At 69.3% G+C, this 51,997-nt stretch carries 60 protein-coding genes; 13 read left to right on the forward strand and 47 right to left on the reverse strand.

The annotated features are described in order from the left end of the window. Window positions 1-595 (forward strand): LytTR family DNA-binding domain-containing protein (locus ARC20_RS02220; RefSeq protein WP_152983945.1); only part of this gene is annotated, 595 nt, incomplete at its 5' end. A gap of 121 nt (window positions 596-716) precedes the next feature. After that, window positions 717-2,081 (forward strand): amino acid permease, encoded by a 1,365-nt coding sequence (locus ARC20_RS02225; RefSeq protein WP_057643647.1) that lies wholly within the window; start codon window positions 717-719, stop codon window positions 2,079-2,081. An 8-nt stretch (window positions 2,082-2,089) separates the two neighbouring features. Here the strand turns inward: ARC20_RS02225 and ARC20_RS02230 are convergent, their stop codons facing one another. The 17 genes from ARC20_RS02230 to ARC20_RS02310 form a co-directional block, all read right to left on the reverse strand. Further along, window positions 2,090-2,806, reverse strand: coding sequence for a tetratricopeptide repeat protein (locus ARC20_RS02230; RefSeq protein ID WP_146165848.1), 717 nt, complete (start codon window positions 2,804-2,806; stop codon window positions 2,090-2,092). A 71-nt stretch (window positions 2,807-2,877) separates the two neighbouring features. Beyond that, window positions 2,878-3,687 carry a carboxylesterase family protein gene (locus ARC20_RS02235; protein WP_057643654.1) on the reverse strand — a complete coding sequence of 270 codons (810 nt, stop codon included), beginning with the start codon at window positions 3,685-3,687 and terminating at the stop codon, window positions 2,878-2,880. 105 nt (window positions 3,688-3,792) lie between these two features. Continuing rightward, window positions 3,793-4,221, reverse strand: coding sequence for a DUF1294 domain-containing protein (locus tag ARC20_RS02240; RefSeq protein ID WP_057643657.1), 429 nt, complete (start codon window positions 4,219-4,221; stop codon window positions 3,793-3,795). Beyond that, the gene (gene mgtE, locus ARC20_RS02245) at window positions 4,218-5,579 is read right to left on the reverse strand and encodes a magnesium transporter (protein ID WP_057643660.1); all 1,362 of its coding nucleotides are present in this window, start codon (window positions 5,577-5,579) and stop codon (window positions 4,218-4,220) included. Before mgtE ends, ARC20_RS02240 begins: the two co-directional genes overlap by 4 nt. Before the next feature lie 107 nt (window positions 5,580-5,686). Beyond that, window positions 5,687-7,402: a phosphoenolpyruvate--protein phosphotransferase gene (ptsP, locus tag ARC20_RS02250; protein WP_057643811.1), complete on the reverse strand. Its 1,716-nt coding sequence runs from the start codon at window positions 7,400-7,402 to the stop codon at window positions 5,687-5,689. 71 nt (window positions 7,403-7,473) lie between these two features. Further along, window positions 7,474-7,743, reverse strand: a complete 270-nt coding sequence (locus ARC20_RS02255; RefSeq protein WP_057643663.1) for an HPr family phosphocarrier protein — start codon at window positions 7,741-7,743, stop codon at window positions 7,474-7,476. Next, window positions 7,736-8,128 (reverse strand): PTS sugar transporter subunit IIA, encoded by a 393-nt coding sequence (locus ARC20_RS02260; RefSeq protein ID WP_057643666.1) that lies wholly within the window; start codon window positions 8,126-8,128, stop codon window positions 7,736-7,738. The genes ARC20_RS02255 and ARC20_RS02260 overlap by 8 nt, the downstream gene beginning before the upstream one ends. Window positions 8,129-8,291: 163 nt before the next feature. Then, entirely contained in the window at window positions 8,292-9,146 is an 855-nt protein-coding gene (gene rapZ / locus ARC20_RS02265) for an RNase adapter RapZ (RefSeq protein ID WP_161809461.1), read from the reverse strand. Window positions 9,147-9,160: 14 nt separating this feature from the next. Beyond that, on the reverse strand, window positions 9,161-10,108 hold the full coding sequence (gene hprK / locus ARC20_RS02270; RefSeq protein ID WP_057643674.1) for an HPr(Ser) kinase/phosphatase: 948 nt from the start codon (window positions 10,106-10,108) through the stop codon (window positions 9,161-9,163). Beyond that, window positions 10,105-10,557: a PTS sugar transporter subunit IIA gene (locus tag ARC20_RS02275; RefSeq protein ID WP_057643677.1), complete on the reverse strand. Its 453-nt coding sequence runs from the start codon at window positions 10,555-10,557 to the stop codon at window positions 10,105-10,107. Before ARC20_RS02275 ends, hprK begins: the two co-directional genes overlap by 4 nt. Before the next feature lie 20 nt (window positions 10,558-10,577). Continuing rightward, the gene (gene hpf, locus ARC20_RS02280; protein ID WP_057643680.1) at window positions 10,578-10,895 is read right to left on the reverse strand and encodes a ribosome hibernation-promoting factor, HPF/YfiA family; all 318 of its coding nucleotides are present in this window, start codon (window positions 10,893-10,895) and stop codon (window positions 10,578-10,580) included. 55 nt (window positions 10,896-10,950) lie between these two features. After that, complete coding sequence (locus ARC20_RS02285; protein WP_057643681.1) at window positions 10,951-12,369, reverse strand: RNA polymerase factor sigma-54; 1,419 nt, start codon at window positions 12,367-12,369, stop codon at window positions 10,951-10,953. 201 nt (window positions 12,370-12,570) lie between these two features. Then, window positions 12,571-13,290 carry an LPS export ABC transporter ATP-binding protein gene (lptB, locus tag ARC20_RS02290; RefSeq protein WP_057643684.1) on the reverse strand — a complete coding sequence of 240 codons (720 nt, stop codon included), beginning with the start codon at window positions 13,288-13,290 and terminating at the stop codon, window positions 12,571-12,573. Next, window positions 13,290-13,829, reverse strand: coding sequence for a lipopolysaccharide transport periplasmic protein LptA (gene lptA, locus ARC20_RS02295; protein WP_057643687.1), 540 nt, complete (start codon window positions 13,827-13,829; stop codon window positions 13,290-13,292). The genes lptB and lptA overlap by 1 nt, the downstream gene beginning before the upstream one ends. Then, window positions 13,807-14,376, reverse strand: coding sequence for an LPS export ABC transporter periplasmic protein LptC (lptC, locus tag ARC20_RS02300; protein ID WP_057643689.1), 570 nt, complete (start codon window positions 14,374-14,376; stop codon window positions 13,807-13,809). The genes lptA and lptC overlap by 23 nt, the downstream gene beginning before the upstream one ends. Continuing rightward, window positions 14,373-14,921, reverse strand: a complete 549-nt coding sequence (locus tag ARC20_RS02305; protein WP_057643691.1) for a KdsC family phosphatase — start codon at window positions 14,919-14,921, stop codon at window positions 14,373-14,375. Before ARC20_RS02305 ends, lptC begins: the two co-directional genes overlap by 4 nt. A gap of 51 nt (window positions 14,922-14,972) precedes the next feature. Then, window positions 14,973-15,974, reverse strand: coding sequence for a KpsF/GutQ family sugar-phosphate isomerase (locus ARC20_RS02310; protein ID WP_057643696.1), 1,002 nt, complete (start codon window positions 15,972-15,974; stop codon window positions 14,973-14,975). Window positions 15,975-16,027: 53 nt separating this feature from the next. Between ARC20_RS02310 and ARC20_RS02315 the strand changes: the two genes are divergently transcribed. The 3 genes from ARC20_RS02315 (at window position 16,028) to ARC20_RS02325 (ending at window position 17,893) form a co-directional block, all read left to right on the forward strand. Beyond that, window positions 16,028-16,258 carry a BolA family protein gene (locus tag ARC20_RS02315; protein ID WP_057643700.1) on the forward strand — a complete coding sequence of 77 codons (231 nt, stop codon included), beginning with the start codon at window positions 16,028-16,030 and terminating at the stop codon, window positions 16,256-16,258. A gap of 67 nt (window positions 16,259-16,325) precedes the next feature. Further along, window positions 16,326-17,597, forward strand: coding sequence for a UDP-N-acetylglucosamine 1-carboxyvinyltransferase (murA, locus tag ARC20_RS02320; RefSeq protein ID WP_057643702.1), 1,272 nt, complete (start codon window positions 16,326-16,328; stop codon window positions 17,595-17,597). Continuing rightward, on the forward strand, window positions 17,594-17,893 hold the full coding sequence (locus tag ARC20_RS02325) for a hypothetical protein (RefSeq protein WP_057643705.1): 300 nt from the start codon (window positions 17,594-17,596) through the stop codon (window positions 17,891-17,893). The genes murA and ARC20_RS02325 overlap by 4 nt, the downstream gene beginning before the upstream one ends. Before the next feature lie 119 nt (window positions 17,894-18,012). On the opposite strand, the gene ARC20_RS02330 is transcribed toward ARC20_RS02325, so the two are convergent. The 5 genes from ARC20_RS02330 to purM form a co-directional block, all read right to left on the reverse strand. Beyond that, the gene (locus tag ARC20_RS02330; protein WP_057643707.1) at window positions 18,013-18,696 is read right to left on the reverse strand and encodes a DUF3108 domain-containing protein; all 684 of its coding nucleotides are present in this window, start codon (window positions 18,694-18,696) and stop codon (window positions 18,013-18,015) included. 2 nt (window positions 18,697-18,698) lie between these two features. Continuing rightward, window positions 18,699-19,412 carry a DUF3108 domain-containing protein gene (locus ARC20_RS02335; RefSeq protein ID WP_237642492.1) on the reverse strand — a complete coding sequence of 238 codons (714 nt, stop codon included), beginning with the start codon at window positions 19,410-19,412 and terminating at the stop codon, window positions 18,699-18,701. Window positions 19,413-19,536: 124 nt separating this feature from the next. Further along, window positions 19,537-20,229: a phosphoribosylglycinamide formyltransferase gene (gene purN / locus ARC20_RS02340; RefSeq protein WP_057643713.1), complete on the reverse strand. Its 693-nt coding sequence runs from the start codon at window positions 20,227-20,229 to the stop codon at window positions 19,537-19,539. Further along, window positions 20,226-20,834, reverse strand: coding sequence for a DUF2238 domain-containing protein (locus ARC20_RS02345; RefSeq protein WP_057643716.1), 609 nt, complete (start codon window positions 20,832-20,834; stop codon window positions 20,226-20,228). Before ARC20_RS02345 ends, purN begins: the two co-directional genes overlap by 4 nt. 22 nt (window positions 20,835-20,856) lie before the next feature. Beyond that, complete coding sequence (gene purM / locus ARC20_RS02350; protein ID WP_181360148.1) at window positions 20,857-21,885, reverse strand: phosphoribosylformylglycinamidine cyclo-ligase; 1,029 nt, start codon at window positions 21,883-21,885, stop codon at window positions 20,857-20,859. A gap of 140 nt (window positions 21,886-22,025) precedes the next feature. On the opposite strand from purM, the gene ARC20_RS02355 reads away from it, so the two are divergent. From ARC20_RS02355 to hda, 3 genes are read left to right on the forward strand one after another with little or no spacing between them, the layout of a single operon-like run. Continuing rightward, on the forward strand, window positions 22,026-23,141 hold the full coding sequence (locus tag ARC20_RS02355; protein WP_057643724.1) for a DUF2066 domain-containing protein: 1,116 nt from the start codon (window positions 22,026-22,028) through the stop codon (window positions 23,139-23,141). Next, window positions 23,138-24,310, forward strand: coding sequence for an AI-2E family transporter (locus tag ARC20_RS02360; protein ID WP_057643725.1), 1,173 nt, complete (start codon window positions 23,138-23,140; stop codon window positions 24,308-24,310). The genes ARC20_RS02355 and ARC20_RS02360 overlap by 4 nt, the downstream gene beginning before the upstream one ends. Then, window positions 24,307-24,993 carry a DnaA regulatory inactivator Hda gene (gene hda / locus ARC20_RS02365; RefSeq protein WP_057643727.1) on the forward strand — a complete coding sequence of 229 codons (687 nt, stop codon included), beginning with the start codon at window positions 24,307-24,309 and terminating at the stop codon, window positions 24,991-24,993. The genes ARC20_RS02360 and hda overlap by 4 nt, the downstream gene beginning before the upstream one ends. A gap of 12 nt (window positions 24,994-25,005) precedes the next feature. On the opposite strand, the gene murU is transcribed toward hda, so the two are convergent. The 4 genes from murU to ARC20_RS02385 form a co-directional block, all read right to left on the reverse strand. Next, window positions 25,006-25,713 (reverse strand): N-acetylmuramate alpha-1-phosphate uridylyltransferase MurU, encoded by a 708-nt coding sequence (gene murU, locus ARC20_RS02370; protein WP_057643729.1) that lies wholly within the window; start codon window positions 25,711-25,713, stop codon window positions 25,006-25,008. Beyond that, window positions 25,710-26,735: an aminoglycoside phosphotransferase family protein gene (locus ARC20_RS02375; protein ID WP_057643734.1), complete on the reverse strand. Its 1,026-nt coding sequence runs from the start codon at window positions 26,733-26,735 to the stop codon at window positions 25,710-25,712. Before ARC20_RS02375 ends, murU begins: the two co-directional genes overlap by 4 nt. 57 nt (window positions 26,736-26,792) lie before the next feature. Then, the gene (locus tag ARC20_RS02380; RefSeq protein WP_057643738.1) at window positions 26,793-27,062 is read right to left on the reverse strand and encodes a GlsB/YeaQ/YmgE family stress response membrane protein; all 270 of its coding nucleotides are present in this window, start codon (window positions 27,060-27,062) and stop codon (window positions 26,793-26,795) included. A gap of 63 nt (window positions 27,063-27,125) precedes the next feature. Further along, window positions 27,126-28,619 carry a M20 family metallopeptidase gene (locus tag ARC20_RS02385; RefSeq protein WP_057643740.1) on the reverse strand — a complete coding sequence of 498 codons (1,494 nt, stop codon included), beginning with the start codon at window positions 28,617-28,619 and terminating at the stop codon, window positions 27,126-27,128. 198 nt (window positions 28,620-28,817) lie between these two features. Here ARC20_RS02385 and ARC20_RS02390 point away from each other — a divergent pair, with 198 nt between their 5' ends. Both ARC20_RS02390 and ARC20_RS02395 read left to right on the forward strand, forming a co-directional pair. Further along, window positions 28,818-29,168 carry a ComEA family DNA-binding protein gene (locus ARC20_RS02390; protein WP_057643742.1) on the forward strand — a complete coding sequence of 117 codons (351 nt, stop codon included), beginning with the start codon at window positions 28,818-28,820 and terminating at the stop codon, window positions 29,166-29,168. A 186-nt stretch (window positions 29,169-29,354) separates the two neighbouring features. Further along, window positions 29,355-29,963: a HutD/Ves family protein gene (locus ARC20_RS02395; RefSeq protein WP_237642488.1), complete on the forward strand. Its 609-nt coding sequence runs from the start codon at window positions 29,355-29,357 to the stop codon at window positions 29,961-29,963. Here the strand turns inward: ARC20_RS02395 and ARC20_RS02400 are convergent. The 15 genes from ARC20_RS02400 to ARC20_RS02470 all read right to left on the reverse strand — a co-directional run bounded on the left by ARC20_RS02400 (window position 29,960) and on the right by ARC20_RS02470 (window position 44,630). After that, on the reverse strand, window positions 29,960-31,555 hold the full coding sequence (locus ARC20_RS02400) for a sulfite reductase subunit alpha (RefSeq protein ID WP_057643748.1): 1,596 nt from the start codon (window positions 31,553-31,555) through the stop codon (window positions 29,960-29,962). The genes ARC20_RS02395 and ARC20_RS02400 overlap by 4 nt on opposite strands. Then, a complete protein-coding gene (locus ARC20_RS02405; protein ID WP_057643751.1) occupies window positions 31,552-32,535 on the reverse strand; it encodes an FAD:protein FMN transferase in 984 nt (327 codons plus the stop codon). Before ARC20_RS02405 ends, ARC20_RS02400 begins: the two co-directional genes overlap by 4 nt. Window positions 32,536-32,589: 54 nt before the next feature. Beyond that, window positions 32,590-33,405, reverse strand: a complete 816-nt coding sequence (locus tag ARC20_RS02410) for a DUF4198 domain-containing protein (RefSeq protein ID WP_057643754.1) — start codon at window positions 33,403-33,405, stop codon at window positions 32,590-32,592. 31 nt (window positions 33,406-33,436) lie between these two features. Beyond that, complete coding sequence (locus tag ARC20_RS02415) at window positions 33,437-33,949, reverse strand: DUF2271 domain-containing protein (RefSeq protein ID WP_057643757.1); 513 nt, start codon at window positions 33,947-33,949, stop codon at window positions 33,437-33,439. Between the two features lie 18 nt (window positions 33,950-33,967). Continuing rightward, the gene (locus ARC20_RS02420; protein WP_057643760.1) at window positions 33,968-34,606 is read right to left on the reverse strand and encodes a PepSY-associated TM helix domain-containing protein; all 639 of its coding nucleotides are present in this window, start codon (window positions 34,604-34,606) and stop codon (window positions 33,968-33,970) included. A 75-nt stretch (window positions 34,607-34,681) separates the two neighbouring features. After that, entirely contained in the window at window positions 34,682-35,374 is a 693-nt protein-coding gene (locus tag ARC20_RS02425) for a Fe2+-dependent dioxygenase (RefSeq protein WP_057643763.1), read from the reverse strand. 74 nt (window positions 35,375-35,448) lie between these two features. Then, the gene (locus tag ARC20_RS02430) at window positions 35,449-37,740 is read right to left on the reverse strand and encodes a catecholate siderophore receptor Fiu (RefSeq protein ID WP_057643766.1); all 2,292 of its coding nucleotides are present in this window, start codon (window positions 37,738-37,740) and stop codon (window positions 35,449-35,451) included. Window positions 37,741-38,043: 303 nt separating this feature from the next. Beyond that, window positions 38,044-38,376, reverse strand: a complete 333-nt coding sequence (locus tag ARC20_RS02435; protein ID WP_057643769.1) for a non-heme iron oxygenase ferredoxin subunit — start codon at window positions 38,374-38,376, stop codon at window positions 38,044-38,046. Beyond that, window positions 38,373-38,909, reverse strand: coding sequence for a GNAT family N-acetyltransferase (locus ARC20_RS02440; RefSeq protein WP_057643773.1), 537 nt, complete (start codon window positions 38,907-38,909; stop codon window positions 38,373-38,375). Before ARC20_RS02440 ends, ARC20_RS02435 begins: the two co-directional genes overlap by 4 nt. 67 nt (window positions 38,910-38,976) lie before the next feature. Next, the gene (locus ARC20_RS02445) at window positions 38,977-40,224 is read right to left on the reverse strand and encodes a cysteine desulfurase (protein ID WP_057643776.1); all 1,248 of its coding nucleotides are present in this window, start codon (window positions 40,222-40,224) and stop codon (window positions 38,977-38,979) included. Next, entirely contained in the window at window positions 40,221-41,483 is a 1,263-nt protein-coding gene (gene sufD, locus ARC20_RS02450) for a Fe-S cluster assembly protein SufD (RefSeq protein ID WP_057643779.1), read from the reverse strand. The genes ARC20_RS02445 and sufD overlap by 4 nt, the downstream gene beginning before the upstream one ends. After that, window positions 41,483-42,244 (reverse strand): Fe-S cluster assembly ATPase SufC, encoded by a 762-nt coding sequence (sufC, locus tag ARC20_RS02455; RefSeq protein ID WP_057643781.1) that lies wholly within the window; start codon window positions 42,242-42,244, stop codon window positions 41,483-41,485. The genes sufD and sufC overlap by 1 nt, the downstream gene beginning before the upstream one ends. 43 nt (window positions 42,245-42,287) lie before the next feature. Beyond that, the gene (locus ARC20_RS02460; RefSeq protein WP_237642489.1) at window positions 42,288-42,698 is read right to left on the reverse strand and encodes a lysozyme inhibitor LprI family protein; all 411 of its coding nucleotides are present in this window, start codon (window positions 42,696-42,698) and stop codon (window positions 42,288-42,290) included. Further along, the gene (sufB, locus tag ARC20_RS02465) at window positions 42,695-44,155 is read right to left on the reverse strand and encodes a Fe-S cluster assembly protein SufB (protein ID WP_057643784.1); all 1,461 of its coding nucleotides are present in this window, start codon (window positions 44,153-44,155) and stop codon (window positions 42,695-42,697) included. The genes ARC20_RS02460 and sufB overlap by 4 nt, the downstream gene beginning before the upstream one ends. A 16-nt stretch (window positions 44,156-44,171) precedes the next feature. Further along, window positions 44,172-44,630 (reverse strand): SUF system Fe-S cluster assembly regulator, encoded by a 459-nt coding sequence (locus ARC20_RS02470; protein ID WP_057643787.1) that lies wholly within the window; start codon window positions 44,628-44,630, stop codon window positions 44,172-44,174. A gap of 181 nt (window positions 44,631-44,811) precedes the next feature. On the opposite strand from ARC20_RS02470, the gene ARC20_RS02475 reads away from it, so the two are divergent. Both ARC20_RS02475 and ARC20_RS02480 read left to right on the forward strand, forming a co-directional pair. Beyond that, on the forward strand, window positions 44,812-45,279 hold the full coding sequence (locus ARC20_RS02475; RefSeq protein ID WP_057643818.1) for an SET domain-containing protein: 468 nt from the start codon (window positions 44,812-44,814) through the stop codon (window positions 45,277-45,279). An 84-nt stretch (window positions 45,280-45,363) separates the two neighbouring features. Next, window positions 45,364-45,906 carry a type 1 glutamine amidotransferase domain-containing protein gene (locus ARC20_RS02480; protein ID WP_057643789.1) on the forward strand — a complete coding sequence of 181 codons (543 nt, stop codon included), beginning with the start codon at window positions 45,364-45,366 and terminating at the stop codon, window positions 45,904-45,906. Between the two features lie 4 nt (window positions 45,907-45,910). Here ARC20_RS02480 and ARC20_RS02485 read toward each other — a convergent pair whose 3' ends face one another. From ARC20_RS02485 to fusA, 6 genes are all read right to left on the reverse strand, one after another. After that, entirely contained in the window at window positions 45,911-46,504 is a 594-nt protein-coding gene (locus ARC20_RS02485) for a DUF1439 domain-containing protein (protein WP_057643792.1), read from the reverse strand. Window positions 46,505-46,590: 86 nt separating this feature from the next. Continuing rightward, window positions 46,591-47,124, reverse strand: a complete 534-nt coding sequence (locus tag ARC20_RS18725; protein WP_237642490.1) for a hypothetical protein — start codon at window positions 47,122-47,124, stop codon at window positions 46,591-46,593. Window positions 47,125-47,178: 54 nt separating this feature from the next. Continuing rightward, window positions 47,179-47,475 (reverse strand): DUF3861 family protein, encoded by a 297-nt coding sequence (locus tag ARC20_RS02495; RefSeq protein ID WP_057643794.1) that lies wholly within the window; start codon window positions 47,473-47,475, stop codon window positions 47,179-47,181. Between the two features lie 100 nt (window positions 47,476-47,575). Then, window positions 47,576-48,079, reverse strand: coding sequence for a M23 family metallopeptidase (locus ARC20_RS02500; RefSeq protein ID WP_425478500.1), 504 nt, complete (start codon window positions 48,077-48,079; stop codon window positions 47,576-47,578). A 187-nt stretch (window positions 48,080-48,266) separates the two neighbouring features. Continuing rightward, the gene (locus ARC20_RS02505) at window positions 48,267-48,665 is read right to left on the reverse strand and encodes an HU family DNA-binding protein (protein ID WP_057643802.1); all 399 of its coding nucleotides are present in this window, start codon (window positions 48,663-48,665) and stop codon (window positions 48,267-48,269) included. Window positions 48,666-48,830: 165 nt separating this feature from the next. Then, complete coding sequence (gene fusA / locus ARC20_RS02510; protein WP_057643805.1) at window positions 48,831-50,864, reverse strand: elongation factor G; 2,034 nt, start codon at window positions 50,862-50,864, stop codon at window positions 48,831-48,833. A 184-nt stretch (window positions 50,865-51,048) separates the two neighbouring features. Here fusA and ARC20_RS02515 point away from each other — a divergent pair, with 184 nt between their 5' ends. After that, complete coding sequence (locus ARC20_RS02515) at window positions 51,049-51,486, forward strand: OsmC family protein (RefSeq protein ID WP_057643808.1); 438 nt, start codon at window positions 51,049-51,051, stop codon at window positions 51,484-51,486. The last annotated feature ends 511 nt before the right edge of the window (window positions 51,487-51,997 follow it).

Below are 51,997 nucleotides of genomic sequence, written 5' to 3' on the forward strand. Positions count from 1 at the left end.
GCTGTACCTGCTCGGCAGCGTGGTGTGGTCGGTGCTGCACGTGGCTGGCATGGTGGCGGTGCGCAAGGCGGTCTATGCCCTGTTGGGCGACCACTACGACTTCGGCGACATCTGGGTGCGCTGGGGCTACGAATACCTCAAGGACGTGCGCACCTTCGCGCTGCTGGTCATCACCAGCCACGCCGCGGCCTGGTTCGGCCGCCGGTTGCAGGGCGAGGCGCGTCTGTTCGACCTGCCCGACGAAGGCCCGCCGCTGGAGCCGGTCGAACGCCCCGAGCGCTTCCTGGTGCGCAAGCTGGGCCGCGATTTCCTCGTCGCCGCCGCCGACATCGAATGGCTGCAGGCCGCCGGCAACTACGTCAACCTGCACCTGCGCGGGCACGACTACCCGCTGCGCAGCACCCTGGCCGGCATCGAGGCGCGGCTGGATCCGGCGGTGTTCGTGCGCGTGCACCGCAGCTACCTGGTCAACCTGGGCCGGGTGGTGTCCATCGAACCGCAGGACAGTGGCGACGCCAGCGTGCACATGGACGACGGCAGCGTGCTGCCGTGCAGCCGCCGCTACCTGCCGGCGCTGCGCGACGCGGCGGCCTGACCCCGCGCATCGCCGCCACGGCGCCGCCGGGCGCCGCGCGGCGGTTTTTCCCGCACTGCGGCTAGGCGCGGCGCGCGGCCAGCGCGTATCTTGTCGCGTTCACCGCCAACCTTCGCCACCCATGACCCAGCCCGCCGCGCCCGCCGAACGCCTCAGCCACGCCCTCAAGCCGCGCCAGCTGATCATGATGGGGCTGGGCAGTGCGATCGGCGCCGGCCTGTTCCTCGGCTCCGGCGTCGGCGTGCAGGCCGCCGGTCCCGCGGTGCTGGTCTCCTACCTGGTCGCTGGCGCGCTGGTGATCATCGTGATGAACGCCCTGGGCGAGATGGCCGCTGCCAAGCCGACCAGTGGCGCGTTCTCCGTGTACGCCGCCGATGCCATGGGTGAAACCGCCGGCGCCACCGTCGGCTGGTTGTGGTGGGTGCAGCTGGTCATCGTGATCGCCGCCGAGGCGGTGGGCGCGGCCGGATTGCTCTCCACGGTATGGCCCGCGGTGCCGGTGCCCGCGCTGGCGGTGGCCTTCATGGTCGCCTTCACCGCGATCAACCTGCTGGGCGTGCGCAACTTCGGCGAGTTCGAATTCTGGTTCGCCATCCTCAAGGTGGTGGCGATCCTGGCCTTCATCGCCATCGGCATCGCGCTGCTGGCCGGGTGGCTGCCGCATGCGCCCTCGCCGGGGCTGTCGAACTTCACCGCCAATGGCGGCTTCGCGCCGCGCGGGCTGGCCGGCATCGGCGCGGCGTTGCTGGTCGTGGTGTTCGCGTTCGGCGGCACCGAGATCGTGGCGGTGGCCGCGGCCGAAACCGCCGACCCGGAGCGCAGCATCGCGCGGGCGATCCGCACCGTGGCCTGGCGCATCCTGGTGTTCTACATCGGCTCGCTGAGCGTGATCATCGCGGTGGTGCCGTGGACGAGCGAGGCGCTGAAGTCGCCGTTCGCCGCCGTGCTGCAGGCCGCGGCGATCCCCGGCGCGGCCACGGCGATCACCCTGATCGCGGTGGTGGCGCTGCTGTCGGCGCTCAATGCCAACCTCTACGGCGCCTCGCGGATGATCTACTCGCTGGCCCAGCGCCAGGAGGCCCCGCGCTGGCTGGCGCGCACCAGCGCGCGCAAGGTGCCGGTGGCCGCGGTGCTGGCGAGCGTGGCGTTCGGCTTCGTCGCCGCGGTGCTGGAGTTGCTGTACCCGAACCGCGTGCTGCCGATGCTGCTGAACATCGTCGGCGCCACCTGCCTGCTGGTGTGGACGATCTCGCTGCTGGCCCAGCTGATCCTGCGCGCGCGCGCCGATCGCGCCGCCACGCCGCTGCCGTTCCGCATGCGCGGTTATCCGTGGCTGACGGTGCTGGCGCTGGCGATCCTGGCGCTGATCTTCGTGCTGCTCATCGCCACGCCGGATACGCGCGCGCAGTTCGTCTCGATGGCGCTGCTGACCGCGGCGATTGCGGTGATCAGCGAGATCGCGCGGCGGGTGCGGCGTCGCGGCTGAAGCAGCGCCTACGGGGCCGCGTGCTGCTTGATGTATTCGAGCTCGTTGAGCGCGGTCTTGTTGCCCGGGTCCAGCGCCAGCGAGTGCTCGTAAGCGGCGCGGGCGCCGGCCCAGTCACGCTTCTCGATCAGCGCATAGCCAATGCCGCGCCACGTGAGCGGCACCACGTAGGCGGCCTCCGGCGCGGCCTCGGCCAAGGCCAGCACCTGGCGATATTGCTGCTCGGCCTCGTCATTGCGACCCATGAGGTTCAGCGCCAGGCCCCGCTCGTTGGGCGCGTCCGGATAGTACGGCGCCAATGCCGCGGCCTTCTCCAGGTAGGGCAAGGCCTCGGCGAACGCGCGCTGTTCCACCAGCGCGTAGCCGGTGTAGTAGTAGGCGTGGGTGCAGGCCATGTCCAGCCACTCCAGTGGCGCGCCATCGGTGTTTCCCGCCGCATAGCGGTTGTATTGCGCGGCCGTGGATACGCTGACGAAACGCAGGTTGGGACGCGCCTGCTGCGCGTCGCAGTACGCCACTGCCGGCGCCAGCGTGGCGATGGCGGCCTGCGGTTCGCCGCCTGACATCTGCCGGATCGCGGTGGTGACGGTTTCGCGGTATTGCTGCCCGATCGCGGGCGCATCCCGCGGCGCGTCCAGGTGGGTCTTGACGAGTTGCTGCGCCGCCGCGGGCGTCGCGACGACGAGCGCCAGCACGAGACTGCTGGCAAGGCAATTCCTGCGCATGCTTCCCCCGGTTCCCTGGCTTGGTGCCGGAAGCAGCGTCGGCCAAGCACGCGTGCCGGTCAAGCGGGGCTTCACCCCGCTGGCGCGCCCTTCAACCGCTGGGCGAACATCCATTCCCACATCCGCGCATCGGCGTAGGTGGCGTCCCAGGCATTGTGGTTGCCGTCCGGGTACTCGCTGTAACGCATGTTGGCGCCGGCCAGCCGCGCGGCCTTGTAGAGGCGGCGGTCGTCGGCCGGCGGCACCAGGTCGTCCTGGGCGCCATGGAACATCCATACCGGCACCTGCCGCAGGCGGTGGGCGACCGCCGCGTAGCGGTCGCGCACGCCGGCCACTTCGCTGACGTACAACTGGTCCTCGTCGGCCCGCGCCGAATGCAGCGCCCCGCAGATCGGCACCAGCGCGGCGAAACGCTGCGGCACCATCAGCGCGATCTCCCAGGTGCCGTAGCCGCCCATCGACATGCCGGTGAGATAAGTGCGTGCCGGGTCGGCGCCGAATTCCGTCGAGGCCGCGTCCAGCGTGGCCAGCGCCATGCGGGCATTGACGCCCATCCACTGCTCGTCTTCCGGCACCTGCGGCAGCACCACCAGCGCGGGGAACTGCGTGGCGTGCTCGCGCAGGTACGGGCCGAGGCCCGATTCGGTCTGGCTGTGGCCGTCGTCGCCGCGTTCGCCCGAGCCGTGCAGGAACAGCACGATCGGCAGCGGGCCTTCCTGTTGCTGGCGGGCGAGCGGCACGAACACCTGGTAGCGGTAAGTGCGGCCTTCCAGTTCCAGTTCGCGGTGGACGAAATGCCCGCGCGGCGGGGCGGGCGGGGTGGAGGCGCAGGCGGCGAGCATCGACACTCCGAGGGCTAGGAGGAATTGGCGGCGGCGCATGCGTGGTTCCGGTAATGCGAGGGTCGAGTATCGCCGCCTCGGCCGTGCAGGAGGTGTCTGCGCGACGGCGCGTTCGGGCAGCGTTCGGCTTGGCGGACGGGCATGTCAGCCGCCGGCTACCTGCCGCCACACATGGCCCAGCGTGGCCTCATGCAGCAACACGCAGGCCCAGAAGGCGAACTGGTAAGCCAGCTTGCGGTTCTTATGCCGCAGCGCGCGCTGGGCCAGCAACGCACCGGGCCAGCCGCCGGCCAGCTCCAGCAGGTGCAAGGCCAGTTCGGGCGTGCGTCGTGCCTCGAGGCGGGCGGCGTGCTTGTCGCGTGCGTATACCGCGAAGGCGATCACCGAGAGCGCGGCGAAGACCCCGCACAGCCAGCCCGGCAGCGCGCCGGCAGACACCATCAGCCACAGCAGGCCGGCATGCGCGCCGACCAGGGCCAGCGCGGCGAGGTCGCCGGCACGACGCAGCCGCGACGGACCACGGGCGGGGAGGGGCTTGCGCGCCTTCGCGCGCGGGGCGGCCTTGCGGCTCAATGCAGCAGGATGAGCGTGGCCAGGCCGAGGAAGCTCAAGAAGCCCATCACGTCGGTCAGGGTGGTGAGGATCACGCCGCCCGCCAGCGCCGGGTCGAAGCCCAGCCGCTTGAGCGTCACCGGCACCAGCACGCCGCCGAGCGCAGCGGTGCACAGGTTGATGGTCAGCGCGGTGCCGATCACCAGCGAGAGCATCGGCTGCTTGAACCACGCCAGCACGATCAACCCCAGGCCCACGCCCAGGCAGATGCCGTTGATCAGCGCGACCATCAACTCCTTCTTCAGCAGCGTCATCACGTTGGAGGCGCCGATCTGCCCCAGCGCCAGGCCGCGCACCATCAGCGCCAGCACCTGGGTGCCGGCATTGCCGCCCATGCCGGCAACGATCGGCATCAGCGCGGCCAGCGCAACCAGCTGGGCGATGGTACCTTCGAACTCGCTCACCACGCTGGAGGCGATGAACGCCGTGCCCAGGTTCACCGACAGCCAGATCAGCCGGCGGCGGAACGCGCGCCGCGCCGGGCTGAACATGTCCTCGTCCTCGTCCAGACCGGCCGCGCTCATGGCCTGGTGCTCGGCGCGCTCGCGGATGATGTCCACCACGTCGTCGATGGTGATGCGGCCGAGCAGGATGTTGTTGTCGTCCACCACCGGGGCGGAGATCCAGTCATGGTCGGAGAACTGGCGCGCCACTTCCTGCGCGCTCTCGCCCACGTCGATGGCTGGTTGTTCGTCGTCGATCAGCCGGTTGACCGGCGTGCTGTCCTCGTGGGTCACCAGCGCGGCCAGCGGCACGCGGCCCAGGTACTGGTGGCGGCGGCTGACCACGAACAGGTGGTCGGTGTGGTCGGGCAGCTCGCCGCGCAGGCGCAGGTAGCGCAGCACGACATCGACGTTCACGTCGGCGCGCACGGTGACCACGTCCGGGTTCATCAGGCGGCCGGCGGTGTCCTCCGGGTAGGAGAGCACCTGCTCCAGCCGCTCGCGATTCTCGCGGTCCATCGACTTGAGCACTTCGTCGATGACGGTATCGGGCAGGTCCTCGACCAGGTTGGCGAGGTCGTCGATGTCCAGGTCTTCGACGGCCGCGACGATCTCGTCGGTGTCCATGTCCGCCAGCAGGCTTTCACGCACCTCCTCGCCGACGTGCAGCAGCACCTCGCCGTCGTCCTCGGCATCGACCAGCCCCCACACCACTTCGCGCTTGCCCGGCGGCAGCGATTCGAGCAGGTTGCCGATTTCCGCCGGCGCCAGCGTGTTGACCAGGCGGCGCACCGGCCCCAGGCGGCCGCTGTCCAGTGCATCGGAGAGCAGGCGCAGCGCGCGCGCGGTCTTGTCGTGGCGAATGGCTTCGGCCATGCACTGCTCCTGGCGGCGGGCGGGGAAGCGCAGCGCGTCGCGCTACGTAGGCGGGGCATTATCGCCCGTGCACGCCGTCGATCACAGCCCGGCGTGCGGGAACACGCTCAGGCGTCGGCCTCGGCGGCGCTGGCCAGCCACTTCTCGATGCCCTTGCGGTCGCGCGCGCGCAGCAGGCGGCTGGAAGACATCGTGAGCGCGCCGAGGTGGCTGGCGCGTATCGCGCGGCGGACTTCCAGCAACGTGGCCGGGTGCAGGCTCAGTTCGGTCAGGCCCAGCGAGAGCAGCATCGGCACGAAGCGCGGATCGCCGGCGATCTCGCCGCACACGGCCACCGGCGTGTCATGCGCCTGTGCGGTGGCGATGACATGCCGCAGTAGCCGCAGCACCGCCGGATGCAGCGGCGAGTACAGCTCGCCCAGCGCCTCGTGGTTGCGGTCGGCGGCGAGCAGGTACTGGACGAGATCATTGGTGCCGATGGACAGGAAGTCGACATCGTCGATGAAGGCTTCCAGCCCGATGGCCGCGGCCGGCACTTCGATCATCGCGCCCAGCGGCACGTCCTCGGCGATGGCGTGGCCCTCGGCGCGCAGCCGCGTGGCCAGCCGCTTGAGCTGGCGGCGCAGCAGCACGATCTCCTCGCGGCAGCTGACCATTGGCACCAGCACGCGTACCGGGCCATAGCCGGAGGCGCGCAGGATCGCCCGCAGCTGCGCGTCGGCCACTTCCGGCCGCGCCAGCGACAGGCGCACGCCGCGCAGTCCCAGGGCCGGGTTGTCCTCGTCGCCGAGCACCAGACCCGTGCGGTCGGCCTTGTCCGCGCCCAGGTCGAGCGTGCGGATGGTCACCGGCCGCCCGCTCATGCCCAGCACGGTGTCGCGGTAGACCTGGAACTGCTCTTCTTCCGAAGGCAGCTCGTTGCGCTGCAGGAACAGGAATTCGGTGCGGTACAGGCCCAGGCCGGCCGCGCCGAGCGCATGCGCCTGGGCGACGTCGTCGGCCGATTCTGCATTGGCCAGCAGGGTGATGTCGTGGCCGTCGCGGGTGCGGCTGGGCTTGCCGCGCAGGCGGCCGAGCTCGCGCTGCTCGCGCGCCAGCGCGCGCAGGCGCTCGTGGTAGCCGCGCAGGTCGGCGGCGGTGGGCTCGACGATGATCTCGCCGCTGCTGCCGTCCACGATCAACGCATCGCCGTCGTTGATCCGGTGCAGCGCCTCGGCGGTACCGACGACCAGCGGCAGGTGCAGGCTGCGGGCGAGGATGGCGCTGTGCGAGAGCGCGCTGCCCGCCACGCTGACGATGCCGACCACGCCCTGCGACTGCAGCTGCGCCAGTTCGGAGGGCGCGACGTTGTCGCACACCAGGATCTCGCCGGCGACACCGGCCACGTCCAGCGTGCGCTTCTGCAGGAACGCGTGGATGCGGCCGATCACATGGTCCAGGTCGTCCATGCGGCTCTTGAGGTAGGCGTCCTCCATGCCGTCGAACACCGCGGCCAGTCGGTCGCGCTGCAGGCGCAGCGCGTAGTCGGCGCTGTAGCGGCCGTTGCGGATCAGTTCGTCCACGCCGAACAGCAGCTCGGGGTCGTCGAGCAGCAACGCGTGCAGGTCGAGGAATTCGCCGACCTCGCGCACCATCGCGCCCTGCAGGCGCGTGCGCAGTGCATGCATTTCATCGCGCGCGGCATCCACCGCGCGGTGCAGGCGTTCGAGTTCCTGTTCGACCGCGTGGGCGGCCACGCGCTGCTCGGCCACTTCCAGCACGTGCGGCAGGCGCAGGCGCGCACGGCCCAGCGCGATGCCGCGCGAGGCGCCATGGCCCTGCAGGCGAAGGCCGGTGGCCGCGCGCGGCGGCGCGGCGGATGTCCTGGCGGTGCGTCGGCCCGTGCCCCGCACCGTCAGCTGTCCTCGTCGAAACGACGCTCGAACAGTTCGACCAGGGCCTGCAAGGCCGCGGCCTCGTCCTCGCCGTCCACGCGCACCACCACCGCCGTGCCCTGGCCGGCGGCCAGCAGCATCACGCCCATGATGCTCTTGGCGTTCACCTCGCGCCCCTTGGCCGCCAGCGTGGCGTTGCAGCGGAACGACGACAGGACCTGCACGAGCTTGGCAGTGGCCCTGGCATGCAGCCCGAGGCGGTTGGATACGGTGAGTTCACGTTCAAGCATCGTCGACTATCGCTCCATTGCGGGTCCCTGCCGCCGCCGTGGCGGGCAGGTCTTGCAGTCCCTGTTCCGGATAATTCATCACCCGCAGCAGCATCGGCAGGCTCAGCGCCGACACGCGGCGCACCGGCGTGCCGAGCCGGGCCAGGCGCCCGGCCAGGTTGCTCGGGCTGGCGCCATACAGATCGGTCATCACCAGCACGCCCTCACCGCCATCGACCCGGCGCAGCGCCGCGGAAGCCTGCGGCAGCAGGACGTCCAGGTCGGCATCGAACGGGACTTCGAATGCTTCGGTCTTCAGGGGCAACTGCCGCAACAGCGTGGTTGCGACTTGAAGCAGGGAAGTGCCGATGCCGGGATGGGTGATGAGGAGAATGCCACAGGCCATAGCGAAACGTTAACAGGTCGGTATGACTGGACGATAGCGTCAAGCCGCCTTTTTTCGCGGGATTGTGTATCCACGTGAAGACATTGGACGCGGGGGTTGTAAACGTTGCCGGCGCGCCCCACGCGAAGGCGGGCGGCCGGCGGCCAGCACCCGCCGCCGGCCTTCAGTCCAGCTCGCGGTGGAAGGTGGCCACTTCCGGCCAGCCCTGGTCGCGGGCGTGCTGGGCCATGCGTTCGGCCAGGTACACCGAGCGGTGCTTGCCACCGGTGCAGCCGAAGGCGATGGTCACGTAACTGCGGGTGTCGTTGCGCAGGCGCGGCAGCCAGGTGTCGAGCAGGTCGATGATCTGCCCGGTGTAACGCACCACTTCCGGCTGCCGTTCCAGGTACTCGCGCACGCCGGCATCGCGGCCGGTGAGCGGGCGCAGCTCCGGGTCCCAGTGCGGATTGGGCAGCACGCGCGCGTCGAACACGAAGTCGGCCTCGGCCGGCACGCCGCGCTTGTAGGCGAAGGATTCGAACAGCAGCGAGAGCTTGTCGCTGTGGCCCAGGCCGAAATCGGTGACCACGCGGCGGCGCAGCTGGTGCACGTTCAGGCCGGTGGTGTCGATCACCGCGTCGGCCTGCGCGCGCAGCGGCGCGGTCAGCTCGCGCTCGCGCACGATGGCTTCGGGCAGCGACAGCCCCAGGTGGCTGAGCGGGTGGCGGCGGCGGGTGTCGGCGTAGCGCTTGAGCAGGGCTTCGTCGGTGGCCTCGAAGAACAGCACGGTCACTTCGATGCCGTATTCCTGCGCGGCCGCGCGCCAGCGCGAAAGCTGGGCCAGGTCGGTGCGGCCGCGCACGTCGATGCCCACCGCCAGCCGCTGGTCGCCCAGGGCCTGGTCGCGGATGCGGCTGCGCACGAAATCCGGCAGCAGTTCGACGGGCAGGTTGTCCGAGCAGTAGTAGTCGAGATCCTCGAAGGTCTTCATCGCCACCGACTTGCCCGAGCCGGACAGGCCGCTGACGATCACCAGCATCGGGCCGGCCGCGCTCACGGCCGTCGCTCCAGCAGGTTGCTGTGGCGGGCGATGAACATCGCCGCCGGGTCGATGCCCTTGGTACGCAGGATGTGCAGGCGCGTGGCCGCCTCGGTGAGCACGGCCAGGTTGCGGCCGGGCATCACCGGCAGGGTGATCAGCGGCACGTCCAGGTCGAGCACGTGGCGGGTGCCCGAATCGCCGGTGAGGCGTTCGTAGCCGTGCGGCGTGGGCTCGGTCATCGGCTTGGTGAGGTGCACGATCAGGCGCAGGTACTTGTTCTTCTTCACCGAGGTGTCGCCGAACATGTCGCGCACGTTGAGCACGCCCAGGCCGCGCACTTCCAGCAGGTCCTGCAGCAGCTCCGGGCAGGTGCCGTCGAGCACGTCCGGGGCGATCTGGGTGAACTCCGGCGCGTCGTCGGCCACCAGGCGGTGGCCGCGGCTGAGCAGTTCCAGCGCCAGCTCGCTCTTGCCCGAGCCCGCCTCGCCGGTGATCAGCACGCCGATCGAATAGATCTCCATGAACACCCCGTGCAGCGTGACCCGCGGGGCCAGCGTGCGCGCCAGGTGGTAGGAGAGGTGGTTGAGCAGCTCGTGGCCGCGCTTGGGCGATACCCACAGCGGCGTGCTGGATTCATCCGCGGCCGAGCGCAGGTCTTCCGGCAGCGGCTGGTTCTTGCTGATCACCAGCGCCAGCGGCTGGAACTGGATGATCTTCTCGATGGTTTCCCAGCGCTGGCGCGGGTCCAGCGAATCGAGCCAGGTCAGCTCCTCGGTGCCGAGGATCTGCACCTTGTTCGGGTAGATGGCGTTGAGGTAGCCGGCCAGCGAGGGGCGGCGGGAGACCGTATCGCCGGCCACCAGTTCGCGGCGTTCGCCCTTGTGCCCGGCGACCCAGCGCAGCCCCAGCTTCTCGCGTTGCTGGTCGAACAGTTCGCGCGCGGAGATGCTGGTGTTCATGCGGCCTGGGCCTGGGCGTGGGGGCGGAGTAGCAGGGCGAGCAGGGCGTCGGCGTCCGGGGCCCGGCGCAGGGCCTGGCGGAACGCCTCGTCGTTGAAACGCTCGACCAGTTCGGCCAGCAGCGCCAGGTGCTCGTGGGTGTAGTGGCTGGGCACGGCCATGGCGAAGGCCAGGTCGACCGGCTCGCCGTTGAAATCGGCCGGGGTCTGCAGGCGGATCAGGATGCCGCGCGGCTGTTCCAGCCCCGGGGCGCGGCCATGCGGGATGGCGATGCCGTGGCCGAGCGCGGTACTGCACAGGGCCTCGCGTTCGCGCAGGCTGGCCAGCAGTTCGGCCTGGCCGCACTGGCGGCAGGCGAGGCGTTCGGCGGCGATCTGAAGCAGGGTGTCGCGGTCGGCGGCCGCCCGCACCTCGGTGCGGACGGCGGCCATCAGGTCAGTCAGGGACATGACGTCATCTGGCGGTGAACTCACGCCAGATTGTCGCGCACCTCGCGGGCGTGGTGGTCATGTTTCTTTTCCTTGTGCTTGATCACAAGGCGGTCGAGCTTGTCGGCGAGCAGGTCGATGGCCGCGTACATGGTCGGGGCGCTGGCGTCGGCGTGCAGGGTACGGCCGGGGAGGTTGACGGTGGCCTCGACGTGGTGGTCGGGCTTGCGCAAGGCCAGCTGCGTTCGGACTTCGCAGTGCTGGTCGAAGTGTCGCTGCAACCGCTGCAGCTTGGATTCCACGTATTCGCGCAGGGCAGGGGTGACTTCGATCTGCTGGCCGTACGTCTCGATGCGCATCGGGTACCTCCTTTGGATTCGGTGGGTCAATGAACTTCCCGCCGCCTAGAGCGGTTCAACCAATGCGGACTCTTTCGTGGGAGGCGGAAATGTTCATGGCCTCACGATACTTCGCCACGGTGCGCCGCGCCACTGGCACGCCCGAACTTTTGAGCAGGTCGGCCAGCTTGGCGTCAGACAACGGTTTGCGCGGGTTTTCGGCCTCGATCAGGCGCCGGATCATTGCCTGAATGGCGGTGCTGGAGGCCTCGCCGCCGCCCTCGGTATCGATGCCGGAGGCGAAGAATGCCCGCAGCGGGATGGTGCCGCGTGGCGTGCGCACGTACTTGCGCGCGATTGCGCGCGAGATCGTCGATTCGTGAAGGCCGAGTTCACCGGCGATCTCGCGCAGGGTGAGCGGGCGCAAGGCCTGCTCGCCGAATTCCAGGAAACCGGCCTGGTGGCGCAGCAGGCTGTTGGCTACCTTGAGCAGCGTTTCGCCGCGCGCTTCCAGGCTCTTGAGCAGCCAGCGCGCTTCCTGCAGCTGGCCGCGCAGGTAGCCGGCATCGGCCTCGCCGCAGCTGCGGATCAGCTGCTCGTAGCCGCGGTGGATGGTGATGCGTGGCTGCGAACGCCCGGCCAGGGCCACGCGCCAGATGCCACGCTGGCGCCAGATCACGCAGTCCGGCACGACATAGGTGTCCGACGACATCGCGCCGAGCTGCTTGCCCGGGCGCGGGTCCAGCGAGCGCACCAGCGCGATGGCTTCCTCGATGTCCTCCAGCGGCAGCTTGAACTCCTGCGCCAGGCCGGCCGCACCGATGCGTGGCAGGCGCTCCAGCGGGCCTGCGACGATGCGACGCGCCAGGTCGCGGCCCGGCGTATCGGCCGACAGTGCATCCAGCTGCAACGACAGGCATTCGCCCAGCGAAGTGGCGCCCACGCCTACCGGGTCGAAGCGCTGGACCTGGTGCAGCACGGTCTGGATCTCGGCCTCGCTGGCCACGGTGCCCGGCGCCAGCGCTTCGGCGATGGCCGACAGCGGCTCGCGCAGGTAGCCGTCCTCGTCGAGCGCGTCGATCAGCGCCGCGCCGATGCGGCGGTCGCGTTCGGACAGGTGCGAGAGGTGCAGCTGCCACAGCAGGTGGTCGGCCAGCGTTTCCGGCTCGGCGACGCGTTCGGCGGCACTGCCGTTGTCGTCCTCTTCGCCGCCGCCGCCGGTGGCCCAGGTGCCTTCGTCGGGCGTCCAGTCCTCGTTCGGGCCGTCTTCGCGGCCGTATTCGTCGGTGTCGGCGGCCTGCGACGATTCGGCGCTGCCCGGTTCGGCCGACAGCGGCGCCTCTTCCGTCCATTCGAGCAGCGGATTGGTTTCCACCGCCTCGGCGATCTCGATTTCCAGCTCGGTGGTGGACATCTGCAGCAGCCGGATCGCCTGACGCAACTGCGGCGTCATGACCAGCTGTTGCCCCATCGATGTCTGCAGCCGTGCCTTCATGTGCTCACTGAACGTAGGGGAGGCGTATCGGCGGCCGGCCCTGCGAAACGCGGGGCGTTGCAGGGCATTCGGGGGAGGCCGCCGTCCCGCAGGATATACGGCGGAGCTGCCCCGCGCCAAAAACATGACGGCCGCCTCCGCGTGGGAGTCGGCCGTCAGGTGGCGTGCGGATTGTCGCGGGGCGCGGGTGGCGCCCGGTGATTACAACCGGAACGTTTCGCCCAGGTAGACGCGGCGCACGTCGGCGTTCTCCAGCAGTTCGTCCGGCGCGCCCTGCGCCAGCACCACGCCCTCGGCGAGGATGTAGGCGCGGTCGCAGATGCCCAGCGTCTCGCGCACGTTATGGTCGGTGATCAGCACGCCGATGCCGCGTTCCTTCAGGTGCGTGACGATGCGCTGGATTTCGCCGACCGAAATCGGGTCCACGCCGGCGAACGGTTCGTCGAGCAGCATCAGGCGCGGGCGCGCGGCCAGCGCGCGGGCGATCTCGCAGCGGCGGCGCTCGCCACCGGACAGGCTGGCGCCGAGCTGTTCGGACACGTGGCCGATCTGCAGTTCGTCCAGCAGCGAATTCAATTCCTTCTCGCGGCCCGCCGCATCCAGGTCTTCGCGCAGCTCCAGCACCAGGCGGATGTTGTCGGCCACGGTGAGCTTGCGGAACACCGACGGTTCCTGCGGCAGGTAGCCCACGCCGAGCTTGGCGCGGGTGTACATCGGGTCGGCGGTGATGTCGCGGCCATCGAGCTCGATGCGCCCGGCATCGGCCTCCACCAGCCCGACGATCATGTAGAAGCACGTCGTCTTGCCCGCGCCGTTGGGGCCGAGCAGGCCGACGACCTCGCCGGCCTCCAGCGTCAGGCCGAAGTCGCGCACGACCTCGCGTTGCTTGTAGCGCTTGCGCAATCCGGTGGCCGACAGCATTACTTCTTCTCCGTCTTGCCGGCGGCCGGCTTGGCGGGCGCCGGCGCGGGCGACTTGGGCTGCAGGACCGTGCGCACGCGACTGCCGTCGCCGCCGCTCTGCATGTTGCCGGTCTTGGTGTTGTAGACCATGCGCTGGCCGGCGTTGCTGCCCTTGGGTGAGTCGACGGTGTAGTTGCCGGTGAGGATGATGGTGTCTTCGGCGACGCGGTACTCGATGTTGTCCGCCTTGGCGTTCATCGGGGCGCCGTCGTCCATGATCTGCTTCAACGTCGCCTGCTTGCCGGTCAGCACGACGCGATCGATCTGGCCCGCCTTGCGGAAGACGTCGGCGGTGTCGGCATGCACTTCGAGCGTGCCCTGGGTGATGACGACATTGCCGGTGAAGCGGCACTTGCCGTCGTCGTCCATCAGGTTGCAGTCCTGGCTGGCCGCTTCCAGGTTCATCGGCTGGTTGCGGTCGGTGGTCTTGGCCAGTGCCGCCAGCGGCAGCATCAGCAGGGCCAGCGCGGCCAGCTTACTTGGCAGCAGTCGGTTCATAGCGGGTCTTCACCTGTGAAAGGAGCTTGTACTGGCGGGTCTGCAGGTTGGCCTCGAAACCCACGCCGGTCTGGGTCAGCCCCGGGCGGGTCATGGTCACGCGGTCCGCGGTGCGGGCCAGGTGCTGCTGCGGGAACACGTCCAGCGTGGTGGTACGAAACGTGGTGGGCACCACGCCCGGCGCGCTCGGGCTGTCGCCGGCGACGTCGCCGCGCAGGCGCAGCTCGTCGCCCTTCGGGCTGACCCAGCCGGTCTGCGCGCGCAGCGTCCACGGCAGGCCCTGCTGGTCGGGCAGCAGGAACACCGGGGTGGTGATGTCCATGGTCTGGTCGGCGCGGTTGCGGTGCGCTTCGGGCGCGCGCAGGGTCACCGACTCCTTGCCGGTGTCCTTGTCCAGGCTGATCAGTTCGAAATCGTGCAGCACGTAGTCGGCGGTGGCTTCCTGCGCCACCTCTTCGACCGGATGCGAGCGGTTGCGCCAGGCCGACCAGCCGCTGACGATCGCCGCCACCAGCAGCGCGCCGCCGAGCACCATGCGCCAGTTCATGCGCCGTACCCCGCGATCACGCTGGCGGTCTTGTCCTGTGCGGCCAGCAGCACGTCGCACAGCTCGCGCGCCGCGCCGGCGCCACCGCGCGCGGTGGTGATCCAGTGCACGCGCTCGGCGATCCACGGATGCGCGTTGGCCGGGGCCACGGCCAGGCCGGCGATCAGCAGGGCGGGCAGGTCGGGCAGGTCGTCGCCCATGAAGGCGACCTGCGAAGGTTCGATGCCATGGCGCGCGCACAGCTCGCGCACCGCGACGGCCTTGTCGCCGACGCCGATCTGCACCTCGATGCCGAGGTCGCGCCCGCGCTGTTCGGCCGAGAGGCTGGCGCGGGCGGTGATCATCGCCACCTCGATGCCGGCGCGCTGCAGCAGCTTCAGGCCCAGGCCGTCCTGCACGAAGAACGCCTTGCTTTCGTTGCCCGCGTGGTCGTAATGCAGGCGGCCGTCGGTCAACGTGCCGTCGACGTCGAAGCACGCCAAACGCACCGCGGCGGCGCGGGCGACCAGGTCGGCAGGCAGACGTTGCAGCGGGGCGTAGGGCATCAGGTCTTCGCGGGGGTGGTTAAAGGGAACATCGTGCCGTGGATTGGGCGGTTAAACCACCTTGGCGCGCAACAGGTCGTGAATGTTGAGGGCGCCGACCGCGCGCTGCGCCTCGTCCACCACGATCAGGCCATTGATCTTGTAGGCCTCCATCAGCCGCGCCGCCTCGGCGGCGAGCTGGTCGGCGCCGATGGTGCGGGGGTGGCGGGTCATCACGTCGCGGATGTGCGCCGCGCGCACGTCGACGTCGCTGTCCAGCGCGCGGCGCAGGTCGCCGTCGGTGAACAGCCCCAGCAGGCGGTCGTCGGCATCGACCACGGCGGTCATGCCCAGGCGCTTGCGGCTCATCTCCATCAGCGCTTCGCTCAGGGTGGCGTCCTCGCGCACCTTGGGCAGCTCCTCGCCGCTGTGCATGACATCGGTGATGTGCAGCAGCAGGCGGCGGCCGAGGCTGCCGGCCGGGTGCGAGCGGGCGAAGTCGTCGGCGGTGAAGCCGCGCGCGTCGAGCAGGGCCACGGCGAGCGCATCGCCGATGGCCAGCGAGGCGGTGGTGCTGGAGGTGGGCGCCAGGTCCAGCGGGCAGGCCTCGGTGGGCACGCTCACGTCCAGGTGGACATCGGCGGCCTGGGCCAGGGTGGACTGCGGGCGGCCGGTCATGGCGATGATCGCGTTGCCCTGGCGCTTGAGCACCGGCAGCAGCATGCGCACTTCGTCCGATTCGCCGGAATAGGACAGCGCCAGCACGACGTCCGATTCGGTGATCATGCCCAAATCGCCGTGGCCGGCTTCGCCCGGGTGGACGAAGAACGCCGGGGTGCCGGTGGAGGCCAGGGTCGCGGCGATCTTGCGCGCGATGTGCCCGGACTTGCCCATGCCGGTGGCGACCACGCGGCCGCGCGAGCCCAGCACCAGCCGGCAGGCGGCGGCGAACGGCGCGCCGATGCGGGCGCCGACCGCGGCCAGCGCGCCCTGCTCGATCTCGAGCACGCGGCGGCCGCTGGCGACCAGGCTCTCGTCGCTGACGGCGTCGGGCGGCAGGGGCGATACGGCCATACGGGGACCCGCTCGGAGAGTAGAATGGCCGGACATTTTATTAGGAAAGCCCGTTGGACGCCGAAACCATCCGTAAACTCATCGAATCCGGCCTGCCGGACGCGCGCGCGGACGTGCGCGGCGACGATGGCGTGCATTTCGAGGCCACCGTGGTGTGCGCGGCGTTCGCCGGCAAGCTGCCGCTGGCCCGCCACCGGATGGTCTACGCGACGCTGGGCGACCTGATGGGCGGTGCGATCCACGCGCTGCAGCTCAAGACCGTCACTCCCGACGAATCTCCCTGACCCGCGAACGGCGCCGTCGCCCGGACGGCCTGCCGCCGCGCATCCCCACAAGACACCCCCGACATCCATGGCCAAAATCGTAGTCACCGGCGGCAACGCGCTGCACGGCGAAGTGAACATCTCCGGCGCCAAGAACGCCGTCCTGCCGATCCTGTGCGCCACCCTGCTGGCCGATGCGCCGGTGGAGATCACCAACGTGCCGCACCTGCACGACGTGATCACCACGGTGAAGCTGCTCGGCGAACTCGGTGCCGGCGTGAGCATCGACGAAGGCACGCTGGCCCGCGGCAGCTCGATCACCGTGGACCCGCGCACCGTCAACAGCCACGTCGCGCCGTATGAGCTGGTCAAGACCATGCGCGCCTCGATCCTGGTGCTCGGCCCGCTGCTGGCGCGCCATGGCGCGGCGGAAGTGTCGCTGCCCGGCGGTTGCGCGATCGGCTCGCGCCCGGTGGACCAGCACATCAAGGGCCTGCAGGCGCTCGGCGCGGACATCAGCGTGGAGAACGGCTACATCAAGGCCACCGCGCAGCGCCTGAAGGGCGGCCGCTACGTGTTCGACATGGTCAGCGTCACCGGCACAGAGAACGTGCTGATGGCCGCCGTGCTGGCCGAAGGCACCACCGTGCTGGAGAACGCGGCGATGGAGCCGGAGGTCGTGGACCTGGCCGAGTGCCTGGTCGCGCTGGGCGCGAAGATCGAAGGCGCCGGCACGCCGCGCATCGTCATCGAGGGCGTCGAGCGCCTGGGCGGCGGCCGCCACGCCGTGCTGCCGGACCGCATCGAGACCGGCACCTTCCTCGTCGCCGCGGCGATGACCGGCGGCCGCGTCACCGTGCGCCGCGCGCGCCCGAACACGCTGGACGCGGTGCTGGACAAGCTCAAGGAAGCCGGCGCCGAGCTGGACTGCACCGAGGACTCGATCACCCTGGACATGAAGGGCCAGCGCCCGCGCGCGGTGAGCCTCACCACCGCGCCGTACCCGGCCTTCCCGACCGACATGCAGGCGCAGTTCATGGCGCTCAACTGCGTGGCCGACGGCGTGGGCGTGATCAACGAGACGATCTTCGAAAACCGCTTCATGCACGTCAACGAACTGCTGCGCCTGGGCGCGGACATCCAGGTCGAAGGGCATACGGCGATCATCCGCGGCGCCGAGCGCCTGAGCGGCGCGCCGGTGATGGCCACCGACCTGCGCGCGTCGGCCTCGCTGATCCTGGCCGGCCTGATGGCCGATGGCGAGACCACCATCGACCGCATCTACCACCTGGACCGCGGTTACGAAAACATCGAGGAGAAGCTGGGATCGCTGGGCGCGGTCATCCGGCGCATCGCATGATCCTCAAGGGGCGTTTCACCACGCGGCGCAAGGTGCTGCTCGGGGTGATCCTGGCGGTGCTGGCATGGCTGGCGTGGGCCGGCTGGGCGGGCATGGCGATCACCCAGGGCGTCGAGTTCAAGGACATGGACTGGAACGGCGACGGCACCGCGACGCGCAACGAGATCGCGCAGTCGTTCTACGCGGTGGCGGTGAAGACCACCACCGATGGCGCGCGCAAGTGCAGCACCTTCTACTGGCGCAGCAGCGGCGAGCAGATCCGGGTCGATTGCCGCACTGAGTTCAAAGCCCGCTAGCGGGCTTTGAACTCGCACCGCTCCCGCTGTGCGGGCGCGATGCAGGCGTTACCTCCTATCCCCGCGCCTTCGGCGCGCCCCCTTAACAAAGGGGGCTTCCCACCAGCGGTTTGGGTCGCTTACTTCAGCGAGCGGATCGTCAGGTCCAGCGCGTCCTGGCCGTTTTCCCGCTGCAGCAGGCGCGCCGGCACCGGCAGGTCGGGCACGATCCAGGCGATCAGCTCCTTGTTGCCGTCCGTGCGCGAGACCTTCGTGGCCTGCTGCGGCTTGCCGTCGACGGTCAGGGTCTCCTTGCCGACGACCTGGTAGGTCATCTGCTTGATGCGGCCCTCGTCGACCATGCGGTAGCTCAGCGGCTTGCCGGCAGTGACGTCGCGCGCGATGGCCAGGTTGATCAGCAGCGCGTCCATGTCGCCGGCCTGCAGCTTCACCGGGCCGCGGCGCTCGGGCTTCACGTCGCCGCTCCAGGTCGCCTGGTTGCTGTTCCAGTCGTACTTGGCCTGCACGCTGCGCTTCTTCACCAGCAGCGCGGAGCTGTCGTTGCTGCTGAGCGGGCGCAGCTGGCCGTTCTTTTCCTCGAACACCGTGCTCTGGCTCAGCGTGGCCATCGGGTTCTGGATCTGCAGCGAATAGCGCCACTGGTTGTTGCCGGCCGAGGCCAGGGTCATCGTGCCGTTGGCCTGCACGCCCATGTAGCTGGCCTGGTAATCGGCGGTGAAGGGCTGCAGGGCGAACGCCGGCAGGCTGGCAACGGCCAGCGCCGCGGCGGCGAGCAGGGCGAACGGACGGGCGAGGCGCTTCATCATCACACTCCTTGGTATTCGACCAGGCGCAGGTCGATCTCGTCCTCGCCTTTGTCGCGCTGAAGGATGCGCACCGGGGTGGGCACCCCGTTGGCGATCCAGAGAATGGTTTCGTTGTCGCCGCCGTTGGTGCGGAACACCCGCAGGGCGTCGTAGCTGAGGTCGCCGACCTGCACGTTCTCGGTGGCGTCGGCGGCGCGGTATTCGTAGCGGCGCACGCGGCCGACATCGACATAGCGATAGCCGAGCGTGCTGCCGGGGCGGGCATCGCGCATCAGCGAGAGGTTGAGCAGCAGCGCGCTCTGGTCGCCGGGCTCCAGCGCGATGGGCTGGCGGCGTTCCTTCTTCAGGTCGCCGTCCCACTGCGCGGTGCGCGCGTTCCAGTCATAGACGCCGGTGACCTTCTTGCCGAAGAACAGCGCCTTCTTCACCGTGCTCTGGGTCAACGGCACGTAGGTGCCCTCGCGCACGTCGAACACGGTGCTCTGTTCCAGGTTCAGGCCGAGCACGCTGGCAAAGCCCTTGCGGCCGCGCACGGCCATGTCCACGCGCCACTGGTTGCCGCCGACGTGGGTGACCTGCATGGTCGCATCGCCGGCCTCCTTGCCCTTGTAGAACGCCTGGTAGGTGGCCACGAACGGCTCCAGCGCCGGGGCGGTCCAGTCGCTGGCCGGCAGCGCGAGGCTGGCCTGCGCGGGGGCAGGCGACGCGGGCATGGCAACGGGGGCGTCCTGCGCCAGGCCCGGGAAGACGGGCCAGCACAGCAGGGCCAACAGGGCGAGGCGGGGACGGGTCATGCGCATGGGGCGGTAAAGGGCCTTCAGGATGACGGGAGGCAGGTCACGGCAATGTGTCCGCCGCTTCCCGCAGATGTCCGGCGGAATCTAGTCGCAGCGGTGTAAACAGGCACTGACCGTCCAGCATCAGCTGTCCGCCGGCCTCGCGGACCCGGCCGCTGGCGAGCAGGCGCAGGCTGGCGATCAGCAGCGGATGCTCGCGCGCCAGCACGCGCGCGGCGAGGGTGGCGGCATCGTCGCCGGGCAGCACCGGCACGCGCGCCTGGGCCAGCACGGCGCCGGCATCGAGTTCGGGAATCACGAAATGCACGCTCGCGCCGTGCTGGGCGTCGCCGGCCTCGATCGCGCGCGCATGCGTATGCAGGCCGCGGTGGAGCGGCAGCAGCGAAGGGTGGATGTTGACCATGCGCCCGTCGAAACGGCGCACCAGCGCCTCGCCGAGGATGCGCATGTAGCCGGCGCAGACGATCCAGTCCGCGCCGCTGGCGGCCAGCGCGTCGCCGAGCGCGGCGTCGAAGGCCTCGCGGTCGGGATAGTCGCGCGGGCTGGCGGCCCAGCGGCGGTCCGCCGGCACCTTCTGCAGCGCGGCGGCGGTGGGCTTGTCGGAGAACACGCCCACGACCCGGGCGTCCAGCGTGCCGGCGGCGATGGCGTCGAGGATGGCCTGCAGGTTGCTGCCGCGGCCGGAGGCCAGCACGGCGAGCCTGGCAGGCGCGCGGAGGGAGGGGGGGGTCATCGAGCGGAACTCCTCGTCGCCGGCCAGGCCAGCACGCTGCCCACGGTAGCCAGCAGCATGTCGGCATGGGCGTCCCACATGTCGCCCTGCTGGCCGTTATAGGCCTCGGCGGCTTCCGGGGACAGCAGCAGCGCGATCGCCCATTCCAGCCATTCGTAGAGCAGGCTGGTGCACATCACCGCCATCACCGCCAGCACGAAGGCCTGGCGGGGCGATAGCGCGGGCCACCAGCGCCTTGCCACCTGCACCAGCGCCGGGGTGAAGCACAGGCCGTAGAGCAGGTGGATCAGGCGGTCGAAATGGTTGCGGTGCCAGCCGAACGTTTCGCCGGGCGACCAGCCCAGCAATGCCAGGCTCCATTGTTCGTAGGGCACGTTGGAGTAGAGCCAGCGTGCGCCGATGCAGTGCAGGGCGATGAAGCCGCAGACCGCCGCGAACGCGCCGTTGCCGAGCGGCCAGCGCCGGTCAACCAGATACAGCGCGACCAGGCCGACCACGGTGAGGCTGCTATGCAGCGCCTGCTCGACCGGCCACAACGGGCGGATCCAGGTCGCGGCGAACACCGCCAGCACCGTCGCGAGGACGGCCTTCTTTGCCGGGCTCATGGCGCGGGGAGCAGCGCCAGCCTCAGCCGATGTGCACGCGCTCGCCGCCCTCGGCGGCCTTCACCACTTCGCCGATGCGCCAGTGCGACAGGCCCAGCGCGTCGATCGCCTGTTCCAGCGCGGCGGCCTGCGCCGGCGCGGCGACCAGCACGAAGCCGATGCCGCAGTTGAAGGTTCGCCACATTTCGCTGTCGGCCACGGCGCCTTCGCGCTGCAGCCACTGGAACACCGGCGGCAGCGGCCAGCTGCCGGCGCGGATATCCAGGCCCAGGCCGTCCGGGATGACGCGGATGATGTTCTCGGTCAGGCCGCCGCCGGTGACGTGGGCCATGCCGTGGATCGCCTCGCCGTGCGAAGCCAGCAGCGACAGCACCGGCTTGACGTACAGCGCGGTCGGCGCCATCAGCGCGTCGATCAGGCGGGTGCCGTCTTCCAGCACGTGGTCGGCCGGGGCACCGGCGCGCTCGTAGATGCGGCGCACCAGCGAGTAGCCGTTGGAATGCGGGCCGCTGGAGGCGATGCCGACCAGCACGTCGCCCTCGCGCACGCCGGCGCCGTCCAGCAGCTTGGATTTCTCCACCGCCGCCACGCAGAAGCCGGCCAGGTCGTACTCGCCCGGCGGATACATGTCCGGCATCTCGGCGGTTTCGCCGCCGATCAGCGCGCAGCCGGAGAGCTCGCAGCCGCGGGCGATGCCGCCGACCACCGAGGCCGCGGTATCGATGTCCAGCTTGCCGGTGGCGAAGTAGTCCAGGAAGAACAGCGGCTCTGCGCCCTGCACCAGCACGTCGTTGACGCACATGGCGACCAGGTCGATGCCGATGGTGTCGTGGCGGCCCAGCTGCTGGGCGAGCTTGAGCTTGGTGCCCACGCCGTCGGTGCCGGAGACCAGCACCGGCTCCTTGTACTTGCCGGACAGGTCGAACAGCGCGCCGAAACCGCCCAGGCCGCCCATCACCTCGGGGCGGAAGCTGCGCTTGACCAGCGGCTTGATCCGCTCGACGAGGGCATTGCCGGCATCGATGTCGACACCCGCCTCACGGTAGGTCAGCGGCGCGGGAGTAGAGGAGTTCTGGCTGGTCACGGTGGGGTGGGGGCTTCGGCGGCAAGGCCGTGGATTTTAGCAGCCGACGTCCCGGCGTTGGCGCGCGGGGGGCATTCGGGCAACAATTCCCCCGGATGAGCCCAGCAATGGAACCCGCGATGCGCCGCAGTCTTGCCCTCTTTCTGCTCCTGGCCGGCTGCTTGGCCCCCTTCATGGCCGCCGCCCAGGCCGATATGCGTACCGAGGGCGATGTCGCCAAGGCGCAAGGCGCCTACGAGGCCGAGGTGCCGGTGAACAGCCAGAGCGAGGGCGACCGCGCCGGTGCGCTGGCGCGCGCGCTGGGCAGCGTGCTGGCCAAGCTGTCCGGCGACCGCAGCGTGATGGCCCGCCCCGGCGTCGGCCCGGCGCTGCGCAATGCCGGCAACTACGTCGATCACTACGACTACCGCCAGGACCAGGGCACCTCGCCCAGCGGCGCGCCGACCTTCCGCACCATCCTGGTGGCCCGTTTCCGCCAGGACGACGTGGACGGCCTGGTCGCCGCCCTCGGCCTGCCGGTGTGGCCGCAGCCGCGCCCCAAGCCGGTGCTGTGGCTGGCCATCGACGATGGCAGCGGCCCGCGCCTGGTCGGCGTGCAGCAGTCCAATGCCGCGCGCAGCGTGCTCGACCGCGCCGTCGAGCGCGGCTATCGCCTCGGCCTGCCGGGCGGCGACGCCGCCGAGCAGGCGCTGGTCGGCGCGATCTGGCGCCAGGACACCGCCGCCGTGGCGCGTGCCTCGTCCCGCTACAGCCCGCCGATGCAGCTGATCGGCAAGCTCTCGCGTTCGGCCGGTGGCGGCTGGACCGCCGATTGGGCCTTCGTGGACGACGGCAAGGTGCTCTCGACCTGGACCACCACCGACCCGGACGCCCGCCGCGCCATGGCCGGCGGTGCCGACGGCGCCGCCGACGCGCTGGTGAAGCGCTACGCCAAGAAGGTGGATTCCGGCGTGCCGGGCACCTATCGCGCGGTCATTACCGGCCTGCGCAGCGCCGACGACTACCTGCGCGTGTCCGCCGCCCTGCAGAACGTCTCGGTGGTGCGCGCGATCCGCCCGGTGCTCGCCTCCGGCGACCGCCTGGAGCTGGACCTGGATCTGCTGACCGGCCCGGCCGGCCTGAACCGCATGCTGGGTTCCGATAGCCCGATCGAGCCGGTTGCCATGCCCACCGAAGGCCCCGTGCGGCTGGACGGCGAGCGCATGGAGTACCGCCTGAAATGATCAACCAGACCCCGGAAGCGGAAATCGCCCAGTTCCTGCGCAGGCTCAAGTGGGCCGCGCTGGCGGTGGGCGTGCTGTGGGTGATCTGGCTGCTGGCGCCGGTGCTGACGCCGTTCGTGCTGGCGCTGTTGCTGGCCTGGCTGGGCGACCCGCTGGTGGACCGCATCGAGCGCGCCGGGCGTTCGCGCAATGTCGCCGTCACCCTGGTGTTCGTGCTGATGGTGCTGCTGGTGGTGCTGGCGATGATGATCCTGGTGCCGATGATCGAGCGCCAGATCGTCACCCTGATCAATGCGCTGCCGCAGATGCGCGACTGGTTCATCGGCACCGCGGTGCCGTGGATCGAGCAGAAGACCGGGCTGGAGCTGATGAACTGGCTGGACCCGGAGCGGCTGATCGAATGGATCCGCAGCCATTGGGACCAGGCCGGCGGCGTGGCCAAGACCTTCTTCGGCTACCTCTCGCGCTCGGGCTTCGCGATGGTGACCTGGGTGGTGAACCTGGCGCTGCTGCCGATCCTGACGTTCTACTTCCTGCGCGACTGGGACAAGCTGGTCGAGCGCGTGGCCGCGGTGATCCCGCGCAAGTACATCGGCACCGTGACCGGCCTGGCGCTGGAATCCAACGACGTGCTCGGCGCCTTCATCCGCGGCCAGTTCCTGGTGATGATCGCGCTGGGCGTGATCTACGCCGCCGGCCTGTCGCTGGTCGGGTTGAAGCTCGGCCTGCTGATCGGGTTGATCGCCGGCTTGATCAGTTTCATCCCGTACCTGGGCGCCACCACCGGCATCGTGCTGGCGGTGATCGCCGCGCTGGTGCAGGGCCAGGGCTTCGACCTCAAGCTGCTGATCGGCGTGGGCGTGGTGTTCACCGTTGGCCAGCTGATGGAGAGCTACGTGCTCACGCCGCGCATCGTCGGCGACAAGATCGGCCTGCACCCGGTGGCGGTGATCTTCGCGGTGATGGCCGGTGGCCAGCTGTTCGGCTTCCTCGGCATGCTGCTGGCGTTGCCGGTGGCCGCGGTGGCCAACGTGCTGCTGCGCTATGCGCATGCGCGCTATACCGAAAGCGAGCTGTATGCCGGTGACCCGGCGCCGGAGATCGTGCTGACCTCGCGCACGACCGAGACGGTGGTGATCGAAGTGCCGAAGGATCCGAACCAGCCGTGAGCGTGCCGCAGTTGCCGCTGGCCCTGCGCTACCCGCCGGACCAGCGACTGGAAACCTATGTCGGGGCACCGGAGGGCGTGATCGCGCAGCTGCGCGCGATCGCCATCGGCGCGCGTGCGGACTGGATCTTCCTTGCCGGCCCGGCCGGCAGCGGCAAGACGCACCTGGCGCTGTCGCTGTGCGCGGCGGCCGAGCAGGCCGGGCGGCGGGCGGCATACCTGCCGCTGGTCGCGGCGGCGGGGCGCTTGCGCGAGGCATTGGAGTCGCTGGAAGGGCACGAGGTCATCGCGCTCGATGGCCTGGACGTGATCGCCGGCCAGCGCGAAGACGAAGTGGCGTTGTTCGATTTCCACAACCGCGCGCGCGCCGCCGGCGTGGTGTTGCTTTACACCGCCCGGGCGATGCCCGATGGGCTGCCGCTGGGGTTGCCCGACCTGCGCTCGCGGCTGTCGCAGTGCGTGCGGATCGGCTTGCCGGCACTCGACGATGCAGGCCGCACCGCGGTGCTGCGCGAGCGTGCGCAGCGGCGCGGGCTGGTGATCGACGATGCGGCGATCGAATGGCTGCTGACGCACAGCGGGCGCGACCTGGCCGGGCTGGTGGCGTTGCTGGACCGGCTGGACCGCGAGTCGCTGGCGGCGAAGCGGCGGATCACGGTGCCGTTCCTGCGCAGCGTGCTGTAACCCGAAACGCGCCTACGCGGAGCGCAGCTGCGCATCCAGTTCGGACAGGCGCTGCGGCGTACCGACATCCGTCCAGCGCCCGGCATGGTATTCGCCGCTCACGTCACCCGCGTCCATGTGCGCGCGCAGGATCGGCGCCAGCCGGAAGCGCGGCTTGCCGTTCGCCGCCACGCCGGCATCCGCGTCGGTATGCGTGCGCCAATCGGCCAGCAGCTGTGGCCGGTAGAGCCCGATGCCCGAATAGGTCAGCCGCCGCGCGCCGTCTCGATGCAGCAGGCCGTCCTCGTCCAGCGCGAAATCCCCGGCCGGCGCCTGCACCGGCGGCGCGACCATCACCAGGTGCGCCAACCCGCGCGGTTCGCGTGGCAGCCGGGCGAAATCGTAGTCGCTCCACACATCGCCATTGACCAGCAGGAAAGGCGCATCGCCGAGCAACGGGAGCGCGTTGAGCATGCCGCCACCGGTTTCCAGCGGCGTCTCGCCTTCGTAGGCGTATTCGATGTGCACGCCGAAGCGCGCGCCGTCGCCCAGTACTTCCGGGAAGCGCGGCGCCAGCCACGAGGTATTGACCACCACCTCGCGCACGTCGATCGCCGCCAGCTTCTCCAGGTGCCACGCGATCAGCGCCTTGCCGCCGGCTTCCAGCAGCGGCTTGGGCGTGTGGGTGGTCAGCGGGCGCATGCGTTCGCCCAGCCCCGCCGCGAAGATCAGTGCCTTCACGAGGTGATGGCCTGCGCCGCGCGTTCGGCCAGGGCGGGCCTGATCTTGGTGTCGAGCAGTTCCTGCAGTGGCTGCAGCTGCGCGTGGCGCGGCAGCACTTCCTCCAGATAGGCGATGAAGCGCGGGATGTTGGCGAGATACCAGCCCTTGCCGTCGCGATAGTTCAGGCGGCAGAAGATGCCGAGGTTCTTCAGGTGGCGCTGCACGCCCATCCAGTCGGCGTCGCGCAGGAAGCGCTCCAGCGGCGGCACGGGCAAACCGGCGTCCTGCGCGCGGGCGTGGTAACGCTGCAGCCAGCCATCCACGCGCGACAGCGGCCAGCTCACCGAGGTGTCCTTGAACAGGCTGATCGGGTCGTAGGCGATCGGCCCGCGCACGCAGTCCTGGAAATCGAGCACGGCCGGGCCATCGTCCACCGGCATCAGGTTGCGCGGCATGAAATCGCGATGCACCAGCACCTTGCGCTGGCCGAGCGCGTTGTCCATCAGCCGGCGCTGCGCGATCTCCAGCAGGTCCGATTCGTCGCACGCCAGCGTGATGCCGAGGTGGCGGACGAGGAACCATTCCTCGAACAACCCGGCGTCGCGCTGCAGCAGTGTTTCGCCGAACTCGCCCATGCCCTCGGGCGGGGCGATGCGCTGCAGGCGCAGCAGCTGCTCGATGGCGCCGTCGAACAGGGCGTCGGCGTTGTCTTCGTCCAGCACCTGCGCCAGCGTCGGGCCGCCGAGGTCTTCCAGCAGCAGGAAGCCGGCGTCCACGTCGGCCTCGATCACCTGCGGCACGCGCACGCCGCCGCCGAGCAGCAGCTCGCGCATGCGCAGCCACGGGCGCGGGTCGTCCAGGCCGGGCGGTGAATCCATCACGATACGGCTCGGCTGGCCGGCGGCCTCGCTGCGCCAGTAGCTGCGCATGCCGGCGTCGACCGAGGCGCGTACCAGCGTGGCGGACGCGTCGCCCAGCGCCTGGCGGAGCCATTGCAGGCGCTGCGTGGCGCGCGAGTCGGTGTCGGGCAGGTCGGACATGGTGGGCTCGGGCACGGAAAGGGCGGCGCGGGCGCCGTCGAAGAACAGGAAGGGAACTCAGCGGCGGCCGCTGAACAAGCGCAGCAGCGCGAGGATGGCCACCGCGCCCAGCAGGGCACCGATGAAGCCGGCCGGTTCGCCGGCGCGATACCAGCCCATGTGCTGGCCGAACCAGCCCGCCAGCACCGCGCCGGCGATGCCGAGCAGGATCGTCAGCAGGCAGCCCAGCCGCTGCGGGCCGGGCGAGATGAAACGCGCGAGCAGGCCGACCACGAAGCCGACCAGGATGATGTAAAGCCAGCTGTCGCTGCCGAACAGGCCACCCATGCGCGCCATCCGTCGAAGAGGAGGACGCAGCCTAGCAAGGCCAGGTCGCGTCCGTCATCGGCCTCAGCAGCAGCCGTGGCCGCCGTGGCGGGTGCCGCTGTCGGCGGCGACCGGCGAGCCGCTGGTCTCGCCGCGCAGGCACGCGGCATGGTGCTCGGAGATCACCTTGGCCACGCAGGCGGTGACGCGCTTGCCCATCGGGATGTGCAGGAATTCGTTGGGGCCATGCGCGTTGGAGTGCGGGCCGAGCACGCCGGTGATCATGAACTGCGCGCCCGGGAACTTCTCGCCGAGCATGCCCATGAACGGGATCGAGCCGCCTTCGCCCATGTACATCGCCGGCTTGCCGAAGAACGCCTGGCTGGCGTCGTCGATGGCCTGGGTCAGCCACGGCGCCATCGCCGGGGCGTTCCAGCCGGTGGACGCCTTCTCCAGGTCCAGCGTGACCTGCGCGCCGTTCGGCGGTTCGCGCAGCAGCGCTTCCTTGAGCAGCTCGCCGCACTTCTTGCCATCGGCGGTGGGCGGCAGGCGCAGCGAGAGCTTCACCGCGGTCTGCGGGCGCAGCACGTTGCCGGCCGACTCCAGCGGCGGCATGCCGCCCACGCCGGTGACCGACAGCGCCGGGCGCCAGGTGCGGTTGAGCACCAGCTCGGTGAGGTCCTCGCTCATCGGCTGCAGGCCCTTGACCAGCGGGAACTTGTCGAAGATCGCCGTGTCCAGCACCTGCGCGGCGTTGCGCGCCTGGCCCAGGCGCTCTTCCGGCACTTCCACGTGCAGGCCTTCGAGCAGGATGCGGCCGGTCTTCTCGTCCTCGATGCGCGACAGCAGCTGGCGCAGCAGGCGGAAGCTCGACGGCACCACGCCGGAGGCATCGCCCGAATGCACGCCTTCCTCCAGCACCTTCACCGTGAGGTTGCCGCCGGTGAGGCCGCGCAGCGAGGTGGTGCACCACAGCTGCTCATAGTTGCCGCAGCCCGAATCCAGGCACACCACCAGCGAGGGCTTGCCGATGCGGTCGGCGAGGTGGTCCACGTAGGCCGGCAGGTCATAGCTGCCCGATTCCTCGCACGCTTCGATCAGGATCACGCAGCGCGCATGCGGCAGGTTCTGCTCGCGCAGCGCCTGCACGGCGGCCAGCGAGCCGAAGATCGCGTAACCGTCGTCGGCGCCGCCGCGGCCGTACAGCTTGTCGCCGCGCAGCACCGGCTTCCACGGGCCCAGGTCCGGGTCCCAGCCGGTCATTTCCGGCTGCTTGTCCAGGTGGCCGTACAGCAGCACGGTGTCGTCGCCGGTTTCCGGGCCGCTGGCCGGGATCTCCAGCAGGATCAGCGGCGTGCGGCCTTCCAGGCGCACCACCTCGACCTTCAGCCCGTCGATCTTCTGCGCGCGCGCCCAGGTTTCCATCAGCGTCACGGCCTGGTCCATGTAGCCGTTCTTGACCCAGTCGGCGTCGAACATCGGCGACTTGTTGGGGATGCGGATGTACTCGACCAACTGGGGAACGATGTCCTGGTCCCATTTGTCGCTGAGGTATTGGCCGATCTTGGCGCTGTCCATGGGAAAAACTCCGGGTGAATGCGGAAAGCGCCCATTCTACGCCCGCGACAGGGGGTAGGTATTTTCCTACACGGCGTCACGCTCTTTACCTGCTGTGCACACGCGAGCGGGGCGATAGGCTGGGTTCATGTGGCGCGGGACACTGGTTGGGCCGGAAGGAACGACGGCTTATCCATCCAAGTCACAAGGAGTGTCGCAATGAAGTCTTTTGCCGTAGCTGCAAGGGCCCTGATGTTCGGGCTGCTGCTGTCGATCCCCGCCATGGCAGGCGCAAAGGTCGATATCAACAGCGCAACCGTCGAGGAGCTGGATCAGGTGCTGGTCAATGTCGGGCCTTCCAAGGCCAAGGCGATTGTCGAGCACCGTGAAGCCCACGGGCCCTTCAAGAGCGCCGAGGACCTGGCGCAGGTCAAAGGGATCGGACTGAGTACCGTCGAACGGAATCGGGACCTCATCGAGGTCGGCGCCGGAAAGGCGCCCGGGAAGGCTCCAGTGAAGGAGCAGGGCAAGGCGGCAAGCGCACCGGCGGAGCCGGTCACGAGACAGTAGGAACAGGGATCGCAGGGATACGGCTCGACGCAGGATGCGTGGCCGAGCGCCATCTAGGCAGGAAGTCTAGGGGAAGGCTGGATGCCGACAAGGATGTGACCGCCCGGTGTCGCACAGGATGTGCCGCCGGGCGATTCTTTTTGGGGCTTCCGCAATCCCTTGCGGCGCATGCGGCAGAATGCCCGCATGGACTTCCTGAACACGCCCAGCCGCGTCATCCCCGCCGTCGACTATCGCCGCGAACGCTGGCGCAACCAGCAAGGCTGGACGCGCGAGATCCTGCGCATGGGGCCGCCCGGCGAAGACTGGGCGCTGCGGCTGTCGATCGCCGAGATCGAGCAGGACGCCGACTTCTCCGCTTTCCCCGGCATCGATCGCGAGCTGGTACTGCTGCATGGCAACGGCATGCGGCTGTGTTTCGATGGAGGGGAAACCGTCACGTTGCTGCCGCCGCACCAGCGGCTGCGCTTTCCTGGCGAGGCCGCGCTGCGCGGTGAACTGGTCGACGGCCCGACGCACGACTTCAACCTGATGTGGCGCCGCGACCTGCTGCAGGCGACGCTGTTGCACCGGCCGCTGGTCGGTCCGATGCTGTTCTTCAGCGAGCCGGGCGTGGCGTGGGCGATCCACCTGCTGGGCGGGAACGCGCGCTTTGAATCCGAAGTGGCGTTGCCGCCGCTGGAAGGTGGCGATACCGCCTGGCTTGGTGCCGGTGCGCGCACGCGATACGCCCTGCACGGGGCCGGTGAATTGCTGGCCATCCGCATCGAGCCGCGGACCGGCGCCGCCGGCTAGTACACGTCGCGCCGGTAGCGGCCTTCGGCGAGCAGCCTTTCGCGGACGTCGCTGCCCAGGACTTGTTCCAGTACCGCGTCCACCGCCGGCGCCATGCCGCGCAGGCTGCCGCAGACATAGAGCGAAGCGCCCGTCGCGATCCACGCGCCCAGGTCGTTGGCCGCGGCGGCCAGGGCATCCTGCACATAGCGGTGCTCGCCGCCATCGCGCGAATACACCATGTCCAGGCGCCCGATCTCGCCGGCCGCCTGCCAGCGCCGCAGGTCGTCGGCGAAGTGGTTGTCGTGGGCGGCATGGCGCTCGCCGAACAGCAGCCAGTTGTGGGTATCGCCGGCCGCGATTCGCTCGGCCAGGTGCGCGCGCAGGCCGGCGATGCCGGTGCCGTTGCCGATCAGGATCAGCGGGCGATTCGTTTCCGGCGCGTGGAAGCCCGGGCTGGCGCGCAGGCGAAGGGCGATCGTGCCGCCTACCTTGGCGTGCTCGCACAGCCAGCCGCTGCCCAGGCCGGGTTGGCCATCGGCGCCGAGCTGGCGACGCACGAGCAGGTCCAGCCGGCGTTCGGCCGGAATGCTGGCGATGGAGTATTCGCGATGCGGCAGCGGCTGCAGGCGATAAACCCAATCCTCCAGCGGTGCATCGGTGGCTTCCTGCCATTGGGAGCGGGCGACCCAGTCGCGCAACGGCTCGCCGTGGACGAGGCGTCCGCCATCGAGATGGTTCGCCGCCAGGAAGCGGGCGACGGTCGTATCGCCATGGCGCGGGCCGATCTCGGCGATGTCGCCGGCCTGCCACGTCGGCCATGTGCCGTCCGCCGGCTGCAGGGAAATCCGGAACACCGCGCCGTGGTCGCAGCCCGGGTTGGTCTGCTCGCGGGCCTGCAGGCGCCAGGCCTGGTATTGCGGGCGTTCCCAGTCCGCCTGGGCGGTGCCGTCGCCGAGCTGCCCGAGCAGGTACTGCCAGTGGCGCAGGGTGCCGGGATCCGCGTTGTCGACTTCGACGCGGTCGAACAACGCATGCGCGCCCCGGTGCGAGAGCCATTCGTCGAGCTGGCGGCCGAAGGCGCAGAAGTCGTCGTAGCTGCGGTCGCCCAGGGCCAGCAGGCCGTAGCGCAGGCGCGGGAGTGCCTCCACCTGCGGCTGGGTCTGGCGCAGGAAGGCGAGGGCGTGGTCGGGCGGGTCGCCCTCGCCGGTGGTGCTGACGACGAACAGCACGCGCTCGGCGGCGCGCAGGGTCTTGGCGTCCAGTGACTGCAGCGGAACCGATTGCGCCGCCACGCCGCCGGCGCGCAACGCGTCGACGCTGCGTTCGGCCAGCTCGGCGGCAAAGCCGGTCTGGCTGGCCCAGGCCACGATCAGCGGCGCGTCATCGCCGGCTTTGACGCGTGGCCCGCGCGCGCGCCAGGCAATGGCCAGGCACAGCGCGGCATAGGCCAGCACGCTGCCGGCGGCCGCCTGCCACTGCCAGGCCATGGCCGCGCCCGGCCACCAGTCGGCATCACCGTGCAGGCGCAGCAGCAGGCCGCCGGCCAAGGCGAGCAGGCCCATCACCGCGGCGTTGCCCAGCCACGTCCGCCACGACGACTGCGCGCTCACGCCGTCGCCTCGAGCAGTGCCTCGAAGGCAGAACTCATGCTTTCCCGCAGGCCGCCCGCATCGCGCGCGAGGAAGCGCACGGCCAGTTGCAGCCGTTCGGCGAGCGCCAGGCCTTGCTCCGGGCCGAGCACGGTCATCGCGGTGGCCCAGGCGTCCGCGCGCGTGGTGTCGGCCGCCGCCACGGTCACCGCCGCCGGCGCGCGCGGCACGGGGCGGCGCAGCCGGGGATCGAAGGTGTGCGAATAGCGTTCGTCGTTGGCATCGAAGTGATGCCAGCGATCGCCGGAGGTGGCGACCGCGAGGTCGCGCAGGGTGAGCACGCGTGGCGGCAGTTCGGAGGCGAGGTCCTCTTCGGGCGCCGATTCGACCAGCACCCGCCACGGCTGGCCATCGGGCTTGTCGCCGTAGCCGTACAGTTCGCCGCCCACTTCGACCAGCGCGGCTTCCACGCCGGCATGGCGCAGGTACGCGGCGACTGCATCGACGCCGTATCCCTTGGCGATGGCGGAAAGATCCAGCTCCATGCCGCCGGGTTGCAACAGCTCGCGGCTGCCTGCATCCCACACCAGCCGGCACCAGCCCACGCGCGTGGCGGTGGCGGCGCGCTCGGCGTCCGAGGGCACGCGCATCGGTCCGCGCGAGGCGCCGAAACCCCACAGCGCCACCATCGGGCCCAGCGTCGGGTCGAACGCGCCCTGGCTGGCTTGCGCCACTTCCAGCGCCACCGACATGACGTGCGCGAAGCCGGTGGGCAGTCGCTGCAGCGTGCCCCGCGCGGCACGGTTGTAGCGGCTGATGTCCGAATCCGCTTCCCAGTTGCTCATCTGCGCCACGACATCGTCCAGCGTCGCCTGGATGCCGGCGTGCAGCCCGTGCAGGTCGCGCCCGCGGCGTACCGACAGGCGCACGCCCCAGGTCGTGCCCATGGTGGTGCCGCCGAGGCCGGCGACTTCGCGGTCGAGGAGCGTGTCGTGGTTCATGCGAAAGGGGGCGTGGCGTGCCGGGGAGAGAGCCGGCACGCCGCGCCGGCTGCCTTACTGCGGCAGCACTTCGAGCGTGGCGACGTAGCTCAGGCGACGCTGCTTGGCCTGCTTCACCGAGGTCTTGCTGTCCTGGGTGGTGACTTCCAGCCAGTACATGCCGGCTTCCGGCCAGGTCACGCTGAAGTTGCCCTGCGCGTCGGTGGTCACCTTGATCTCGTCCTGCGCGTTGCGATAGCGCGTCGCGCCGCGGATGATCTCCACTTCCAGGCCGGCGGCCGGCTTGCCGTCGACCTGCAGCTTGAACTTCGCCGCTTCACCGGCGAACAGGTCGTTGGGATGCGTCACCGGCACCAGCTCCAGGCCCTGGCCGCTCGGCTTGAGCGCGGTCTGGTTCGGCGCGCCGTTGGTGACGAAGGTTTCCACGCGGCCGAGCTGCTGCGACACCTGCAGGTCCTTCGCATTCTTCGGCACCTCGGTGGCGAAGCTGGCCTCGTTGCCGCGCCAGCGCTTGGGCTTGCCGTCGTCCTGCTTCCAGCTGGCCATCAGGCCGCTGTTGATCACGCTCAGGCGGTAGGTACCGGCCTGGGCCAGCTCGACATCGAACACGCTGCGGAACTTGCCCGTCGCCGGGTTTTGCGGCTGCACCTGGCTGCCGTCCGGCGCGGTGATCACCAGGCCGTCCAGGCGCAGCGGCACGTGGTTGAGGTAGAACAGGTCGTTGGACACCGCGGCATCGACGCTGATCCACGGATTCTCGCCGGCGATGACGGTCTGCGACGGCAGCAGCCACGCCTTGTGGGCGAGGGCGGCCGGGGCCAGCGCCAGCAACGCGGTGGCGGCGAGCACGGTAAGGGCGGAACGCTTCATCGGAACTCCTTGGGTGATGACGGAAGACGGATTACGGACGCACCGCGACGCTGACCGCGCCGAGTTCGCTGCTGCCCTGGGCCTTGCCCTGCTGCGCACCGGCGCCCCACTTGAAAGGCACCTTCAGCAGCTCGCGGCCGCCTACTTCGCGCACGGCTTCCACGACGAGGGTGTACTCGCCGGCCGCCAGGCCCTGCAGCTGCGCGTCGCCGAAGGAGAGTGCGTGCGCACCGGCCGGACGGGTCGGGCCGCTGACGCCATCGATCGGCAGCTGCGCGCTGCGGCCGCTCTTGCGCCACCACTGGCGCAGGTCGGGCAGCCACTTGGTGCCGTGGCCTTCGTTGGTGTCGCGGAACTGGTACCACACGGCCAGGTTGCGCGCGGTCTGCGCGTCGGCTCCTTCGATCCACACCGCCACATACGGGCGGTGGTACTCGGCGACGTTGAGCTTGGGGATCTCCACGTTGACGTCGAGCGTGGCGGCATAGGCCGGCGTGGCCACCAGGCCGCAGGTGGTGATCGCAAGGGTGATCGTGGCGCGCATGGGATGTCTCCGGAACGGTCAGTGGATGAGGAGCAGGGCGATCAGCACCGGCAGCAGCAGACCGAGGCCGACCAGCGGCCAGGTCATGCGGCGCTGGCGCGCATGCATCTGCAGCAGGAACAGGCCGGTGATGGCGAATACGAGGCAGGCGATGGCGAACAGGTCGATGAACCAGCCCCAGGCCGGGCCCGCGTTGCGACCCTTGTGCAGGTCGTTGAAATAGGAAATCCAGCCACGCTGGGTGCGTTCGTATTCCACCGCGCCGGTCTCGCGGTCGATGCTCAGCCAGGCGTCCTCGCCCGGCGCGGGCATCGACAGGTAGACCTCCTCGGCGGACCACTCGGCCTGCTTGCCGGACAACCGCAGCGACAGCTCACCGGACAACCAGCCCGATACCGAGGCCGGCAACGGCGCGTGGCCTTCTTCCGGGCCCTTCAGGCGTTCGAGCATCGGCGCGGGCAAGCTCAACCGATGATTGCTGACCTGCGGCTTGGCCTCGATCAGCGCGGCGTGGTTGAGCGTCAGTCCGGTCGCCGCGAACAGCAGCATGCCGACCAGGCACATCGCCGAGCTGATCCAGTGCCACTGGTGCAGCGTGCGCAGCCAGAAGCCGCGGCGTTGCTGTTGCGTGGCGAGATCGGAGGAGGAATCGGACAAGCCAGCCACTACCGGGGAGGGGAGATCGCCATTCTATCCAATTGAGAATGGATCGCAATTACAGAAGGTGGCGGATCAGGTCTCCGACCAGCCGCGCAACAGGTTGTGATAGACGTTGGTCAGGCGCAGCAGCGCCTCGCGGTCCGCGCCGGAGTGCGTCAGCGACTGGATGGCGCCGTCCAGCTCGAACAGCATCTGCCGCTGCTGCCCATCGCGCACCAGGCTCTGCACCCAGAAGAACGAGGCGATGCGCGCGCCCTGCGTCACCGGCATGACGCGATGCAGGCTGCTGGAGGGATACAGGATCAGGTCGCCCGCCGGCAGCTTCACCTCGTGCTCGCCGTAGGCGTCGTGGACGATCAACTCACCGCCCTCGTATTCCTCCGGTTCGCTCAGGAACAGCGTGCAGGAGAGATCGCTGCGCACGCTTACCGGCAGTTGACCTTCGCCGCCGCTGACCGTCATCACCGAACCATCGACATGGAAGCCGTAATGGCCGCCGCCCTCGTAGCGGTTGAAGCGGGGCGGCACGGTGCGCAACGGCAACGCCGCCGCGAAGTACAGGGGGCTGCGCGACAGCGCATTGAGCACCGCCTGGCCAAGCTGTTGCTTCAGCGGCGAGGCATCGGGCAGCTGCAGGTTGCGCTTGACCTGCGCCCCCTGCGCGCCGACCGTCTCGCGGCCGTCGGTCCATTCCGCCGCGTCCAGCTCGCGACGGAAACGCGCCACTTCCTCGGCGCCCAGGATGCCCGGAATGTGCAGCAGCATGGTGTTCTCCCTGCATGCGGACGCCTCCACGAGGGAGGCGTCCTGGGGTGACTACGCGTGGTCGACGTGGCCGGTCAGAAGCGCAGGTTGGCCGTCAGCGTGAAGGTGCGCGGGGCACCCGGGCTGTAGCGGTAACCGCTCTTGTTGATGCCGGCGACGTATTCCTTGTCGAACAGATTGTAGGCGTTCAAGCGCAGGTCGAAGTTCTCCGAGAACGGGTAGGTGATGACCGCGTCCCACACCGTGTACGACTTCACGAATGCCGGCGTGCCAATGGCGCCGTCGGTGCCACGCTTCATCTCGCCGCTGTAGCGCACGCCGCCGCCGATGGTCAGCTTGAACGGCAGGGTGTACGTGGTCCACGCGGTGAACGCGCTGTCCGGGGTGTAGCTCAGGTCGGTCGAACCGTCCTGGGCCACCTTGGTGCCTTCCTCGACCTGCGCGTCCATCTTCGTGTAGCCCGCCGAGACCGACCAGTTGTCGGTGATGCGGCCCACCGCCGACAGCTCCACGCCTTCCACGCGCTTCTCGCCGGTCTGGTAGTAGATGTTCGGGTTGGTCGGGTCCGGCGCGATCTCGTTGGTCACGTCGGTGCGGAACAGCGCCATCGAGACCAGCAGGCCCTGGTCGAAGAAGCTCCACTTGGTGCCGATTTCAGCCGTCTTGGCCTTCTGCGGATCCAGGTTGGGGTTGTTGAGGTTGTTTGCCGCCGTGCTCAGCTCCAGCGCGCTGCCGCCCGGGGGCTGCTGCGAGACGGCGTAGTTGGCGTAGATGCTGACATCCTCGTTGGCCTTGTAGACCGCGCCGAGCTTCCAGTTGAACAGCGTGTCCTTGGCGTTGGCATTCACGCCCGGCACGATGGTGCCGGTGGGCTGCGTGCCGCAGACCGGGCCGCCGCGGCCGCCGCAAGCCACCAGGCTGTCGAAGTCGGTGTCGTAGCGATCCACGCGCACGCCACCGGTCACCAGGAAGTTTTCACCGAACTTCAGCGTGTCGAACGCGTATGCCGAGTACGTGGTGGTGCGGCCTTCGGAGTAGGCGCCGTTGCGGCCCCAGACCAGGCCGTCGACGTTCCAGTCCGGGTTGTACAGGTTGGCGGCCGGCCATGCGCCGCTCTTGGTCGCCACGCCCCAGCTCTTGAGCTCCTCGCGGGTGGCTTCCACGCCGGTGCTCAGGTTGTGCTCGACCGAACCGGTGGTGAAATCCCAGCGCAGGTTCAGCTGGTCGGTGATGATCGTGTACTCCTGGTCCTTGAAGGTCGGCGTGCTGCGCGCGACGGTCCAGGTGGACGGATCATTCGGGTTAGGCGTCAGCAGGTTCGCCGCGGTCACCATGAACGCGGTGAGCATGTAGTCCTGCTCGTTCTGGCCCCAACGCGCGGTGTTGGTCAGCTTCAGGCTGTCGGAGAAGTCGTGCTCGAAGCGGAAGGTCGCCATCTTCGACTCGATGTCGTCATGGTCGTGGCGCGTGCCGTAGAAGTTCTCCGGATCCACCTTCGGCGCATTGGCCAGCCACGGACGGGCCGCATCCGGCGAGGAATAGCCGGGCAGGCCGATGGTCGGCACGCTGCCGTCCGGGACGTTGTCCTGCTTCACGTACAGCAGGTTGAGGTAGTAGCGGGTGGCGCCATCCAGGCCGAACGCCAGCGAAGGCGCGATGCCCCAGCGCTTGTTCTCGACGTGGTCGCGGCCGACGGCATCGCTGTCCTGGCCCATCACGTTCAGGCGGAACGCCGCGCCCGGATTGCCCAGCGTCTGGTTCCAGTCTGCGGTGACGCGGCGCTGGCCGTCCACGCCGCCGGTCAGCGAGGCGGTGGTGGCGTTGGTGCCGAACGGCTGCTTGGTGATCAGGTTGATCGCGCCGGTCGGCGCGCTGCGACCATTGTCGGTGCCCGCCGGGCCCTTGGTCACTTCGATCTGCTCGATGTTGAACACGTCGCGCGAGACCGAGCCGAGGTCACGGATGCCGTCCACGAAAATGCTGGAGGAGCTGTCGAAGCCGCGCATGTACACCGTGTCACCGGTGCTGGTGTTGCCGTTCTCGCCGACATAGAAGGTGCCCACGCCCGGGCTGTTGCGCAGCGCCTCGGTCAGCGTGGTGGCGCCCTGCTCGTTGAACAGGTCCTTGCTGATGATGTTGACCGTCTGCGGGGTGTCCTGCAGCGGCTGGGTGAACTTCGGAGAGGCGGGCGTCTCGACGAGGTAGCGCTTGGCGCGCTCGGCCTGGACGTCGACCTTGTCGAGCGTCTTGGGGTTGTCGGCCGCCTCGGCGTGCACCAGCGGGGCTGCCAGCAGCAAGGCAGCGGCGGTCAGGGTGGTAGCGCCGGCGGAACGGGGGAGGGCGTGCTTGCGGCTCTTGATGCTCATGTGTCTGCAATCCTGTAGACGGTGCGACATGGCGTCCGTTGGGGGGGCGGTGCCGGATGTCGGGCAATGGAATGGCGTGCCGGGGCGCGGCAAGGTCGGCTACGCGGCGCGACATTCTTTGTCAAATGCGAATCGTTTGCAATGCCATTTGCGAGGGATTCGCGTTCTGCCGATGCAACTCAGACTTCCGCGGGCGTGCGAATCGGCCCCCAACGGCCGGGTGGCGCGCGGGAGGGAACTCGATTTGGCGGGGCGGGGTCGATGCGCGAGGTAGAAAAAAGGGGCCGCGCGGCCCCTTTGTTTCTAATCGCGATCGTCGCGGGTCCAGATCCCGCCTTCCTCGACCTTTACCGGGAACTTGGCCACCGGCGAATAGGCGGGCGGGCACAGCGGCCGGCCGTCCTTGATGTCGAAGCGTGCCCCGTGCAGCAGGCATTCGATGCTGCCCTCGGCCGGATCGAACGTGCCGGGCGACAATTCGTAGTCCTCGTGGCTGCACCGGTCTTCCAGCGCGTAGAAAGCCCCGTCGAGGTTGAACACGACGATCGGCGTGTCCGTGACTTCGTCCCAGACGTTCTTCAGCTCGCCCGGCAGCAGCTCGGCGGTGCCGCAGACATAGGTCCAGTTCCCGCTCACGAGGCCACGCCCAGCGCTTTTTCCAGGATCTCGAAGCGCAGGTCGTCGCGCAGCGGGATGCCGAAGCGCGCGTCGCCATACGGGAACGGCTTGGTGACGCCGGTGCGCCGGTAGCCCCGGCGTTCGTAGAAGGCGATCAGTTCGGCGCGCACGTCGATCACGGTCATCCGCATCAGCGCGTGGCCCCATTGCTGCAGCACGATGCGCTCGGCCTCGCCCATCAGCTGCTTGCCGACGCCGCCGCCCTGCAGGGTGGGGCTGACCGAAAACATGCCGAAGTAGCCGGCGTCGCCGTCGTCGGAGATATGCGCGCAGGCGATCAGCTCGCCGTCGCGCTCGGCCAGCAGGACCAGGCTGCGGTCGCGCAGGATGTCCTGTCGCAGGATCTCCGGGTCGATGCGTGCGCCGTCGAGCAGGTCGGCTTCAGTGGTCCAGCCGACGCGGCTGGCGTCGCCGCGGTAGGCGGAAGTCACCAGGGCCACGAGGGCGTCGACATCGGCGACGGTGGCGGTGCGGAAAGTCAGGGTGTGCATGGCGCGATTGTAGCCGCGCGCCAAGGATGCGGGCAGGCGGAAGCGCCGCCTGCCCGCCGGTCCCGGTTCAGCCGAGCAGCTGCCGCACCTTGCGCAGGGCGACGATGAAACGCTCGATTTCCTCGTGCGTGTTGTAGAACGCCAGCGACGCCCGGCAGGTCGCGGCCACGCCGTAGAACTGCAGCAGCGGGTGCGCGCAGTGCTGGCCGGAGCGTACCGCCACGCCTTCCAGGTCCAGCAGGGTGGCCAGGTCGTGGGCGTGCGCGCCCTCGATGAGGAACGAGACCACGGCGGCCTTGTCCGGCGCGGTGCCGAAGATGCGCAGGCCTTCAATGCGCTGCAGCTCCTCGGTGAAATGCGCCAGCAGCTTGCCTTCGCGGGCCTCGATGTGCGCCAGGCCGACCGATTCCAGGTAGTCCACCGCCGCGCCCAGGCCGATGAAGCCGGCGATGTTCGGCGTGCCGGCTTCGAACTTGTGCGGCGGGTCGTTGAACACGGTGCCGTCGAAGCTGACTTCCTTGATCATCTCGCCGCCGCCCAGGAACGGCGGCATCGCCTGCAGGTGCTCGCGGCGGCCCCACAGGGCGCCGGTGCCGGTGGGGCCGCACATCTTGTGGCCGGTGATGGCGTAGAAATCGCAGCCGATCGCGGCCACGTCCACGCGGCGATGCGGCGCGGCCTGCGAGCCATCGATGACGGTGACGATGCCGCGCTTGCGTGCTTCGCGGCAGATGTCGCGCACCGGGTTGACGGTGCCGAGCACGTTGGAGACGTGGGCCAGCGCCAGCAGCTTGACCTCGGGGGTCATCGCCGCGCGCAGGGCATCCAGGTCCAGCGTGCCATCGGGATGGATCTCGGCGACGCGAATCTTCGCGCCGGTACGCTCGGCCACCAGCTGCCACGGCACGATGTTGGCGTGGTGCTCCATGCGCGAGACCAGGATCACGTCGCCGGCCTTCAGGCGCGGCAACGCCCAGGAATAGGCGACCAGGTTGATCGCGAACGTGGTGCCGCTGCACAGCACCAGTTCGTCGGCGCGCACGTTGAGGAAGCGGGCGAGCTTGTCCCGCGCGCCCTCGTAGACCTCGGTCGCCTCGGTGCCCAGCGCGTGCACCGCGCGGCTGACGTTGGCGTTCTGGCGGCGATAGAACTCGTCGGTCGCCGCGATCACCTGCATCGGCTTCTGGCCGGTGTTGGCGTTGTCGAAGTAGATCAGCGGCTTGCCGTGGACCTGGCGCAGCAGCAGCGGGAAATCGCTGCGCACGCGCGCCCAGTCCGGCGCGGTGTCCACGGGGGCGGTGACCGGGGCGTTCATGCCACGCCCGCCGACGACAGCGCGGCATCCAGTCGCGCGGACAGGAAGCCGGCGAGTGCTTCCGGCAGGCCGGACAGCGGCTCATGGCAGAACGCCGCGCTCAGCAGCGCCTGGGCCTGCGCCTGCGGCAGGCCGCGCGAACGCAGGTAGAACAGCGCATTGGCGTCGAGCTGGCCAACCGTCGCGCCGTGCGCGGCCTGCACTTCGTCGGCATCGATCACCAGCACCGGCTGGGTATCGATCTCGGCATTGGCGGACAGCAGCAGGTTCTTGTTCGACAGCCGTGCATCGGTGCCGTCGGCGCCCGGGCGGATATTGATGCCGCCATGGAACACGACGCGGCTGCGATCGGTACCCACGCCCCGCCACAGCAGGCCGCAGGAGGTATCGCGCGCGATGTGCTCGATGCCCAGCCGGGTGTCGATATGGCGACGGCCATTGCCGAGCAGCACGCCGTTGGCGTCCAGGCGGGCGTTGTCGCCTTCCAGGCGCACGTTGAGCTCGTGCCGGCTCAGGCCGGCGCCGAGTTCCAGGTCAATGCGCCGGTACATGGCGTCGCGGGCGAGCACCGCGTCGGTGCGCAGCAGCGAGGTGAAGCCGGCGCCCGCTTCCTGCACGCGGGCGTGCGAGAGCTTCGCGCCCTGCGCCAGGTGGACGTGGGCCACCGCGTTGCCGAGGTGCGCGTTATCGCCTGCCTGCAGGTGATGTTCGAGCAGGGAGAGCGTTGCGTCGCGGCGCAGTTCGACCAGGTGGCGCGGATGCCAGGCCTGGTCGCCCTCGCCGGCGGCATTGATGAAGACCAGGTGCACCGGCGCGGCCACCTGCACGCCGTCATCCACGCGCAGCACCACGCCTTCTTCGGCGAGCGCGGCGTTGAGGCGGGCGAACACTTCGTCGGCATGCGCGTAGCGACGGCCCAGGAAGCGCGCGGCTTCCTCGCCACCGGCCAGCGCGGTGGAAAGCGGCTGCAACGTCACGCCGGCCGGCAGGCCGTCGAGCTGCGACAGCGCCGGCGCGTGGCGGCCATTGACGAACACCAGACGCGGCGCGGGGATGTCGGCCAGCAGCTGCGGGTCGACCACGGCCGCTTCGGCCGGCGCGGCCGCGAAGCTGCGGCGCTCCAGGGCGCGCAGCGGGGTGTACTTCCAGGCTTCGCTGCGCGCGCCGGGCAGGCCGTCGCGCAGCGCTTCGTCCAGTACCGTCTTGCGTGCCGCATCGCCGTGGAAGCCGGCGGCGAGGGAATCGAGCAGGACGCTCATCAGACGGTCTCCGGCGCCACGCGGTCCTTGAGCCAGGCGTAGCCGTGCTTTTCCAGCTCCAGCGCCAGTTCCGGGCCGCCGGTCTGCACGATGCGGCCGTCGGCCAGCACGTGCACCACGTCCGGCTTGATGTAGTCGAGCAGGCGCTGGTAGTGGGTGATGACCAGGAACGAGCGGTCAGCCGAACGCAGCGCGTTGACGCCGTCGGCGACGGTCTTCAGCGCATCGATGTCCAGGCCCGAGTCGGTTTCGTCGAGGATCGCCAGCTTCGGCTCCAGCACGGCGAGCTGGAAGATCTCGTTGCGCTTCTTCTCGCCGCCGGAGAAACCTTCGTTGACGCCGCGGTGCAGCAGTTCGTCCTTCAAATGCAGCACGGCCAGCTTCTGCCGCACCAGCTTGAGGAACTGCATGGAATCCAGTTCTTCCTGCCCGCGCGCCTTGCGCTGCGCATTGAGCGCGGCACGCAGGAAGTAGGTGTTGTTCACGCCGGCGATTTCGACCGGGTACTGGAACGCCAGGAACAGGCCGGCGGCGGCGCGCTCTTCCGGTTCCAGGTCCAGCAGGGCCTTGTCGTCGAATTCAACGGTGCCGGCGGTGACCTCGTAGCCGTCGCGGCCGGCGAGCACGTTGCCCAGCGTCGACTTGCCGGCGCCGTTCGGGCCCATGATCGCGTGCACCTGGCCCGGCTGCACGTCCAGCGACAGGCCCTTGAGGATTTCCTTGCCGGCGACGCTGGCGTGGAGGTTTTCGATCTTCAACATGATGTTTGCTTCGCAATGCGGAAAGAAGAAGGCGGGGCGTACGTCAGCGGCCTTCGCCCGCGGGGGCGAGGAATTGCTTGCGCAGGTAGGCGGTGCGCTGGCGGGTCAGTTCGGTCTGGGCGGCGGCGCGTTCGAGTGGATAGAGCGAGCCGTATTCGACGCGCGGATCCTGCTTGTCGGCCACGGGGAACTGCGCCGCCAGGTCGGCGTCGCGCAGCTGTACCCACAGCCGCTGCGCGCTCTTGAGCCGGGCGAGCGCAACGCTTTGGCCCTTCAACTTGGCCAGCACCTGCGCGTAGGTGGCGTTGAGTTCGGCGTCGGCCTTGCGCAGGTCGTTGAACGCGCACTGGTTCATTTCGGCCTGGTTGCCGGCCGGATTGCAGGCGATGTCCTGCGCCGAGGCGTGCGGCGCCGCGGACAGGCCCAGGGCGAGCAGGAGGGCGGCGCGGATCATCCGACCGACCCTTCCAGGCTCACTTCCAGCAGCTTCTTGGCTTCGACGGCGAATTCCATCGGCAGCTCGCGGAACACCTGCTTGCAGAAGCCATCGACGATCATCGACACCGCGTCCTCCTCGCTGATGCCACGCGCGCGGCAGTAGAACAGCTGGTCTTCGCTGATCTTGGAGGTGGTCGCCTCGTGCTCGACGGTGGCGCCGGGGTTCTTCACTTCGATATAGGGGAAGGTGTGCGCGCCGCACTTCTTGCCGATCAGCAGCGAATCGCACTGGGTGTAGTTGCGCGCGCCATCGGCATTGCGGTCCACCTTCACCAGGCCGCGGTAGGTGTTCTGACCACGGCCGGCGCTGATGCCCTTGCTGACGATCTTCGACTTGGTGCGCTTGCCGATGTGGATCATCTTGGTGCCGGTGTCGGCCTGCTGGCGGTGGTGGGTGAGCGCCACCGAGTGGAACTCGCCCACCGAGTCGTCGCCCAGCAGCACGCAGGAGGGGTACTTCCAGGTGATCGCCGAACCGGTCTCGACCTGGGTCCAGGTCACCTTGGCGCGCGCGCCGCGGCATTCGGCGCGCTTGGTCACGAAGTTGTAGATGCCGCCGCGGCCTTCCTCGTCGCCCGGGTACCAGTTCTGCACCGTCGAATACTTGATCTCGGCGTCTTCCAACGCGACCAGTTCCACCACCGCGGCATGCAGCTGGTTCTCGTCGCGCATCGGCGCGGTGCAGCCTTCCAGGTAGGAGACGTAGGCCTTGTCCTCGCACACGATCAGCGTGCGCTCGAACTGGCCGGTGTGGCCGGCGTTGATGCGGAAATAGGTGCTCAGCTCCATCGGGCAGCGCACGCCCTTGGGGATGAACACGAAGCTGCCGTCGGAGAACACGGCCGAGTTCAGCGCGGCGAAGTAGTTATCGCCCACCGGCACGACGCTGCCCAGGTACTGGCGCACCAGTTCCGGGTGTTCCTGGATGGCCTCGGACATCGAGCAGAAGATGATGCCTTTCTCGGCCAGTTCCTTGCGGAAGGTGGTACCCACGGAAACCGAGTCGAACACCGCGTCCACGGCCACGCCCGCCAGCTTGGCGCGTTCGTGCAGCGGCACGCCGAGCTTGTCGTAGGTGTCCAGCAGCTCCTTGGGCACGTCGTCGAGCGACTTGTACTTCGGGCCCTTCGGCGCGGAGTAGTAGCTCAGCGCCTGGAAATCGATCGGCGCGATCTCCAGCTTGGCCCAGTGCGGCTCGCGCATGGTCAGCCAGTGGCGATACGCCGACAGGCGCCATTCGGTCATCCACTCCGGCTCGTTCTTCTTGGCCGACAGGGCGCGGATGATGTCCTCGTCCAGGCCGGGCGGGAGCGAATCCGACTCGATGTCGGTGATGAACCCCGCGTCATAGCGGCGGCCGAGCCGTTCGAGGATCTCGGCGTTCTGCGGGGTGGTGACTTCTTCGGTGGCCATGGGGGCTGCCTACGCTTCAGGAAGCGGCGACATGGGCGGCGATCAAGCGTCGCCGGCCGTCGCCGGTGGTGGAAAGGGGGTGCAGCATCTGCGCCAGGGTCACGCCGCGCAGGGCGTCGGCGACCACGTCGTTGATGAGCCGCCAGTTCGAGCGCACGCCGCATTGCTGGGCGATGCCGCACTGGCTGTGGTCCTGGCTGCACTCGGTGATCGCCAGCGGGCCTTCCATCGCCTCGACGATCTCGATCAGGGTGATCTGCTCGGCCGGACGCGCCAGGCGGTAGCCGCCGTGCACGCCGCGCAGGCCTTCCACGAGGCCGGCCTGGGCCAGCGGCTTGAGCAGCTTGCTGACCGTGGTGGTCTCCAGCCCGGCCTGTTCGGCCAGGTCGCTGGCGCTGAGCACGGCGCCGGCGCGCGCGGCAAGCACCGTCAGGACGACGGTGGCGTAGTCGGTGAGCTTGGTGACGCGCAGCATGGCGGCGGGGTGGGGGTCGGGAAAGCGGACTGAAATTGTACGCTTTTGCGCCGGGCAGGCCAACCCTCGCATTCATGCGGGGGACGGCCAGCGCCTCCGGGCGTCCGGAGGGCCGCGTCCCGGGATTGGCGCGGCCCGGCTGCCCGGGCCACAATGCCCGACCCCTTCGATGGAAGTTTTCATGACGCGCAAGATCGCCGCCCGCAAATCCCGTATCCACGGCAATGGCGTATTCGCCGTGCAGGCGCTCAAGAAGGGCGAGCGTGTCATCGAGTACAAGGGCCGCCGCCGCACCCACGCCGAAGTGGACAAGGATGACGCGGGCGACGTCGAGACCGGCCACACCTTCCTGTTCACCCTCAGCGACGACTACGTGATCGACGCCAACTACGAGGGCAACGACGCGCGCTGGATCAACCACAGCTGCGATCCGAACTGCGAGGCCTCCATCGAGGAAGCCGAGGGCGACGACCGCCGCAAGGACAAGGTCATCATCGAGGCGCTGCGCAACATCAAGCCGGGCGAAGAGCTGACCTACAACTACGGCATCACCCTGGCCGAGCGCCACACGCCGCGCCTGAAGAAGATCTGGGAATGCCGCTGCGGTTCGAAGAACTGCACCGGCACCATGCTGCAGCCCAAGCGCTGACGGGCACGCCGCGCATACGCGCGGCTCACGCACGGGCAACGCGGCCTGCGCGAGCCTCGGTCCTCCCTCACACGGAGGACCGACATGGCCCACCAACTCCAAGGCAAGAAGGTCGCCATCCTCGCGACCGACGGTTTCGAACAGTCCGAACTGCAGGAGCCCAAGCGGCTGCTGGAATCCTGGGGCGCGCAGGTCGACGTGATCGCGCCAGACGGCAAGAAGAAGATCCGCGGCTGGAAGAAGGCCGACTGGGGCGACGACCTGCCGGTCGATCTCGGGCTGGGCACCGCAAGCGCGGAGGCCTACGACGCGCTCGTCCTGCCGGGCGGGGTGATGAATCCGGACACGCTGCGGCACGAGCCGGCGGCGCTGGATTTCGTGCGTTCCTTCGCGCAGGCGGGCAAGCCGCTCGCCGCGATCTGCCACGGCCCGTGGCTATTGGCGGAAACCGGGCTGGTGAAGGACCGCGAGGTGACGTCCTGGCCGTCGCTGAAAACCGACCTGTCCAACGCGGGCGGGCGCTGGAAGGACGCCGAGGTGGTGGTGGACGGCCAGATCATCACCAGCCGCAAGCCCGACGACATCCCGGCCTTCGCCGATGCCGTCGCCAAGGCCCTGGCGGCCTGAGTGTTTAACGGCCCTGCAGCAGCGAGGCCGGCACCAGCGCTTCCACGTTCTGGTTGAAGTGCACCACGAGCCGGCCGTTCTCCACCGCGGCCGACTCCACCTGCAGCGTGCCCATCAGGCTGGCCACGGCCGGGTCGAGCTTGTAGATCGGCTCGCGGCGCGCGTAATCGGCCAGCCACACATTGAGCAGCTCGCGGGTGCGCGAATCCAGCTTGCCGCCGGCCTGCGCCGGCTGGAACGCATCGACGGTGGGTTGTTCGAGGAAGAAGCCCTGGCGCGCGGTGTCGTAGCGCAGCTGGCTGCTCAACGCGACATTGCCGACCGGCGTCGGCGCACCGCCCGCGGTGGCCATCGCCAGGTCGAAGCTCATGTTGAGGCGGTTGCCCGGCGGCAGCTTGAGCTGCGGATGGCTGACGGTCAGTTCGAGCAGGCCGCCGAGCGCGTCATGGGTCTGCGGGAACGTGCTACCCAGGTACTGCTGGACATCGCCGGCCTCGACGCTGACCTGCGACCCCTTGATGCTCGGGGCGGCCATGCTGGCGAAAGGCAGCGCGAGCGCGCCGGCGAGAACGAGGGCGAAAGGCAGTCGGGCTTTCATCGGTGCGTCCGGAGCGGGCATGAGGCCATCCACCTTAGCGGCGCACGGTGAATGACCTCTGAGCAGGAATTGAAAGTGGTGCGGGATCAGTCCAGCGTCGGCTGCAAGGACGCCGAAGTGATCTCCCAGCCGCTGCCATCCACGCGCGGGCGCAGGCGATACCAGCCGGTGTAGTGGCGATTGCCGCCGCTCATGCGCGCGGTGAGTTTCACCGGCACTTCCACGGCTTGCGGTGGCGTGTTCTTGTCCAGCGCGGTGGGTTCGCCGGATTCGATGCGCAGGCTGTTCAGCCCCTCCAGCGAACGCAGGTTGGCATCGTCGGGCACGGGCGAGGGACGGCCGCCGGTCCACATCGCATCGGCTTCGCCGGTGCGGGCGGGCAGCGCCGTGATGTAGGCGTGCACCACGGAGACCGCCGCCGAGAAGGCGGCATTGCGCGCGCGGCGCTCGGCGGCGGATGGCGCCGCGTCCGTCTCCGGCGCGGCTTCGTCGTTGTCGGCGGGAAGGGCGGCGGCTTCGGGTGCCGGCTCCGGTATGGCGGTCGCCTCCGGGTCGCGGTGGCAACTGCACCCACCCAGCCACAACAGCGCGAACAGCATCACGCCCTGCTTCTTGGTCATCGCCACGCTCCCCGGTTGAAGCCGGCAGTGTAGCGAGGGCAGGGCGTCGTGGCTTCAGCCTTCCTTGGGCAGGCGCGCGGCGGCGGCCAGCAGGCTGTCCAGGTGCGGGCGCAGCTGGGCGACGGCGCGGTCCTGCGCGTGCGGTTCGGCGGCGACGGATTTCAGCAGTTCGATCGCCACGGCCAGGGCTGCGCAGCGGTCGCCGCACAGCCCGCGCTGGCGTTCGAACTTCTCCAGCGTGCGCATCCAGTTGTCGGCCGAGCGCTGCTCGAATTCCAGCGCGTTGCCGCTGGGCGGGCGCCCGTCGGTTTCCAGGGGGGTGACGGTGATGCGGTAGCGTTGCGCGGACATGGCGGCGGCGATGGAGGGGGAATGAAGCCAAGATAGGCCCGGTCCGCCGTGCGAACGAGGCGGACCCCCATGACGGAGTGTTCCAGCCTCTGTGTCCGGTTCAGTGCGTTGCGCGCAGCAGCGGCAACGGGTCGCGGGCGCCATCGCCGGCGTAGACCCCGTAGTGCAGGTGCGGCGGGGTGGTACGCGCGTTGCCGGTGTTGCCGACCGTGCCCAGCAGCGTGCCCGGGGCGACGATGTCGCCTTCCTTCAGCCCGGGCGCCCAGTCGCGCAGGTGGGCGTAGTAATGCCGCTCCCGCGCCGGTCCCAGCACCCAGACCTGGCGCCCGCCCAGGCCACGGTCGCGGACCGCCACGACGACGCCGGGCGTCGTCGCGCGCACCGGCGTGCCCGCCTTGGCGAAGATGTCCACGCCGGCATGGCGACGCTCGCTGCCGCGCGGCGCGCCGAAGGTGTCGGCCACCTGTCGCGCGCGTACGCCTTCCACCGGCATCGGCAGCGCGGTCGGCGCGGGCATGCGCGAGAGCGTCCACAGCATGCGCGCGTGCACCGCGAACGGCTGCTCCCAGGCCCAGCGGCCGGCGAGGCCCAGGGCCAGCAGCATGCAGGCGGTGATCAGCGGCGCGCGCCAGCGGGCGCGGCGGGGAGGCGTCGTATCCATGGCGTGCGTGTCGTCGATGCGGCAAGCCCAGCATGACAGGCACGGCGTCCACGCGGCATGCGTGTCCCCAAAAACAACGAGACGGCGCATGGCCGTCTCGTCGGGTACTGCCTGAAACTCGGGACGGCGATTAGACCGCGGCGTCCTTGAGCTTCTTCATCGGGCGCACCTTCACCTTGACGGTGGCCGGCTTGGCGGCGAACCACTGCTCTTCCTTGGTGAACGGGTTGATGCCCTTGCGCTTCGGCTTGGCCGGCACGCTGACCGAGGTGATCTTCAGCAGGCCCGGCAGGGTGAAGCTGCCAGCGCCCTTCTTGCTGATCGAGGCGTGCACGGCGCCTTCCAGCGAAGCCAGCACGGCGCGGACGTCCTTCGCGGCCAGCGAGGTGGCTTCGGCGATGTGGGCAACCAGGCCCGACTTGCTCAGCGCTTCCTTGATCGGCTTGGTAGCGGCCGGCTTGGCGGCGGTTTTGGTGGCGACTTTCTTCGCTGCCTTCTTCGGGGCAGCCTTCTTAGCGGTCTTTGCCATGGTGTCCTGTTCCGTAAACGGTGGGTTGTGGAGTCGCGCCGACCCCGTCGGCAACGCGAAATGTAGGGCAAGTATCGCGCGACGCCAATAGGGCATCGACAAAAAAAGCCATAAAAAATGCGATGGACCGGTTTCGACCTCGGGCATGAGCGCTTTTGGCGCAGGTCAATCCTCCTCGGCGCCAGGTTGGTGCGCCGCGACGAGACGTTGCTGCACGCCCGCCGGCACGGGCTCGTAATGGCTGAAATCCAGCGTGTAGCGACCCTGCCCGGCGGTGGCGGACTTCAACTCCGCCGCGTAGCCCTCCAGTTCGGACAACGGCACCTGGGCGCGGATGACGATCTCCCCGCGCCGGCTGTCGGTGCCGTGGATGCGCGCGCGCTTGGAGGCCAGGCCGCCGGTGATGTCGCCGGCCTGCGCCTCCGGCGCGCTGACTTCCAGTTCCACGATCGGCTCGAGCACCTGCGGCGTGGCGCGCGACACGGCGTCCAGGAATGCCTTGCGCCCGGCCGCCGCGAAGGCCACTTCCTTGCTGTCCACCGGATGGTGGCGGCCGTCGTACACCACCACGCGCACGTCCTGGATCGGGAAACCGGCGATCGCCCCGCCGCCCACCGCCTGGCGCACGCCTTTTTCCACCGCCGGCATGAACTGCCCGGGGATCGTGCCGCCCTTGACCTCGTCGACGAACTCGAAACCGCCGCCGCGCGGCAGCGGCGACACCCGCAGGTAGACCTCGCCGAACTGGCCCGCGCCGCCGGTCTGCTTCTTGTGGCGGTGGTGGCCTTCGGCGGCGGCGCCCACGGTTTCGCGGTACGCGATGCGTGGCACGCGCGTGGTGACTTCCACGCCGTGGCGCTGGGTGAGGCGGTCGAGCATGATGCGCAAGTGCAGGTCAGACAGCCCGCGCACCAGCGTTTCGTGGGTTTCGACCTGGTGTTCGACCAGGAACGCGGGATCTTCCTGCGAGAGCTTTTCCAGCGCCGTGGCCAGCTTCTGTTCCTGGCCACGGCTGGCTGGCGATATCGCCAGCCCGAACATCGACTGCGGGAACTGCGTCGGCGCCAGGTGCAGGTGGTCCTGCTCGTGGCGGTCGTGCAGCACCGCGTCGAAATGCACCTCGTCGACCTTGGCGATCGCCGCGATGTCGCCGGGCACCACCTTGTCCACCGCGACGTGGTCCTTGCCCTGGATGCGATACAGGTGCGCGGCGCGCACGGGCTTGCGGGCATCGTCCACCAGCAGCGGCATATCCTTGGCCAGCGTGCCCTGGTAGAGGCGGAACACGCCGATCCTGCCGACGAACGGGTCGTTGACGATCTTGAAGACATCGGCCACCACCGGCGCATCGGCCTGCGGCGTGACGGTGACTTCCTCGCCGTCCGCGCTGAAGGCGGGCGGGTTGCCCTCCACCGGGCTGGGCAGCAGCTCTCGGCAGATCCGCAGCAGCTCGGCCACGCCCATGCCGGTGCGCGCCGAGACGAAGCACACCGGCACCAGGTGGCCCTCGCGCAGGCACTGCTCGAACGCTTCATGCAGTTCCGTGCCGGAAAGCCCGGACTCGCCTTCGTCCAGGTAGTGCTCCATCACCGTCTCGTTGATCTCCACGACCTGGTCGACGATGGCGCGATGCCATTGCGCCACGGGGCCGGCGTCGCTGTCGCCCGCATCGGCGGAGAAGCAGTCCACCACGCGGCGCCCGCCCTCTGCCGGCAGGTTCAATGGCAGCACCTGGGGGCCGAAGCTGTCGCGCAGGTCGGCGAGCAGGGCGGCGGCATCCACGCCTTCCTGGTCGATCTTGTTGACCACCAGCATGCGGCACAGCCGGCGTCCTTCGGCGCGCTGCATGAAGCGGTGGGTGCCGTGCTGCACCCCGCGCGCCGCATCGACGACGACCATCGCCGTTTCCACCACGGCCAGCGGCGGCAGCGCGGCGCCGCGGAAATCCGGGTATCCGGGCGTGTCGATGAGGTTGAGGTGCAGCCCGGGCTGGTCGATGGACGCGATGGCGCTGTCGATGGAGTGGCCGCGTTCGCGTTCGGCCGGGTCGTGGTCGGAGAGGGTGGTGCCGCGTTCGATGCTGCCTGCCGCCTGCAGGGCGCCGCCGGCATGCAGCAGGGCTTCGAACAACGTGGTTTTGCCGGCGCCGGGGTGGCCTGCCAGGGCCACGTTGCGGATGTCGCGGGTATCGTGGGACATGAGCCTTTCCTCCAGGGTAAGAGAGGCGTCATGGCGTCCGGGGGCCTGGCCACGGAACGGGCCGGGGCGGGGTCATGGCCCGGGCAATGTAGCGCGTCCGGCGCGCGTTCCCCGTTGCGACGCACAAACCCGTCACGAATGGCGGGCTATGCTGCGTGTCCTCATCCCCGCAGGAGAAATTGCAATGGGCATTTCGCGTCACGCCACCGCGCACTGGGAAGGCGACCTGAAGACCGGCAAGGGTTTGTTGAACACCCCGCAGAGCGGGCTGCTGGACAACACGCGCTATGGCTTCAACAGCCGTTTCGGCGACGAGAAGGGCACCAATCCGGAAGAGCTGATTGCCGCCGCGCATGCCGGCTGCTTCACGATGGCGCTGTCGGCGCAACTGACTGAAGCGGGTTTTCCGCCGAAGTCGCTCGATACGCGTGCCGAAGTGGATCTTTCGATGGAAGGTGGGCCGCAGCTGTCGCAGATCCGGCTGAAGCTCAAGGCGGTGGTGCCGGGGATCGATGAAGCGCAGTTCCGCGAGCTGGCGCACAAGGCGGAGAAGAATTGCCCGGTGTCGAAGGCGCTGAGTGCGGTGCCGATTTCGCTCGAGAGCGAGTTCTCGAACGGGTGAGTTTTTTTGCTGCTTGGGCAGCGTGGTTTTGGAGCGGCGCTCTTTCTGGGGGTGCCGCTTTTCTTTTGGGTTGGCGATTGGTTTTTTTTGAGGCGCGCTGCAGGGTGCGGTTGGTGTGTCGTCTTACGGTGCGGGCCCCGGTCTGCCGTATAGGTTCGTCACGGCTCGGGCAGACATCCTGTCTGACTCGCCGCCGCGGGCCATCCATGGCCCGCTGACGCCCCTATACGCCAGCCCGGCGCTGGGCGCGTCAATGTCTCCACTTCGTCGAGGGCGCGCAGGAGGGTGGGAGGGGAAGAGCAAAAGCCAAGGCCAAAGCCAAAGCCAAAGCCAAAGCAAAAGCCTTCGGCTCAACCTCTTCATTTCTCCAATTACTCCTCCCGCTTCTTCCTTCCGGTCGCGGCTGAAGCCGCTGCTATGCGTTGCGGGTGCGGCGGGCTAGGTGTTTGTGTGCCTGGCTTTGGCTGTTGTCGTCCGGTCGAGGGGATCTGAAGGGACTGTGGGGGCGGGG

The sequence above is a fragment of the Stenotrophomonas panacihumi genome (assembly GCF_001431645.1).
In the GTDB taxonomy this organism is placed as follows: domain Bacteria; phylum Pseudomonadota; class Gammaproteobacteria; order Xanthomonadales; family Xanthomonadaceae; genus Stenotrophomonas_A; species Stenotrophomonas_A panacihumi.

Coding starts and splice junctions, on each gene's coding strand:
- ARC20_RS02310 (WP_057643696.1), bottom strand. CDS start 15,974: ATGGCCGTATCGCCCCTGCCGCCCGACGCCGTCAGCGACGAGAGCCTG.
- sufB (WP_057643784.1), bottom strand. CDS start 44,155: ATGGCCACCGAAGAAGTCACCACCCCGCAGAACGCCGAGATCCTCGAA.
- ARC20_RS02285 (WP_057643681.1), bottom strand. CDS start 12,369: ATGAAGGCACGGCTGCAGACATCGATGGGGCAACAGCTGGTCATGACG.
- ARC20_RS02505 (WP_057643802.1), bottom strand. CDS start 48,665: ATGGCAAAGACCGCTAAGAAGGCTGCCCCGAAGAAGGCAGCGAAGAAA.
- ARC20_RS02395 (WP_237642488.1), top strand. CDS start 29,355: ATGGACTTCCTGAACACGCCCAGCCGCGTCATCCCCGCCGTCGACTAT.
- fusA (WP_057643805.1), bottom strand. CDS start 50,864: ATGTCCCACGATACCCGCGACATCCGCAACGTGGCCCTGGCAGGCCAC.
- ARC20_RS02235 (WP_057643654.1), bottom strand. CDS start 3,687: ATGCGCCGCCGCCAATTCCTCCTAGCCCTCGGAGTGTCGATGCTCGCC.
- hpf (WP_057643680.1), bottom strand. CDS start 10,895: ATGCGCATCGAGACGTACGGCCAGCAGATCGAAGTCACCCCTGCCCTG.
- ARC20_RS02375 (WP_057643734.1), bottom strand. CDS start 26,735: ATGTCCGACCTGCCCGACACCGACTCGCGCGCCACGCAGCGCCTGCAA.
- ARC20_RS02390 (WP_057643742.1), top strand. CDS start 28,818: ATGAAGTCTTTTGCCGTAGCTGCAAGGGCCCTGATGTTCGGGCTGCTG.
- ARC20_RS02480 (WP_057643789.1), top strand. CDS start 45,364: ATGGCCCACCAACTCCAAGGCAAGAAGGTCGCCATCCTCGCGACCGAC.
- ARC20_RS02345 (WP_057643716.1), bottom strand. CDS start 20,834: ATGAGCCCGGCAAAGAAGGCCGTCCTCGCGACGGTGCTGGCGGTGTTC.
- ARC20_RS02330 (WP_057643707.1), bottom strand. CDS start 18,696: ATGAAGCGCCTCGCCCGTCCGTTCGCCCTGCTCGCCGCCGCGGCGCTG.
- ARC20_RS02275 (WP_057643677.1), bottom strand. CDS start 10,557: ATGTCCCTGACTGACCTGATGGCCGCCGTCCGCACCGAGGTGCGGGCG.
- ARC20_RS02305 (WP_057643691.1), bottom strand. CDS start 14,921: ATGCCCTACGCCCCGCTGCAACGTCTGCCTGCCGACCTGGTCGCCCGC.
- purN (WP_057643713.1), bottom strand. CDS start 20,229: ATGACCCCCCCCTCCCTCCGCGCGCCTGCCAGGCTCGCCGTGCTGGCC.
- sufD (WP_057643779.1), bottom strand. CDS start 41,483: ATGAGCGTCCTGCTCGATTCCCTCGCCGCCGGCTTCCACGGCGATGCG.
- murA (WP_057643702.1), top strand. CDS start 16,326: ATGGCCAAAATCGTAGTCACCGGCGGCAACGCGCTGCACGGCGAAGTG.
- mgtE (WP_057643660.1), bottom strand. CDS start 5,579: ATGGCCGAAGCCATTCGCCACGACAAGACCGCGCGCGCGCTGCGCCTG.
- ARC20_RS02475 (WP_057643818.1), top strand. CDS start 44,812: ATGACGCGCAAGATCGCCGCCCGCAAATCCCGTATCCACGGCAATGGC.
- ARC20_RS02410 (WP_057643754.1), bottom strand. CDS start 33,405: ATGAAGCGTTCCGCCCTTACCGTGCTCGCCGCCACCGCGTTGCTGGCG.
- ARC20_RS02325 (WP_057643705.1), top strand. CDS start 17,594: ATGATCCTCAAGGGGCGTTTCACCACGCGGCGCAAGGTGCTGCTCGGG.
- sufC (WP_057643781.1), bottom strand. CDS start 42,244: ATGTTGAAGATCGAAAACCTCCACGCCAGCGTCGCCGGCAAGGAAATC.
- lptA (WP_057643687.1), bottom strand. CDS start 13,829: ATGAACCGACTGCTGCCAAGTAAGCTGGCCGCGCTGGCCCTGCTGATG.
- ARC20_RS02335 (WP_237642492.1), bottom strand. CDS start 19,412: ATGCCCGCGTCGCCTGCCCCCGCGCAGGCCAGCCTCGCGCTGCCGGCC.
- ARC20_RS02225 (WP_057643647.1), top strand. CDS start 717: ATGACCCAGCCCGCCGCGCCCGCCGAACGCCTCAGCCACGCCCTCAAG.
- hprK (WP_057643674.1), bottom strand. CDS start 10,108: ATGAACACCAGCATCTCCGCGCGCGAACTGTTCGACCAGCAACGCGAG.
- ARC20_RS02445 (WP_057643776.1), bottom strand. CDS start 40,224: ATGAACGCCCCGGTCACCGCCCCCGTGGACACCGCGCCGGACTGGGCG.
- ARC20_RS02485 (WP_057643792.1), bottom strand. CDS start 46,504: ATGAAAGCCCGACTGCCTTTCGCCCTCGTTCTCGCCGGCGCGCTCGCG.
- ARC20_RS02460 (WP_237642489.1), bottom strand. CDS start 42,698: ATGATCCGCGCCGCCCTCCTGCTCGCCCTGGGCCTGTCCGCGGCGCCG.
- lptB (WP_057643684.1), bottom strand. CDS start 13,290: ATGCTGTCGGCCACCGGATTGCGCAAGCGCTACAAGCAACGCGAGGTC.
- lptC (WP_057643689.1), bottom strand. CDS start 14,376: ATGAACTGGCGCATGGTGCTCGGCGGCGCGCTGCTGGTGGCGGCGATC.
- ARC20_RS02255 (WP_057643663.1), bottom strand. CDS start 7,743: ATGCTTGAACGTGAACTCACCGTATCCAACCGCCTCGGGCTGCATGCC.
- ARC20_RS02385 (WP_057643740.1), bottom strand. CDS start 28,619: ATGGACAGCGCCAAGATCGGCCAATACCTCAGCGACAAATGGGACCAG.
- ARC20_RS02415 (WP_057643757.1), bottom strand. CDS start 33,949: ATGCGCGCCACGATCACCCTTGCGATCACCACCTGCGGCCTGGTGGCC.
- ARC20_RS02515 (WP_057643808.1), top strand. CDS start 51,049: ATGGGCATTTCGCGTCACGCCACCGCGCACTGGGAAGGCGACCTGAAG.
- ARC20_RS18725 (WP_237642490.1), bottom strand. CDS start 47,124: ATGACCAAGAAGCAGGGCGTGATGCTGTTCGCGCTGTTGTGGCTGGGT.
- ARC20_RS02230 (WP_146165848.1), bottom strand. CDS start 2,806: ATGCGCAGGAATTGCCTTGCCAGCAGTCTCGTGCTGGCGCTCGTCGTC.
- ARC20_RS02405 (WP_057643751.1), bottom strand. CDS start 32,535: ATGAACCACGACACGCTCCTCGACCGCGAAGTCGCCGGCCTCGGCGGC.
- rapZ (WP_161809461.1), bottom strand. CDS start 9,146: ATGCTGGTGATCGTCAGCGGCCTGTCCGGCTCGGGCAAGTCGGTGGCG.
- ARC20_RS02360 (WP_057643725.1), top strand. CDS start 23,138: ATGATCAACCAGACCCCGGAAGCGGAAATCGCCCAGTTCCTGCGCAGG.
- ARC20_RS02440 (WP_057643773.1), bottom strand. CDS start 38,909: ATGCACACCCTGACTTTCCGCACCGCCACCGTCGCCGATGTCGACGCC.
- ARC20_RS02495 (WP_057643794.1), bottom strand. CDS start 47,475: ATGTCCGCGCAACGCTACCGCATCACCGTCACCCCCCTGGAAACCGAC.
- ARC20_RS02355 (WP_057643724.1), top strand. CDS start 22,026: ATGGAACCCGCGATGCGCCGCAGTCTTGCCCTCTTTCTGCTCCTGGCC.
- ARC20_RS02425 (WP_057643763.1), bottom strand. CDS start 35,374: ATGCTGCTGCACATTCCGGGCATCCTGGGCGCCGAGGAAGTGGCGCGT.
- ARC20_RS02430 (WP_057643766.1), bottom strand. CDS start 37,740: ATGAGCATCAAGAGCCGCAAGCACGCCCTCCCCCGTTCCGCCGGCGCT.
- ARC20_RS02380 (WP_057643738.1), bottom strand. CDS start 27,062: ATGGGTGGCCTGTTCGGCAGCGACAGCTGGCTTTACATCATCCTGGTC.
- ARC20_RS02470 (WP_057643787.1), bottom strand. CDS start 44,630: ATGCTGCGCGTCACCAAGCTCACCGACTACGCCACCGTCGTCCTGACG.
- ARC20_RS02260 (WP_057643666.1), bottom strand. CDS start 8,128: ATGGCCTGTGGCATTCTCCTCATCACCCATCCCGGCATCGGCACTTCC.
- ARC20_RS02500 (WP_425478500.1), bottom strand. CDS start 48,079: ATGCTGCTGGCCCTGGGCCTCGCCGGCCGCTGGGCCTGGGAGCAGCCG.